The following is a 57671-nucleotide window of genomic DNA, read 5'->3' on the forward strand; positions in this document are numbered from 1 at the left end:
GATATTGGCACGGTTATTTAATTTTTCTACGTCCATTGTTAGTATTTTTTAGTTACGGATCAATTCGGCAATTGTATGGTTTGGTTCTCGCTGTCTTGATCGGCTTGAATTGCCTTCTTCTAGCAAAAAAATTGAACATTTTCTTTGCTTTCTCTTTTTTAGTTACACTTTTTATGGCAAGATTTTATACATTCTTTGTTAGTATGCAGTTTTCAAATGTTTTTATTATACTAATGTTGTGCAACATATTCTTGTTAACTAGAAAAGAAAAATATTTTTCAAACTACGGGAACATTTTAATTACTTGTTTAAGTATCGGAATGATCACCAATTTCTTTGACCTATTGACTGTTCCTTTGATTACTTTGGCAGAACCGCTTATTCTGTATTTGTGTCTCAAAAATAAATATATTGCACATACTGACTTTTTTACGAATGCCTTAGAAATTGTCACAAATTCAATAGTATGGATGGTAGGTTATACGGTTACTTGGTTTTCAAAATGGATATTGGCTAGTTTTATTTTGAAAAGAAACATTATCAAAGAATCGCTACATCGGATTTTATTTAGAACTGAAGGTAGTGCTGACTATCCTATTGACCGTGCATTTATGTTGAAAGGTAATACTTCTAACTTTTTTAGCAATTTTAATATAGTAATTTTACTCTTACTAGTTTTAGCTGCAATCATTTATTTCATAAAAACTAAACACATGCCTTTTTCTAAAAAAATGTGGCCGATACTTCTACTGATTGCTTATCCGTATATATGGTATATGATTGTCGTAAACCATTCACAGATTCATTCTTTTTTTACGTATAGATTACAAATCATCTCCGTATTTAGTTTGTTATCCTTTATTTCGATGCAATTTGTCACAGTAAAAAAAATTAGAAGGTAATAAAATTACTAGTTTTCTTTAACTTTTAAATTTCTCGTTTCCCTCCTCCTGACTTTCATGTATAATGGTATCCGTTATAACATGGAGTAAGGAGGAGTTGCTTTGTCTGAGGAAAATAAAAACTCAGGAGAAAGTTCTTTTAAAGATCAGATTATGCGCTCATTAGATGAGAGCCGTAAAAAAAGAGGACAAGATGACGCAACAGATTCAACAAGAAAAGTTTCCTTATCTTCTGATAAAATAAGAGAAAGCCGATTTCGCGGTAGAATTAGCACAGCTAGCAACAAAGAAAATGAAAAAACTGTTCAGAAAATTGAACATTCACCGAGAATCGAAAAAATAAATCATCAGGTTGAAGAGCAAGAGCAGGCTGAAAAACGTTCTACTGATTTTTACGAGAAGATGTTAGAAAAAGCAGAGCAAGAAAAAAGTGACAGGAAAAAGAACCGCAAAAAAGATTTAGAACCTACTGTATTTAGAAAGATTAATCAGAAGTTCGATTCTTTGCAGGAAGAAAACCTACCTAAGAAGCGGTCAGCAAGTGAGGAGAACAATTTGAAGAAAACGAGACGACGCAAAGAAGATCGCGTAGTTCGTAAAATCGTGTATGTATTAACGATTGCAATGTTAATTATCGCTGGAATTGTTGTGATTTCTGGCTACAATTATGTTAGTGCAGGCTTGAAGCCTCTAGATACGAATGATAGTAAGTTGGTCCAAGTTCAAGTACCAAGTGGTTCATCGAATCGTCAAATTGGAGAAATTTTACAGCGAGATGAAGTTATTCGAAGTGGTCTAATTTTTAACTTCTATACAAAATTTAAAAACTTAACCAATTTTCAATCAGGTTATTATCATTTTTCAGCTGATATGAGCTTAGATAAGATTAGTAAAGAGTTGCAGCAAGGTGGTAGTGCTGAACCGTTAGATGATGCTACTAAGCTGACAATTCCGGAAGGTTACGATGTGGATCAGATTGGTACCTTGATCGCGAAGAAATCTGATTTCAAAAAAGATGATTTCATTAGTTTAATGCAAGATCAAGATTTCTTCTCTGAATTAGAGGCTGCTTATCCAAATCTTTTAACAGATGCTGGAACGGCTACGGATGTTCGTTATCGTTTGGAAGGCTATTTATTCCCAGCGACGTATAATGTTCACAGCGATACAACATTGAAAGACTTAGTCTATCAAATGGTTGATGCGACGAATAATATTTTAAGCCCATATTATAGCCAAATTACTGAAAAAGGCTTAAATGTTCAAGAAGTAATGACTCTAGCATCGTTAGTGGAAAAAGAAGGGGTAACTGAGTCTGATCGTAAGAACATCGCTCAAGTCTTCTTTAACCGAATTGATGCCGGTATGGCCTTACAGTCAGATATTTCAATTCTTTATGCTCTTGGTGAGCACAAAGAAAATGTGACTTACAAAGATACTGAAGTGGATTCACCGTATAACTTGTATGTAAACTTAGGCTATGGTCCAGGACCATTTGATAATCCAAGTGAGCAAGCAATTCAGGCAGTCTTAAATCCGACAGCAAATGATTACTATTATTTTGTTGCAGATACTTCAACCGGTAAAGTTTATTACGCTGAAACGTATGACGAACATTTGGCTTTAGTAGAAAAATATGTAAATAACTAAGAAACAATTTACAACTGAAGAATAACGTGGTAATCTTTTGAGGATTATACTTCAAAAGATTACCTTTTTGTAATTTTTTGTATGAAGGAGATTTTTAAATGGTAGAAAAAACATACCCGATGACTCATGAGGGAAAAGCAAAGTTAGAAGAAGAGTTAGAACAATTAAAGACTGTGAAACGTGGAGAAATTATCGAACGAATTAAAATTGCTAGAAGTTTCGGTGATTTATCGGAAAACTCCGAATATGAATCTGCTAAAGATGAACAAGCATTTGTTGAAGGACGTATCAATACATTAGAGAATATGATTCGTTTTGCTGAAATTATCGATAATGATAACGTTGATAACGATGTCATCTCTATCGGAAAAACAGTGACATTCATTGAATTACCCGATGGCGATGAAGAACAATATACCATCGTTGGGAAAGCAGAAGCTAATCCATTAACAGGTAAAATTTCAAACGACTCACCGATTGCTCAAGCATTAATTGGTAAAAAAGTTGGTGACAGTGTTGCTATTAGTACGCCTGGTGGCGATATGCAAGTGAAGATTGAAAAAGTAGAACAAATTTAAGCTGAGGCATTTGCCTTAGCTTTATTTTTTGGCTGATATCCTTCTTAGGTCCCATAGTAATTTTAAATTTTTAACAGTAATATATAATTAAGAAACTTTCAGAAAGGATGATTGGGTGAAAAATCCTTGGCGCTTCTTTTTATTGATAGAAGCATTATTAGCGATTCTTCTACTTTGGCAATTAGCATCAAATACCGCTGTTTTAGTGATGTTTATTTTTGGTGTTTTAAATATTTATTGGGCTTTAAGAAAAAATCGCAAGCGACGATTCCAACTAATTTTGGGATCGGTTATTTTAGCTTTATGTTTAGTCAATTCACCAGCTACTTGGGCAATGTTGATATTTGGTGTATCTTTTATTTTCTTAAAAGGGGCAGAAATTGCTGGTGTTAATTTTTCTAGTTATTTTTCAAAAAATAAAAAAGCCATCATAATGGTTGAAGCTGTTGAGCCCACCGGTCATCATGGAGAAAAGAAGAAACAAAATTGGATGGGCAGCGAAAGAATCGGCAATGAAATATTTGAATGGGATGATATTAACCTGTCCGTATTTGCTGGTGATACCATTATTGATTTAGGAAATACATTATTACCAAAAGAAGACAATGTAGTTCTGATTCGAAAAGGCTTTGGGCGAACACGTATCATAGTGCCAGATGGAGTCGGAATTATGTTAGAACATGCAAGTATTTACGGAAAAATTGAATTTGATCACGAGGAAACATTACTTAAGAATGAATCGATTAAAATTTATAGTGAAGACTATGATCAAACACCTCGTCGCTTAAAATTAGTCACCAACACATTATTTGGAGATGTTGAGGTGATACGTGCATGACAGGAAAATATGGTAAGCTACAACTTGCCTTTTATTCTGGATTAACGACTTTTTTGATTATTATTACGACTCTTTTTCTATATATGTATGCAATTGGTCGTAAGCAACTAATTGCCCAATTGTTTTCAGCTAGAATTTTCTATTTACCTATTTTCTTTCACCTAATAGTTATTTCGCTGACAGCAGGAATTGTAGTGTACGGGATTATTACTTTTATCCAAAAAAGGCAGATTGGTCGCGTTGCAGAAAAACTGGAACGATTAGCATCAGGAGATTATGACCATCCTTTATTAGATCGACAGTTGGGACAAAGTCATGAATTAGAAAATATTAATCAGGATATAAAAACTTTACAAAAAAAATTAGTATCAGTCAGTCGTGAGCTACAGCAATTAAGTAGTCAGCCACAACTATTTGATGGTTTGACAAAAGAAAAAATTCTGGAAGAAGAACGGCATCGTTTGGCCCGAGAATTACACGATTCCGTATCGCAACAGCTTTTTGCAGCGATGATGATGCTGTCTGCACTAAATGAACAAGCGCAAGTTGCTAAAGAATTAGAAATTTACAAAAAACCGCTAGCGACTGTGGTAGATATTATCAATGCTGCTCAATCTGAAATGCGGGCATTATTGTTACATTTACGACCAGTAAATCTTGAAGGCAAAAGCTTAAAACAAGGTATTGAGCAATTATTGAGAGAATTACAAACGAAGATTTCAATTAAATTAAATTGGAATATTGAAGATTTGAAAGTCACCTCAGGGATAGAAGATCAGATTTTCAGAGTAGTCCAAGAAATTTTGTCTAATACATTACGTCATGCCAAAGCCAGCGAGTTAGAAGTCTATTTGAAAATTGTCGGACCAACTTTAATTTTACGGGTTGTTGATGATGGAGTAGGTTTTGACCCTGAAGACGATCATGCTGGAAGCTATGGATTAAGAAATATTCGTGAACGAATAGCAAGTATTGGTGGTTCTACCAAAATTATAAGTTTTAAAGATCAAGGAACCAGTGTTGAAATAAAAGTACCGATTGTGAAGGAGGCAGAAGATGATACGAGTGTTGTTAGTGGATGATCATGAGATGGTGCGCTTAGGAGTGTCTTCATACTTATCGATTCAAAATGATATTGAAGTTGTTGGTGAAGCTGAAAATGGGGAAGATGGCTATCTTAAAGCCATGGATTTGAAACCTGATGTAATTTTAATGGATTTAGTGATGGAAGTGATGGATGGAATTGAATCCACTAAGAAGATTCTGGCTGATTGGCCAGAAGCCAAGATATTAATTGTGACTAGTTTCATTGATGATGAAAAAGTTTATCCTGCAATTGAAGCTGGCGCATCTGGCTATTTATTAAAAACTTCAACAGCTCATGAAATTGCAGATGCAATCCGAGCAACTTTTCAAGGTGAACGAGTTTTAGAACCAGAAGTGACAACTAAAATGATGGAACAAATGTCCAATCGCAATCGACGCTTTTTACATCAAGAATTAACGAACCGCGAAGAAGAAATTCTAATGCTTATTTCTCAAGGGATGAGCAATCAAGAAATCGCAGATGAATTGTTTATTACTCTCAAGACAGTTAAAACCCACGTTTCAAATATTTTAGCAAAGTTAGAAGTCGAAGATCGAACACAAGCAGCCATTTATGCTTTTAAACATGGGTTGATAAAATAGAGAGTTCTCTATTTTATCGACTCTTTCTTTTTGTTATACTAAGTAAAGCATAAAGGAGACTAACAAACATGAAACGTAGTTTTGCAATTGTAGGTTTGGGCCGTTTTGGTGGCAGTATTTGTCGGACCTTGGTAGAATCAGGGCAAGAAGTCCTAGCTATTGATAACAATGAAGATCGAGTAAATGAATATATGAACATTGCTACACACGCTGTTGTAGCTAATGCACAGGATGAAATGACGTTGCGGTCGTTAGGTATTCGCAATTTTGATTATGTCATTGTGGCGATTGGTGAAGATATTCAAGCAAGTATCTTAGTTACTTTGATGGTTAAAGAAATGGGTGTACCAACAGTTTTAGCAAAAGCACAGAACGAATACCATGCGCGAGTCTTAGAAAAAATTGGTGCGGATCGGGTCGTCCATCCAGAAAGAGATATGGGGAATCGAATTGCCCATAATTTGGTATCTCGAAATATTTTGGATTATTTGGAGTTGTCAGATGAATATTCTTTGGCTGAGATCGTGGTAACCAATCGTAAATTCTATGGGAAAACCATCCAGGAATTGGATTTTCGCCAACGCTTTGATTTAAATATAGTTGCAATTAGACGAGTTGGAAAGAAAGAGCCGATTGTTACACCAACAGCTGATGAAGTTGTTTTACAAGACGATCATCTTGTTGTAATAGGTAAGGACGTTAGCATTGATTATTTAGATGAAAAAATGAATGGATAGGAGTTCTTACAAATGAAATTAACAATTACACCGAAAGCTTTAAATTGGTTCAAATCAGAAATTGAAGTAGCAGATGGTCAAGGTATTAGATTTTTTGGTAAAGTATACGGAAGTACACAAGTTCATGAAGGTTTTTCGGTTGGAATGTCTGTGGACACACCAGAAAATATTTTAGCTGAGACAACAGAAGACGGATTACTATTTTTTGCCGATGAAGCAGATGAATGGTTTTTTAAAGGCTATGACTTAGTAGTTGACTATGATGAAAAATTAGATGAACCGAAATATGAGTTCAACGAAGCATAAAGGGTGAGAACATGATATCAGTAATTATTCCTTGTTTTAATGAAGAGGAAGCGATTCCTCTTTTTTTTGCGGAGATGGAAAAAATAAAATCACAAACAGGTCATTCGATTGAGTATATATTTGTCAATGATGGCTCTAAGGATCATACGCTTTTAGTTATGCGTAATTTGGCCCGCAAATATGAGTATGTTCGCTATCTGTCTTTTTCTAGAAATTTTGGGAAAGAAGCTGCTTTATATGCCGGCTTACAAAATGCGCAGGGTGATTTAGTGACTGTGATGGATGTGGATTTACAAGATCCTCCAGAATTATTGCCTGAAATGGTGAAAATGATTGAATCATCTGATATAGATTGTGTTGGTACTCGGAGAGGTGATCGAAGTGGAGAACCGCCGATTCGCAGTTTTTTTGCTAAGAAGTTTTATCAGCTGATTAATAAAATAAGCGATACTGAAATGGTCGATGGTGCTAGAGACTATCGCTTAATGACACGGCAGATGGTAACTGCTGTTTTAGAATTAACTGAATACAATCGTTTTTCTAAAGGATTATTTAGCTGGGTGGGTTTCAAAACGGAATATCTGTCATTTGAAAATAGAGAACGCTCGGCTGGCGAAACTACTTGGTCTTTTTGGAAATTATTTAACTATTCAATTGATGGCATTGTCAATTTTTCAGATGCTCCTTTAAACATTGCTTCATTTGTGGGTGCATTTTCCTGCTTTGTTTCAATTATCGCGATGATTTTTATTGTAGTAAGAGCAGTTTTATACGGTGATCCGACTGCAGGATGGCCTTCGATGGTGTCAATCTTTTTATTTATTGGTGGCTTACAATTGCTTTGCTTGGGAATTATCGGCAAGTATATCGGGAAAATATTTTTGGAAACAAAAAAACGCCCCGTCTATATCGTAAAGGAAACAGAAAAAGACTTGAATTAATTGGATATTTCGTGAAATAAATAATGAGTAAAGCACTTATACTCGTCAGAGTGTGTATCTATTACTTAGTCGTTGCCGTTTTGTTTGAGCTATCAAGTTTATATTTTATACAAACATTTTTCTATCCAATGTAACAGTAGAAATTATTGAGTTAATATTCAAGTAACTAGTACAACTGGACTAATTAGGTTCGGTTGTTTTTTTGCTTTTTAAACTATTATTAAAGTTTTTCTGACCTGTCATTATTGGCTTAAGATATGTTATAGTATAACCTGATTTAATTGCAAAATTTATAAATTGATTTGGAGTTTTAGACTGAGATGATAGAAAAAAAAGTTCGGAAATATCCTTTTATAACAATATTAATTGCCAGCTTATTTATGGTGTTACAGCGAGTTTTGACTTCGGCTACGGTCATTCCGAGTTTTAGTGGAAATCCTGATCGCTTTTATCTTTATCAAACAATTTATTGTATCTTTTTTATTGGTTTAAATTTAATCCCACTTTATTTTGGCTACTATCAGAAAAAAATCCGTAAAACTTCTTTGGTTCATCGATTAAGTCGTTATTTATTACTTTATATAGTAATGGCTTTATCCTCAAATTTATTTTTCATGGCGTTAAGAGGGTCATTTGACATTAAAAACTATTGGATGATTTTATTTCCCATTAGTCAAAATTATTTTCAATACGCGGTAGCGTGTGTCTTATTATTGCTGGCCTTACCTTACTTAGTTGATTATTTAGATAAAATAAACGAAACGTTATTCAAACGCGGGATGATCGTTGCGACAATTGCCTTGATTGGTCTACCTACTTTATTTAGTAATGATTTATGGAACTTTGGTCTTCGCGGTGAAAATATTTTATGGTTACTTTATCTCGTTATTTTAGGCTATACGTTTCAACGCTTTGATATAATTAAAAAAATAAATCATCCGAAACGTCATTTGTTTTTTAGCTTGGCTGCGATGATTGGTTCTGTTTTTCTGATGGCACAAGTCTCCTTGGCGGTCCATAATGACGGCTCAAGTGCTACGAGATTTGTGGTACCTTATTCCATTTTTGCGATGTATTATACTATAAGTTTATTTGTTAATTTAGAGAAATGGCAAAATAAATCTCAGCATTTTTTTGTTTCTGGGAGATTATTGGCTACGTTCCTGATTGCAATACAAGTTGTTATCAATTGGCGTTTAACTACTTTTAGCGTGGCGACTTATTATCGTGATGCAATGCCTCATTTAAAAATGATGTGGGTTTGGGCTATTTGTTTGTTTACTTTGATGTATTTAACAGCTGTATTAGTTTTTACTATAGCTGGTTATTACTTACAAGGAACACGCCCATTTATATTTTTAGAACAAAAGTTAAGCTTTAGTTCTTTGGCACAGCTAAAAGCCAAAGCTGAAAAATTGATTCATTGGATCGGCGGAAAAAAACGTTTACTATATGTGGTTGGCTTCTTTTATTTGTTTACGATTGGTCAGATGTTTTTACTATCTGGTAACCAGATTGCTGTAAGTGTTTCTAATACAGTCAACGCCTATTTTTATATTCTTTTTCATCGGCAATCAGCAATCCTTTTAAATGTACTTGTTATTGTCCTTTTCTTCTTATTACTTTTTTACGTGACCAATCGTTATTGGTATTCGTTTATTTTTACAATTTTAGCCGATTTGCTAATTACCATCTCTAATTTTCTTAAAATGTCTTTAAGAGAAGAGCCGATTTTACCTTCTGACATGACGATGATTAGTGGCATGAATGAAATTTTAAATTATGTCAATCCGGTTATTATAGTAGCGGCTATCATAATATTAATTGCTTTTGCCTATTCAGCAATCCGCTTAGAACGGCGGGCTAAAAAGATGTACCGCATTAAATTCGGTTGGAAAAATAAACTTATAAAAATAGGTTTGATTTTATTATTCTTTGGCAGTCTTGGTTTTGTAAATCACAAAGATTCGCCGTCGTATCTATTATTTAATTTTTTCAGAATTAATCGTTACTTTTATAATCAAAAATTAGGGGCCCAAATTAACGGTCCGATTCTTCAATTTTTAAATAATGTTGATACGACCGTCATGGATGAACCTGAAGGATATTCAAAAGAAAAAATTGAGGAAATTATGGCGAAATACAATGGCGAGGCAAATCAAATTAACCAAGAAAGACAAAATTGGGCGAATAATCAAACAGTTATTTTTAATTTAAGTGAAAGTTTTAGTGATCCGGCAAGGGTGCCAAATATTGAAGTAGATGGTAATCCAATCAAATATATTTTGAATATGAAGAAGAAAACCACCAGTGGTTTGATGCTGTCAAATGGATACGGTGGGGGAACTGCTAATATGGAATGGGCCTCACTGACAAGTTTAGATATTAGTAATTTATCGCCCACTTTACCGACACCGTATACACAATTAGTTGAAAAACAAAAGAGTGCGCCCAATATTACTAATTTATTTGATGAAAGTGTTGCAATTCATCCTTACGTGGCAACTCTGTATAATCGAATTGGCGTTTATCAAAAATTTGGTTTTGATAAATTTTATTACGAAGGTGCTACTGAAAATAAACTTAAATTCATGGAGACGATCGATAATAGCCCTTACGTTTCCGATGAATCAGCTTATAAAGACACGTTAGAAGTCTTGAATGGTAATCTTTCAACTTCACAATTTATTCAGTTGTCTACCATGCAAAATCATATGCCGTATGAGCAAGATTATTATGAAGCCAATGATTATTCTTTCATTGGGCCAGCTGTGATTGATAGCCGTAAAAATGAGTTAAATACTTATATGCAAGGAATCCATTACACTGATGAAGCAGTCAAAGGATTTATTAAAGCAATTGATCAAATTCAAAAACCAATTACTTTCGTTTTTTATGGCGATCATTTGCCATCGCTTTATAGTGGAAATAATATGGCAACTTACGGTTTAGAACAACACGAAACTGATTTCTTTATTTACAATAACAAATATAGTCGTGAACAAAATAAGAAATTAGCAAATAAAATTGTATCACCGTATAATTTCTCTGCTCTAGCTTTAGAGCAAGCAGGGATAAAAGTGACGCCTTATTATGCTTTGATCACTGAGCTAACTAATCAAGTGTTGCCTTCAACAACAGATCCAGCCGCCAGCGTTTCAAACAACTATAACGGTGAGAAAGTTTTTATTACCAAGAATAATAAAATTTTAGCAGAAAAAGATTTGTCTAAAAAACAACGAGATATTTTAAGGGATTACACCCTGATTGAATATGATTTAACTGCCGGTAATCAATACAGTGCTGCTTGGGCAGAACAAAAAGTTAATCAATAAAAAATGGTTCACTCTGCATGAGAGTGAACCATTTTTTAATATCCTTTTTTCAAACTGACTTGGTTTTTAGCTAAACTACCATCTTTAACAAAGCTGGTTAGGTTTGGCAAGAAAATCTGCATTAACTTTGTTTGAAAATGTTTTGTTAAGCCTGAAATGTGAGGAGTAATTAAAAGATTATCTAATTCCCATAAAGGGCTATCTGCTGGCAACGGTTCTGCTTCAAAAACATCTAAAGCGGCAAAAGCAATGGTCTTATTTTGTAGAGTTTCTGTGAGTTCACGTGTATGAACAGTATCACCACGGCCAACATTTATAAAAATTGCTGAAGGTTTCATTTGACTAAATAAATCGTTATTAAAGATATGGAAAGTATCATCTGTGCCTGGTAAAATTCCAACCACAATATCCATTGTTTGTATAATTTTCGCAAGATTTTTCATGGAATACGTTTCGATAAAGCCATCCACGGTATGTCCTGTTGTATTAATTCCAAAAGGATTGACTCCTAAACTGACTACTGATTTTGCTAACTTTTCTCCAATATGTCCGGTACCGATCACTAGCATGTTCTTTCCAGATAGTTGATCGTAATGAATATCATCAGTATCCCAAGTGTGAGCAAGCTGATTTTTCTGAGCGGTATTTAAGCCACGATAATAGGAAAGAATTACTCCAATCACGTGTTCAGAGATTGAAATACTATGAAGACCGCTGGCATTGGTTAAAAGAATACCTTTCTTCTCAAACTCTTTCAGTGGTAAATAGTCTACACCGGCTGAAATAGCTTGAACCCACTTCAACGGTGAAAGTGCTAATAGTTGTTGTTCATTCTTTTTATCCCAACCAACCGAGATTTCAACAAATTCTAAGTCTTCATCTATTAAAGTTGTTTTGACACGATATTCAGTTGCACTAGCTTTAATTTTTTCAATAAACTCTGCTCGATAGTTTCCTTGGATAAAAATTATTGGTTTTGTCATTTCACTATCACCTCGAAGAATATTGTACCAGAGAAACATCAAAAAAACTCCTCACAAAATTGTAAGGAGTTAGGCACCAGGTAATTTAACGTTAGGAAAGCCTCTGCTAGCAGTAAAGAAGATAAACATACTAATAATTGTAATCAATAAGCTATAGTCAAACTGTGGCTGAAAAAATAAAATAATCATCGACAAGACGGTAGGGATTGCCGCACAAAAGATAATTGTCTTAAAACAATCTAAGAAACCAACACTTTTGAGACGCATCCGCGCAAAGATCCAAGCAGCAAACGAAATAAACACAATGGTCACAGCTAGGCTAATCAAAGTAGGATAAATACCGGCAACCAGCATCAAAATTGGTAACCAGCCAGGTAAATTGACATTTTGAATGGCTGATTTTAATTTTTGGCTAGTTAAACCTTTAAAAGGTTGCTGATTATAAGAAAATTTTAAAACGTTGTCACCTAAAACAGAGGTGCTGATACCACCATAATCTGGTAAAGCCAAAATCGCTTCTTTTTTTAGTAAACCAATACTAAAATAATTTCCGACTAAATCATTTTTGACATCTTTTTCACTACGAGAACCATCAGGATCAAAAGTAAAAATAATTGAGTTTGTTTGGTAAATAAAGCCATCTGCATCATTGTCAGCAGCTTTAATCTCTCCATCACTGATAGTAAAATCAGGAATTCGTTCGACTATCTTTAAGCTGTCGGCTTTGATTTCTTTTAAAACATCGATTGCTTGAAAGACGCTAGGGATTGCCAATAACACACTGAGTACTAGTAAATAAATAATTGCCTTCCAAAAAGGGGTATCTTTAGCACCTTTTAAATCTGAAAAATGAAAAAAACTGCCTTTAATTAATTGACGAAAAGTCATTTTATCGCTCCATTTCTATATTCAATCAATATTGTAGCGAAGTCATAGTTAAATCACAAGCTAAAAAGATAAGATTTATCAAATGGAATTGACCATTTATAATGATTTGAGGTAAGGTACAAAGGAATAAAATAAAAAGGTGAAGAAAATGAAAATTTATCAGAAGTTTAAAACATATTTAGAAGAAAAAAAATTATGGGAAGTATTTATTTATTTGTTTTTCGGTGGCTTGGCTACTTTAGTCAATATTGTAACTTTTCAAGTTGCACAACAAGGTTTTGATTTAAGTTGGACCGTTTCTAATACTATCTCTTGGGTCTGTTCGGTATTATTTGCATTTGTCACTAATAAGTTATGGGTATTTCATTCAAAAACGGAGAGTTTTACTGCACTGACTTGGGAATTTGCTAAATTTATTTTGGCAAGATTGCTTTCTTTTGCCATGGACATGGCTTGTATGTTTCTATTTATCGATATCTTGTCCACTGGGAATCTGATTGCAAAAATCGTGACCCAAGTAGTAGTAGTAGTAGCAAATTACTTTTTTAGCAAGCTATTTATATTCAAAAAAGTGGAGATTATTGAAGACGAGAAACCGAATTCATCACCGCGTTAAGCATATCTTTTGAAGATATTTGCTAAGTTAGGTACAATAATTATTGTAATGATATTAAAGGAGGAAACTTAACATGGCTTATACTTTACCAGAATTACCTTACGGATACGATGCATTGGAACCTTATATTGATGTAGAAACAATGCATTTACATCATGACAAACACCACAATACTTATGTGACAAACTTAAACGCAGCAATTGAGAAATATCCAGAATTAGGCGAACAATCAATTGAAGATTTGGTTGCAAACTTAAATGAAGTACCTGAAGATATTCGAACTGCTGTACGTAATAATGGTGGTGGACACGTAAACCACAGTTTCTTCTGGAAAATTTTAGCACCAAATGCTGGTGGGCAACCAACTGGTGAAATCAAAGATGCAATTGAAGCTTATGGTGGATTTGAAAAATTAAAAGAAGATTTTAAAGTAGCAGCAACTGGCCGCTTCGGTTCTGGCTGGGCATGGGTTGTAGTAAAAGATGGCAAATTAGCAATCACTTCTACAGCAAACCAAGATTCGCCATTAACAGATGGTTTAATACCAGTTATTGGTTTAGATGTTTGGGAACATGCTTATTACTTGAAATATAAAAATGTACGTCCAGACTATATCGCAGCTTTCTGGGAATTAGTAAACTGGGATCAAGCAAACAAAAACTTAGCAGCAGCTAAATAATATATTCATCTTAAAGAGACTGATTTTTAATCGGTCTCTTTTTTTGGTTGAAGTTTGTGATATAATGAATTTTGTCTGGTTTTTCTATGAGGAAATTTCTTTAAGTTTTATTTATATCAAACAGACGCATTTGATAATTGATTGAATCGTTAGAAAGATTGTGAGAAAATAAACCGACAAATCGTTGGATGAGGTGTATTATGAAGCTTTGGAAAAAAATTGTGGTAACACTGATTTTATTAATAAATGTAGCTGCTGGTGCAGGAACTTATTACTTCGCTAAAGTTACTAGTGATGCTAGTAGCGCAGTCAACAGCATTCGAAAGACAATTGACCGTGATAGTGATAATTCAACTGCGGATATAAATAATAATGAACCATTCTCAATTTTATTGATGGGAACAGATACTGGTGACTTAGGTCGGACAGAACAAGGGCGATCAGACAGTATGATGGTGGTCACATTAAATCCAGAACAGAAAAAATCAACGATAGTTAGTCTAGAACGTGATATTTTAACTGAAATCGTCGGTTACGGCGGGGAAGATAAATTAAACGCAGCTTATGCATACGGCGGAACAAAAATGGCGATGGACACAATTGAAAATTTATTGGACATCCCTTTAGATCATTATGTTGTCATCAATATGAAAGGTCTGAAAGATTTAGTTGATGCTGTTGGCGGAATCACAGTTAATAATAAGTACGATTTTGAATTAGATGGTATCTCATTAACTGCAGGAAAACATACTTTGAATGGTGAGCAAGCTTTAGCCTTTGCTCGTTACCGCTATGAAGATCCTGATGGCGATATTGGTCGACAAAAACGTCAACGCCAAGTTGTAACCAAAATTCTAAGAAAAGTAATGTCGATGGATGGAGTCAGCAATTACCGCAAAATTTTAAAAGCTGTTCAAAAAAATGCTGAAACTGATTTAACTTGGGATGAAATGTTAGATATTGGCACCAACTACTTACCAGCTTTTGAAAATATTGAACAAAAACAATTACAAGGAACCAACCAAATTATTAATGAAATTTATTACCAAATTTTAGGCACCTCTGAATTATTAGATGTTCAAAATACTCTGAAAGAACAACTAGGTATTCAAACATCAGATACATTACCGAATTTAGAAGATTCTGATCAGGCCCAACTATTTAATAATGATGGTGGCACGGCTACAAGTGATACTTATTCAGATTCATATGGTACGGATAATGGTTATGATTCTAGCTATGTTGATCCAAACTACGTTGATCCGAATACACAGTATGATCCGAATTACGGAACCGGCTATTAAAATATTTTAAAAAATATAGTGACCTTCGAAAGTTAGATTTTTAGCTAACTTCCGAAGGTCACTCTTTTTATTTTTTAGTTAATTTCACAACTACTTCACAACGAGCAGTCTGGGGGAACATATCGACAGATTGTAAATAATTCACCTGATATGTTTTAGCCAGTATCACCAAATCTCTTGCTAAGGTTGAAACATTGCAAGATACGTAAACCAATTGTGGACTTGGTTGTTTTACTAAGGCTTGCAATAATTTTTGATCCAATCCAGTTCGTGGCGGATCGACAACAATTGCATCAGGCGAAAAACCTTCTGCTAACCATTTTGGTAATAAATCTTCCGCTGTACCTACTTCATAACGAGTATTTTTTAGACCTAAAGCTTCAGCATTTTTTTTCGCATCATCAATAGCTTGAGCAATAGTGTCCATCCCACGAACTTCCTTCACTCGGTCTGCTAACGATAATCCAATTGTGCCCACACCACAATAAGCATCGACGACTTTTTGTTGCGGGGTTAGTTCTAGTGCTTTCAAAGCCTCTTGATATAAAACTTTTGTTTGAAAAGGATTTAATTGGAAGAAGGCTCGTGGAGAAAGTTCAAAAGCGACTTGATTAATTTTTTCATCAATTACACTTTTTCCCCATAAATGAATGGTTTCATCTCCCATAATCACAGAAGTTTTTTTGTCTTGAATATTTTGCATGATGGAAACTACTTCTGGTAAACGTTGATTGATTTCACGAATCAATGGATTAATTTTCGGTAGTTTTTTAGTTTTTGAAATAAAAACAATTTGAACCTCACCAGTTTCAATTCCAATGCGAACCATAATAGTTCGTAAAATTCCCGCGTTTTTCTTTTCATCGTAAATGGGGAAATCATATTTAGTTAATAACTGAGTGACGACATTCATAACTTTTTGAGTTGTTGGCTCTTGGACTAAGCAATCTGTGATTGGCACCAGTTCATGAGACTCTGCTTGATACAATCCAGCTTCAACTTTTTTTAATTGTTGATTATAGCGTAACTGAAATTGTGCCTTGTTACGATAGTGCCAAGGTTCTTCCATACCAATGGTGTCTTTTAGTAGATACTTTTGATAATTTGCTGGTTTATATTTTTCTAAAGCTTGGGCCAACAAATCTTTTTTATAGACTAATTGCTGTTGATAGGCTAAATGCTGAATTTGGCAGCCACCACAAGTTTCGTAGACAGGACAAGGTGGTGTAATTCGATGCTTACTAGCTTCATTTACTGTGACTAATTCTGCTTCTGCAAAGCGAGGTGTAGCTTTAGTAACTTTGGCAATTATTTTTTCACCAGGTAAGGCGCCAGTCACAAAAACAATCATTTTCTTGTAATAAGCGATGCCTTCACCGTTAATTCCCAGTCGTTTTATCTTTAAATTTAAAGTTTGATTTTTCGTTAATTGAACAGCCATAATCTGCCCCTTTCTGGCTATTATTTTAGCATATTTTTCAGAATAAAAATTTTTTATGTTAAAATGAATCTTTGAATGGGGGATTTACATGTTAACCATTGTGAAAGTTAGTAAAGGACGAGGAAACTATTATAATATTGAAGTTTCCAACGGAGAAAAAGTTCGCGTATCAGAAGATACATTAATCGATTTTCGTTTGTTAAAGGATCAGGAAATTGATCAGGAGACGCTAACAGAAATAAAAAATGCTAGTCGTCAGGATATCGGTTTTCAATTGGCGCTAAATTACTTAAGTTATCAATTGCGGACCGAAATGGAGATCCGTAAATACTTGAAAGATAATGAGATCCCAAAAGAAGACCGCCATTTAATTGTGCAGCGATTAGTTGAAATGAATTTATTAGATGATGAGAATTTCGCTGAAAGTTATGTTCGAACTCAGATGCGTCTAGGTGATAAAGGACCCAAAATTTTAGCCCAAAAACTGAAACAAAAGGGTATTTCCAATCAATTAGTAGAAACAACACTGGCTAAGATTAGTTTATCTGATCAGCAAGATTTAGCTTTACAAGTTGCTAATAAAGCCTTAAAAAAATATCGAGGGAAAAGCAGTCGAGAAACCACGACTAAAATATTTCAATATTTACTGCAAAAGGGTTTTAGTGGGGACGTGATTGATTTTGCGATTGCTGAACTTGATTTTAGTGATGTCATAGAACAAGAGTCAGAAGCATTAATCAATCAAGGTGAAAAACTTTGGCGTAGTAATCAGCGGTTTGAATTAAGTAAAAGAAAACAAAAAGTGAAACAAAGCCTATATCAAAAAGGATTTCAATTAGATCAAATTGATACCTTTATTCGAGAAAAAGAGGACGCCGAAACTAGTGAATAAAAATATAGAAAATTGGGATGCCAAAAAAATTGCTAACTTTCAAAAAGATTTTTTGGCTTGGTATGATGACAATAAAAGAAATTTACCTTGGCGTTTTAATACTGATCCTTATAGAATTTGGATTTCAGAAATCATGTTGCAGCAAACCCGGGTTGATACGGTAATTGATTATTTTTATCGATTTATGGAAACATTTCCGACGATTGAGGATTTGGCTAATGCACCAGAAGATAAATTATTAAAAATCTGGGAAGGTTTAGGTTATTATTCTCGAGCTAGAAATATTCAAACAGCTGCCAAACAAATTATGACTGAATTTCACGGTGAATTTCCTAAAACGGTAGAGGAAATTGGAGGTTTAAAAGGAATAGGACCTTATACTACCGGTGCAATTGGGAGTATCGCCTTTGATTTACCTGAGCCAGCAGTTGATGGTAATGTGATGCGGGTGGTTAGTCGATTATTTCTAATTGAAGATGATATTGCTAAAGCCAGTAGCCGAAAAATTTTTGATGTAGCGATGCGTAAAATTATTAGTCATGAGCATCCAGGAGATTTTAACCAAGCAATGATGGATTTAGGTTCTAGTATTTGTACACCGACAAATCCCGATTGTGATAATTGTCCAATTCAACAATACTGTCTCGCCTATCAAGAAAATCGGCAAACAGAATTTCCAATTAAATCTAAAAAGGCCAAACCAAAGGATTCATATTTTGTCGCTGGTGCAATCGAAAATGGGCGAGGAGAATTTTTACTTGAAAAAAGAGCTGAGACTGGCTTGTTAGCAAACATGTGGACTTTTCCAATGGAAGAAATTTCGCAAGAAAAATTCGCTCAGTTAAAGATTAATTTCTCTGAAGAACAGTTAGATTTATTTGAGGTAGCGGAAGACACAGCCAATTTTCTAGTTGATTATCCAGTTGTCTGGCAAAAAAAAGTAGTAGGGGAAGTGAAGCATATTTTCACTCATCTACGGTGGCACATTTTAGTTTTTTACGGAAGAAATACGACAGATGTTTCAGGAACTTGGGTAAAATCAAACGATTTTGATGATTTTGTCTTTCCTAAACCCCAGCAAAAAATGGTTGATTTACTAGAAAACGTTTTACTTAGAAAAGATTAGTAGGCAAGCTCTTGATTTATTGCTATAATAATTTCGATGTCGGTGTGATAACACCCAAACAAATGCAAAGGTTTCTTTGCTGAGGGAAGGGTAGCTATGAAGATTCCAAAAGAAGGAGAGTTTATAACCATCAAAAGTTATAAACACGACGGCAGTTTGCATCGAACGTGGCGCGATACCATGGTATTAAAGACAAGTGAGTGTTCAATTATCGGCCTAAATGACCACACGTTAGTGACAGAGTCAGATGGGCGTAGATGGGTCACTCGAGAACCAGCGATTGTTTATTTTCACCAAAAATACTGGTTCAATATTATAGCAATGATCAGAGAGAAGGGCGTATCCTATTATTGTAATCTAGCTTCACCTTATTTATTAGATGAAGAAGCTTTGAAGTACATTGACTATGACTTAGATGTCAAAGTGTTTCCTGATGGGGAAAAACGTCTATTAGACGTTGATGAGTACGAAGCTCATAGTAGACAAATGCATTACTCGAAAGAAATTGATTTTATTTTGAAAGAGAATGTTAAGATTCTTGTCGATTGGATTAATAATGAAAAAGGTCCATTTTCTGACGGCTATATTGATATTTGGTATGACCGCTACCAGCAATTGTCGCGGAAATAAAATTAAAACGTTGAGGCAGATGCCCCAACGTTTTTTTTATATATCTTTTCTCATGTGTATATGGTCAAGGTTTGCATCTAAAAAGATATCTCCATAGCTTTGATAACCACGTTTTTCATAAAAGCCTTCTGCAGTTAACTGGGCACTTAACTCAATCGTGGTGAATTCCTGCTCTTTAGCAAATCTTTCGACTTCATCAATTAACTTTTCTCCTAAATGCTGTCCTCGATAATTTGGTAAAACAGCCATTCTTTGTAATTTTGCAATGGTTTCTTCTAAGGGAAGTAAACGAACAGTCGCAATTGGCTGCCCATCTGCTAAATATAAAACAAAATGGATACTGTAAGCTTCATCTTTATCGACTTCAAAATCCAAAGGAACATTCTGCTCATCTACAAAAACTTCATGACGGATGCGTAAAGCGTCCAAATAAATATCGCTCATCGTATCTCTGGTAATTAAAATTTTCATATTTTTCTTCCTTTCACACTCTGACGCTAAAATAATTTGCGCAACTGTTGTATACTATAAACTAAATTCTAAGAAAGGAGTAGATAAATGTTTGAAAAAGTAAAAAGTTCAAAATTAATGTTTTGGTCCTTAGAAATTTTAATCATTGCTTGTTTGATTTTTATTTCTAGTAAAATTGATTTCATTTTCCAACCGATTGGCACTTTTTTTACTACTTTATTTGCGCCATTATTAATTGCCGGATTTTTATATTATTTATTAAATCCTCTGGTGCATTTGTTAAACCGTATAGGTTTGAACCGGACCTTATCTGTTGTTTTGATTTTGTTATTGTTGGTAGGTTTGATCGTTTTAATTATTTTAAGCATTATCCCTAGCTTGGTTACGCAGATTATTTCATTAACGTCGAGCATACCTTCATTTATGAATGATATGCAAAATTGGTTGCGAGAAACTGCCGATCAAGCATCAAAATATCCGCTATATAAAGAACTAAAGATTGATCAATACATTAATAATTTAGATGTATCATACGGTACCATTATACAGCAGTTCTTAGAAGGTCTGACTAGCGGTTTGGGATCGGTGATTGGAAAAATTACTTCAATTGTAATTTTGGCGATTACAGTGCCGTTTGTTTTATTTTATATGTTAAAAGATGGTCACCGGTTAGTCCCCAGTATTTCTCGCGTTTTCCCAGAAAATCAACGAGAAAATATCAGTAATCTTTTAGGAGAGTTAAATAAAACTTTGTCTAGCTATATTAGTGGACAAGCCATCGAGTGTTTATTCGTGGCTACTTTTACCTTTTTAGGCTATTTGTTAATTGGTGTGGATTATGCTTTCTTATTTGGTGTAGTTGCTGGCTTAACCAATTTAATTCCCTATCTAGGACCTTATTTAGGCTTAGCACCAGCGCTAGTTTATACGTTCTTCTCAGGTAGCCCGACTACCGCTTTACTATGTATTTTAGTAGTATTAGTGGTTCAGCAGGTTGATGGGAATGTGATTTACCCTAATGTTATTGGTAAAACTTTAAATATTCATCCGTTAACAATTATTATTATCTTGTTAGTTGCTGGAAATTTATCTGGTGTTTTGGGTGTATTTTTAGGAGTACCAGTTTACGCGATTTTAAGAACCATCGCTGTCTTTTTTATTCGAATTTTCAAAGAGAGTCGTCAAGAGCAAAGAGAACAAGAGTTTTTAAATTAATCGAGATTTAATTGCATAAAAATAAGCGATATGATACGATTTATCTGTGGCCTTGTGCCACTTTTTTTACACTTTATTTTAAGGAGCGAATGCAATTATGAACGCTGACCCCGATAGTCAGTCGATAATCTTGGAGATTGCTTTATTGGTAGTCTTAACCTTGATTAATGGATTTTTAGCTGCGGCTGAAATCGCTGTTGTTTCTGTTAATAAAAACCGTGTAGAGCAAAAAGCCGAAGAAGGCAATAAGAAATCACAAAAATTATTACAGATTATCCGAGACCCTAATAACTTTTTATCTACGATTCAAGTTGGTATTACCTTAGTAAATATCTTATCTGGGGCATCTCTAGCTGAAAGCTTGACGAGATCTTTGACACCTGTTTTAGGTGGCACAACAGTTGCCCGAACAGTTTCCTATGTGATTGTCATGGTTTTTCTAACTTATGTCTCAATCGTATTTGGAGAACTTTATCCAAAACGAATTGCTATGACTAAGACAGAGGAAGTAGCTCAATTTACTTCAGTTGTAGTAAGAAAATTAGGGATTATCACGAAGCCGTTTGTTTGGTTATTAACTGCTTCAACCAATTTATTGGCGAAAATCACGCCGATGACTTTTGATGATGAAGATACGAAAATGACTCGTGATGAGATGCGCTACATGTTAGAAACAGAGGGCGTCTTAGATTCCGATGAAATTGAAATGCTTCAAGGGGTATTTGACTTAGATACAAAGGTTGCCCGTGAAGTTATGGTTCCACGAACAGATGCATTTATGATTGATATCAATGATCCCGTTGGTGAAAATATTGATGAGATTTTAAATGAAAGCTACTCACGTATCCCTGTTTACGATGATGATCGGGATAAGATAATCGGTGTAATTCATACGAAAACAATTTTAAAGGCAGCCCGTCAAGTTGGTTTTGATAATGTCAACTTACAAAAAATTCTGCAAGAACCATTATTTGTTCCAGAAACAATCTTTATCGATGATTTATTATATGAGTTGAAAAAGACTCAAAATCAAATGTCTATCCTACTTGATGAATATGGTGGCATGGTGGGATTAGTGACTTTAGAAGACCTATTGGAAGAAATCGTTGGTGAAATCGATGATGAGTCTGATGAGGTTGAAAAACTTTACGAAAAAATTGATGAGAATGAATACTTCATTAACGGAAAAATGTTAATCGATGATTTTAACGAAGTTTTCGATACTACTTTACACATGAGCGATGTCGATACGATGGCAGGTTATTTAATTACTGCCTTAGGAACAATTCCTGATGAAGGAGAAAAGTTGTCATTTGATGTTGATAACGTTACTTTGATTTCTGAAGAGATGGAAGGATCACGAATCATGACATTAAAAGCTATTTTTCATCCTGAATTAGCCGAAGTCGAGCCTGAAGAAGATCGTCGTCATTTCAGTAAAGAGTTTGAAGAAGATGAACCAAGAAGATAAAGTAAAAGAAACAAAGTCTCAGACTTTGTTTCTTTTTTTGGGCTTTTACTAAAAAGCTATCATTCAACTTTCCTTAGTTATGTTAATCATGCTATACTAATTGGGTTGAAATTTTAGTCAAATGAATGGAGTAAAAATATATGAACAATCCTAATTTAGTCGAAGAAGTCGATCGTCGTCGTACCTTTGCGATTATTTCCCATCCGGATGCCGGGAAAACGACAATCACGGAACAATTATTATTATTTGGTGGAGCGATTCGCCAAGCTGGAACAGTTAAAGGTAAAAAAACGGGCAATTTTGCCAAATCTGACTGGATGGATATTGAAAAACAACGGGGAATTTCTGTAACCAGTTCGGTAATGCAATTAGATTACGATGGAAAACGAGTAAATATATTAGATACTCCTGGACATGAAGATTTCTCTGAAGATACTTATCGGACATTGATGGCTGTCGATAGTGCCGTGATGGTAATCGATAGCGCTAAAGGGATAGAAGCCCAAACTAAAAAATTATTCCAAGTTGTTAAGCGGCGTGGTATTCCAATTTTTACCTTTATTAATAAATTAGACCGAGATGGTCGGGAACCTTTAGAATTATTGGAAGAATTAGAAGAATTATTACAAATTGAGTCTTATCCTATGAATTGGCCAATTGGTATGGGAAAAGGTTTAGAAGGCTTGTATGATATCTACAATGAACGAATTGAATTCTACCGTCCTGAACGTTATGAAGGAGAAAAATATATTACTTTAACTGATGGAGAAATTGCTGGCGATCATCCACTAAAAGAGCAATCAATCTATGAAGATGTTTTAGGTGAAGTAGAATTAGTCAAAGAAGCTGGTGATCAGTTCGATCCAGAAAAAATTGCAAAAGGTGATCAAACGCCCGTTTTCTTTGGCTCAGCTTTAACCAATTTCGGTGTTCAGACATTTTTAGAAACTTTTGTTAATTTAGCTCCTAAACCATATGCCCATAAAACAGAAGACGGAGAAGCTGTTTCTCCTTATGAAGAAGAACTTTCAGGTTTTGTTTTTAAAATTCAAGCCAATATGAATCCGAATCATCGTGACCGGATTGCTTTTGTCCGAATTTGCTCAGGGACTTTCGAACGAGGCATGGATGTCACGTTAAATCGGACTGGGAAAAAAATGAAATTAAGTAATGTGACACAATTTATGGCAGATGCTCGGGAAAATGTTGAGGAAGCTGTAGCAGGTGATATTATTGGTGTCTATGATACAGGTAATTATCAAATAGGTGATACCATTTATGAAGGTAAGTTGAAAGTTCAGTATGAAGAATTACCTTCTTTTACGCCAGAATTATTTATGAAAGTTACCGCCAAAAATGTCATGAAACAAAAATCATTTCATAAAGGTATTTATCAGCTGGTGCAAGAAGGTGCCATTCAGTTGTATAAAACATATTTAACGGATGAATATATTATTGGTGCTGTTGGACAATTACAGTTTGAAGTTTTTCAGCATCGGATGTTAAATGAGTACAATGCTGAAGTTGTTATGACGCCGATGGGACATAAAATTGCCCGTTGGATTGATCCAGAGCAGCTAGACGAACGAATGAGTTCTAGTCGAAACATCTTAGCTAAAGATCGTTTTGATCAGCCACTGTTTTTATTCGAGAATCAATTTGCGATGCGTTGGTTTTCAGATAAGTACCCTGAGGTTGAATTGAAGAGTCTAATGTAATAAAATAAAAAATTATCAGTAAGTTTAAAGCTTTACTGGTAATTTTTTTATTCTTGGTAAAACAAGGAGGAAGCAATGAAGAAAAAAATAACGATCATGTTTATTTTCTTATTTTTTAGCATGATTTATGTGGCACCTTTATTTATTAGGTCTGGTCTGGTTCATTATAATAATCAAGATGCATATTTTCATTTAGCACGAATTGATGGTTTGGCTACCGTTTGGAAAAGTCCCATCAATTTTATTAGTTTTCACCAAATTGGCTCAGATGTAAATCAGTTTTACCCGTGGCTACTGATTTACCCCGCTTATATTTTTAAAGTTATCACTGGGAGTACTATTTTAGGATATAAGTTATATATTTTATTGGTGACTTTCTTTACTATGCTGATTGCTTATTATTCCATGAAATCAATCAAAAATAATGGGAAGACAGCTTTAATTTTTAGCCTAATTTATACTTTTTCTAGTTACCACAGTACTGATTTATTTTATCGAGGCTCATTAGGTGAATTTCTAGCAATGACTTTTTTGCCGTTAGTATTAGCAGGAGCCTATCAAGTCTATTATGGCGATGAAAAACGGTGGAAATTGTTAATGATTGGCATGAGCTTATTGGTCTACAGTCATGTATTGTCAGTTTTTATGGTAGGGATATTGTTGTTTTTATTTGCCATTTTTAGCTTTTATTTTTGGGATAAAAAAATTTTGCGACTATTAGCCATTGCAAAAGCTGCTTTAGGAACCGGCTTACTTTCTCTAGGTTTTGTAATCCCGATGCTGCAGCAAAATGCCTGGCAAGAAATTTATTCTCCAACTACTAATTTAATTAATGGCATTAACTTGTCGGAATTATTGAAAAATACTATGTTGAATAACATAAATGGTTATAGTATTGGTGCGGTACTTTTTTTTGGAATTTTAATTACCTTTTATAATTATAAAAAATTAACTAAAGTAGACTTAGCAATTTACATAAGTGGGATTATTTTATTTTTATTTGTGTCTAATTTATTTCCTTGGCATTTTATCTCAACGACACTGTTAGTCAGAATTCAATTTGCCTGGCGCTTAAGTACTTTTGCAACATTGTTTCTTGCCTATGGCTTAAGTGTTGGCTTAACACCAAATAAGAAAATTGAGTTGCCATTCTTTATTTCATTAATAGTATTAGTGGTTGGCTTGAATACTTTTTCTGTATACAATATATACAAATCACCGAGTGTGTATAATTTAGCGGCCGAAGCAAGCGATGAGCGAGTTATTTTAACTGATGAAATTTCGGGAATTTGGAAAAATCAAATGTTTTTTGATTATGTCAGTGTGGCTGCTCAAGAAAATAGCAGTTTGGTTATACCTTATGCTTTTGTTTTAAATAAAGAGCAGATTCATCCAGAGGTAAAAAACCATGGAGATTATGTGACGATTAGTTATGATAATCAAGAAGGAGCTGGACAATTAGAAACGCCTTTTTTAAAATACTTAGGTCAGCAAGCAACTCTAAATGGAAAAAAAGTCGCTACAGAAATTTCTTCTTTTGGGACAACCGGTCTAGCTATTGTAAAAGGACAAAATGAAATTACGATCCAGTATCATTATACGAATGTTGCCATCTTTTCAGCTTTTATTAGTTTTATGACTCTTATAGGTTTTATCTCGTGGGAAATATTTTTAATATATCAACGAAAAAAAGATGATGGTCGCTAGGCCATCATCTTTTTTGGTTATTCTTCTTTTGTCGCAGTATCTTCTTTAGCCAAACGTTCTGGTTTAGAAGTAATCACGATCCGATCATCCTTATCAAGTTTTGCTTTTAATTCATGAATTGTTGGATGGTCTAAATAAAACTCGGCAATCCCGTCTTCGATATTTTCTTGTATTGTCCGACGCAATGGACGTGCACCCATTGCAGGATCGTATCCTAATTCAACCAATTTTTCTTTGACATTTTTCGGTACATCAATCGTAATTTTTTGTGGTGCCAACATTGCGTTGACATCATCTAGCATTAAGGAAACAATTTCCATTAGGCCTTCTTTAGATAGAGTACCAAATTCTACAATCGCATCAAAACGGTTTAAGAATTCTGGTGCAAAGAAATTATTTAATTGTCCTAAAACTGAGCGAGTGACGCCATCTTTAGCAGCACCAAAACCAACATTAGCTTCGATTTTACCAGTTCCGGCATTACTTGTCATAATAATGATTGTATCTTTGAAGCTGACAGTTCGACCTTGAGAGTCAGTCAAACGACCATCATCTAAGATTTGTAAAAACATGTGAAGTACATCTGGATGTGCTTTTTCAATTTCATCTAATAAAATTAAGCTATATGGATGACGACGTACTTGTTCAGTTAATTGACCGGCTTCTTCATAACCAACATAGCCTGGAGGAGAACCGATTAATTTAGAGACACTGTGTTTTTCCATATATTCACTCATGTCAAAGCGAATCATTGATTCATCAGAACCAAACAATTCTTTCGCTAATTGACGAGCTAATTCAGTTTTACCAACACCGGTTGGTCCAACAAATAGGAATGAACCGATTGGACGATTTTTCTTATTTAAACCGACCCGGTTACGACGAATCGCTTTCGCCACTTTATCAATTGCTTCATCTTGCCCAATGACATGTTTTTTCAAATCATTAGATAAATTTTTCAACTGTAATTGTTCTTTTTCTTTTAGTTCGCCAACTGGAATGCCAGTGCTTTTTTCGATAATTTCCTCCATGTCTTTTTCAGTAATGACAGGAGTTTCTTCGTCGGTTAATTGTTTTTCTTTCATTTTTTGTAATTTATCGATTTGGTCACGATAATAAGCAGCCTTTTCAAAATCTTCTTGTTGAGAAGCATATCTCTTTTGTTCTTCAGCTTCAGCTAGTTTTTTATCGATCGTTTTTGGATCAACCAATTGAATAGTTAAATTTTTCTTTGAACCAGTTTCGTCTAACAAATCAATAGCTTTATCTGGTAAAAATCGATCTTGCACGTAGCGATTTGAAAGTTCAGCTGCAGCTACAATTGAATCATCTGTATATTTCACATGGTGATAATCTTCATAGCGAGGTTGTAAACCTTTCAAGATTTCAATTGTTTCTTCAACAGAAGGTTCTTCCACTCGAACAGGTTGCATCCGACGTTCTAATGCCGCATCTTTTTCAATAATACGGTATTCGTTTAAGGTAGTCGCGCCAACCATTTGTAATTCGCCACGAGCTAAAGCTGGTTTCAAGATATTTCCTGCATCCATATTGCCATCTCCGGCAGCACCAGCGCCAACAATTTCATGAACTTCATCAATAAATAAGATGATGTTTTCAGCAGAGCGAATTTCTTCGATTAATTTTTGCATCCGTTCTTCGAATTGTCCGCGAATACCAGTACCTTGAACTAATGAAGCCACATCTAAACGAATGACATCTTTGTCCATTAGTTTTTGAGGAACGTCACCGTCAACAATTTTTTGTGCTAAACCTTCTACTACAGCTGTTTTACCAACCCCAGGTTCACCAATTAAAACTGGATTATTTTTTGTCCGTCGATTTAAAATTTCAATCACACGTTGAATTTCATCATCACGGCCTACAACCGGATCGATGTCACCATCACGTGCTTGTTTTGTAATGTTAATACCATATTCATCTAGTAGTCCACCGCCACCATTACGAGGGGGTTGATTGTTCAATCCATTTCCGCCACCAAATTGTGTTGGTGGTGTTTGATCAGGTTGACCTTGTCTACCTTGGTTCATTTGGTTAGACATATTACGGAATAAATCATCTAAACTACCAAATCCAAAAGGATCATTTTGGGCCATTTGCGGAGCACCTCCACTTGCTTGATTTTTTAATTTTTGATAACAACTTTGGCAATAATCTAGTTGCTTATTTTGTCCATTGACATTTGCATATAAATGAATTGTTGCCTCGTTTATATGACAGTTTTGGCAAAGCATCGCATTCACCCTTTCAGTATTTTCTTTTATTTTACAACTAGCAAGGGCGTACGTAAAAAGATACGCTGTAAAAGTTGCGGCCATAAGTTTGACTTTCACTGACCTTGAGTTTATTATACTGACTTTAAATTTAAAATCAAGGGTTTTGCTCAAAAAATTAGCACTTGAATCAAAAGAGTGCTAAATAGCATATTTATAAATTTTTATGAATGATTAAAAAGAAACAATAATTATTTTTTTGCCGCAAGCCGAAAAGAAAGGGGATACATTAATTTGAATTTATTTAATTAAAATTGTTGTATCAAAATTCAAAAAATGGTAATCTAATGAAATGAAGGGCTAAGGCTAAAGGTGTTTTAAAAGCCCTAACATAAATTTTACTTTCTTATTATAAAGGAGAATGGTCAAGATGGAAAAACAAGATTTTCACGTAGTAGCTGAAACAGGTATTCACGCGCGCCCTGCAACATTATTGGTGCAAGCAGCAAGTAAATTCAACTCAGATATTAATTTAGAGTATAAAGGTAAATCTGTTAACCTTAAATCAATCATGGGCGTAATGTCTCTTGGTGTTGGTCAGGGCTCTGATGTTACTATCTCTGCTGAAGGTGCTGACGAAAAAGAAGCAATCGAAGCGATCGTAGAAACTATGAAGAAAGAAGGACTATCTGAATAATGGTTGAAATGCTAAAAGGTATTGCCGCTAGTGACGGAGTTGCCGTTGCGAAAGCTTACTTGCTAGTACAACCGGATTTGTCTTTTAAAAAGAATAATATTGAAGATGTGGCTGCCGAAGAAAAGCGTTTAGATGACGCTTTGGCAGCTTCTTCTGCAGAATTACAAAAAATTCGGGATAAAGCAGCAAAAAGCTTAGGTGAAGAAGAAGCACAAGTATTTGATGCACATTTAATGGTATTATCTGATCCAGAAATGATCGGACAAATTAAACAACACATTACCGATAACAAAGTCAATGCAGAAAGTAGCTTGAAAGAAGTTACTGATATGTATATTGGTATGTTTGAGGCAATGGATGATAACGCTTATATGCAAGAACGGGCAGCCGATATTCGTGACGTTGCTAAACGTGTCTTAGCACATCTAATGGGCGTAACATTACCAGATCCGTCAATGATTGATGAAGAGGTTGTCGTTGTGGCTCATGACTTGACTCCAAGTGATACAGCCCAATTAGACAAAAACTTTGTAAAAGCTTTCGTTACTGATATTGGCGGTCGTACTTCACATTCTGCAATTATGGCTCGTTCTTTAGAAATTCCTGCTATCGTGGGAACTAAAGAAATTACTGCCAAAGTTAAAGAAGGCGATCAGTTAGCGGTTAATGGTATCGCTGGTGAAGTTATTGTTAATCCAACCGAAGACCAAGCCAATGATTTTATCAAAGTTGGCGAAGCCTATGCTGCTCAAAAAGCAGAATGGGAAAAATTAAAAGATGCTGAAACAGTTACGGCTGATGGTAAGCATTTTGAATTAGCTGCAAATATCGGTACGCCAAAAGATTTGGCAGGTGTTCACGCTAATGGCGCTGAAGCTATTGGTTTATACCGTACAGAATTCTTATACATGGATGCACCAGATTTTCCAACTGAAGAAGATCAATTTGAAGCTTACAAAGCAGTTATTGAAGGTATGGATGGAAAACCTGTCGTTGTTCGGACTATGGACATCGGTGGAGATAAAGAACTTCCTTATTTGAAATTACCGCATGAAATGAATCCTTTCTTAGGTTACCGGGCATTACGAATTAGTTTATCTGAATTAGGTGATGGTATGTTCCGTACACAATTACGGGCATTATTACGCGCTTCTGTTTTTGGAAACTTACGGATTATGTTCCCAATGGTAGCTACTTTGAAAGAATTTAGAGCAGCTAAGAAAATTTATGAAGAAGAAAAAGCTAAATTGATTTCAGAAGACGTAAAAGTTTCTGATACAATTCAAGTAGGGATTATGATTGAAATTCCTGCGGCAGCTGTTTTAGCAGATAAATTTGCTAAAGAAGTTGATTTCTTCAGCGTTGGTACCAACGATTTAATTCAATATACAATGGCTGCAGACCGTATGAACGAACAAGTTTCATACTTATATCAACCATACAACCCATCAATTCTACGTTTGCTTAAAAATGTTATTGATGCAGCACATGCTGAAGGTAAATGGGCTGGTATGTGTGGTGAGATGGCTGGCGATCAAACAGCTGTGCCGATTTTAATGGGTATGGGTCTGGATGAGTTCTCAATGAGTGCCACTTCTATCTTAAAAACACGTAGCTTAATGAAACGTTTAACAACAACAGACATGCAAGAACTTGCTGAAAAAGCATTAAATGATTGCGATACAATGGAAGAAGTTGTTGACTTAGTAAATCAATACGTAAAATAATCATCTAAAGAGTATTGTCTGAAAAAGACAATGCTCTTTTTTTTTGAATTCAGTCTCTGGTTGGAGCGTATAAAAATCTGGCTATGGTATAATGGGTTTTGATTACAGGAGGTTACCATGAAAATATTATTATATTTTGAAGGCCAAAATGTCATTGGGAAATCTGGGATCGGTCGAGCTGAGGCCCATCAAAAAAGAGCATTACAATCAGTCGGAATTGATTTTACTACGAATCCTAAAGCGGAAGATTATGATATCTTACACGTGAACACCTATGGACCGAAGAGTTATCAATTAGTGAAAAAGGCAAAGAAAAATGGCAAGAAAATTATTTATCATGCCCATTCAACAGAAGAAGATTTTCGTAATTCTTTTGTAGGATCTAATCAAATGGCACCGCTATTTAAAAAATGGCTGGTATCTTTATATCAAGAAAGTGATTTTATTATTACGCCAACATCATACTCGCGAAAGTTATTGAAAAATTATGGGTTAAAACAACCAATTGCAGCAATTTCAAATGGGATTGACCTACGAAAGTATTACCCTGATGAACGAAAAAGAACGCTCTTTCGTGATCACTTCAAATTAACGGCTAGTGACAAAGTAATTATTTGTGTTGGCTTGTTTTTTGAACGAAAAGGAATTATTGATTTTGTAGAAATTGCAAAGAACATGCCAGATTACACATTTATTTGGTTTGGTCATGTTCCAATGGCATCAATTCCCCATAAAATTCGTAAAATCGTGAAGAAAGATCATCCTGAAAATGTCATTTTCCCTGGGTATATCAACGGTGATATTATAGAAGGGGCCTATTCAGCGGCTGATTTATTTTTCTTTCCTTCTTATGAAGAAACAGAAGGTATTGTTGTCTTAGAAGCTTTAGCTAGTCAGCAACAAATTTTAGTCAGAGACATACCAGTCTATGAAGGGTGGCTGAAAAATGGTTATAATTGTTACATGGGTCATAATAACCAAGAGTTTCAAGAGTTAATCAGGAAAATTACTGAAAAAAAATTACCGAATGTAAGTTTAGCAGGATTTAGGACTGCCCAAACAAAAAGTATTAATGAGATTGGTAAAGAATTGCAAACCGTCTATCAATCAGTACTGGATCTACCTTATAACCATGAAATTTATCGACGGATTATGTGATAGCTTGGAGGAAGAAGTGTGAGAATTGGATTTTTTACAGATACTTATTTTCCGCAAGTCAGCGGAGTATCAACATCTATTCGAACGTTGAAAATCGAATTAGAAAAATTAGGTCATGAGGTTTACATATTCACGACGACTGATCCCGATGCTTTGGAATTGGAAAAAGATATCGTGCGTATGCCAAGTGTCCCTTTTGTCTCATTTAAGGATCGCAGAATAGTTGTTCGAGGAATGTGGTTTGCTTATCAAGTGGCCAAAGATTTACAATTGGATTTAATTCATACCCATACAGAATTTGGGGCTGGCTTTTTAGGAAAAATGGTGGCTAATCGTTTAGAGATTCCAGTGATTCATACTTATCACACTATGTATGAGGATTATTTACATTATATTGCCAATGGAAAAGTTGTTCGACCAGGTGCAGTTAAATATTTTATTGGCCGCTTTGTTAACCATTCAACCGGAGTCGTGTGTCCCAGTGAACGGGTGGTAAATACCTTGAAACGTTACGATGTGAATATCCCGATGAAGGTGATTCCGACTGGGATTGATATAAAACAATATTTGCGGCCAGATATTACTAAGGAAATGACCGATCAGTTACGGTTAGATTTAGGAATTTCATCTGATGAAATAATGGCGTTGTCATTGAGCCGTATTTCATATGAGAAAAACATCCAAGTGATTGTCAAACAGTTTCCTGAAGTACTTGAAGCTTTACCAAATGTTCGATTGGTAATTGTGGGAAAGGGTCCTTATCGTAAAGATTTGGAAGAAATGGCTGAAGATTTAAACATTTCGAAATCAGTTGTTTTTACAGGGGAAGTTCCTCATGAAAATGTTTCGCTCTATTATCATGCAGCGGATTATTTTGTAAGTGCATCAACGTCTGAAACACAAGGACTAACATATGCAGAAGCGATTGCATCCGGTTTGCAATGTTGTGTGGAAGGCAATGAGTATCTCAATCAATTATTTGATAAACCTTCCTTAGGTGTTACTTATAAAAATGATCAAGATTTTGCTAAAACATTTATTGAATATGTTCAGAGGAATATTTCTTTGAATACGTCAGATCGGGCACAGAAGTTAAAAGAGATTTCAGCTGAAAAATTCGGTGAAGATATGCAAGATTTTTACCAAGAAATGCTTGTTCATTATCAACTTGAAACAGAAAATAAAACAGCACCTGTAGAAAAGGTAAGAATGAAATTAACTTCATTGAAAAATTCTAATAGCAAGTAAAAAAAATAGAAACATGGAGGAAGTTAAGATGAAAATTGGATTTATCGGCACTGGTGTCATGGGACAATCAATTGTTAAACATTTTTTAGCAGCAGGACATGAGGTAGCGGTATATAACCGGACAAAGAGCAAAACAGATGAATTAGTCGCTAAGGGAGCTGTTTGGCAAGATACACCAGCAAAAGCTACTGAAAGTAGTGAGGTAGTTTTTTCAATGGTTGGCTATCCAAGTGACGTTGAAGAGATTTATTACGGCGATAATGGTGTCTTTAGTGTAACTGTGAGAGATAAAGTTTTAGTTGATTTAACCACTTCTTCGCCCAGTTTAGCTGAGAAAATTTATCAAACTGCTAAAGAAGCTGGCGCTGAAAGTTTAGATGCACCAGTTTCTGGTGGCGACTTAGGGGCACAAAATGCCACCTTAACAATCATGGTTGGCGGCGACCAAGCAACCTTCGATAAAGTAGTACCATTATTTGATATCATGGGTAAAAGTTATTCTCTTCACGGTAGTGCTGGCTTGGGTCAACATACTAAAATGGCCAATCAAATTATGATTGCTGGAACAATGACTGGTATGACGGAGATGTTAGTCTATGCTGATAAAGTGGGATTAGATTTAAATAGTGTGATTGAGACTTTAGGCGGTGGCGCAGCATCAAATTGGTCATTGGCAAATTATGGTCCCAGAATTTTAAAACAAGATTATTCACCGGGCTTTTTTGTTAAACATTTTATTAAAGACTTGAAAATTGCTTTGGATGAAGCCAAAAAAATGAATTTAGATCTACCGGCCACTGAACTAGCTACTGAACTTTACGAAAAATTAGCAGCTGATGGTTTTGAAAATTTAGGTACACAAAGCTTAATCAAACTATGGTGGAAAGACTGAACAAATAAATTGAAATAAATTGTCGAAAATCAATGCATAAATTAGATGGATTTGATACAATATACAAGAATTAATTGGAAAGGGGGCATCTAGATGAAACATTCACAATTAGTTGCCATTATTAAGCGTTTGGAAGCAATGACAGAGTCAACTGACAGCGAAGTACAAGTAAGACGTTTTGAAAAAGAAGGCGTTGAAAAATGTACTGTAACATATGATAGTTCAACCGAAACTTTCGAATTAACAGAATCTGACAGTAAGCAATCTTACCAATTTGATAATATCGATATCGTTGCGATGGAGATTTACGATTTGATTCAATAGTTTAGGAACAAGCCTGAAAATATGGCTTGTTTTTTTTGTAAAAATTTCCCGGAAATTCGCTGCAAAATATTTGTAAAATTTTTCATTTCCAGTCATTATATATATAGTAATGGAGGGAAAAAAATGTTAGAAAAAGAAGTATATAATCAATTATTTAAACCATCATTTTCAGAAAAAACCGAAGTTACCTTTTGGGACGGTTCAGTAAAAGAATATGGTAACAATGACGGTGAAACAGTTTTTAAAATTAAATTTAATGAAAAAATTCCAGTTAAAGATTTAACTAACAATGCTTCGCTTGCGCTAGGTGAAGCCTATATGAGTAAGAAAATCGAAGTTGAAGGTAACATACAAGCTTTAATTTACGATGTCTATAAGCAAGCCAATGGTTTTTTTGCAAATAAAAATTTTAAAAAATGGTTACCAAAAGAAAAGCATACAAAGAAACAAAGTAAAGAAGATATTCACAGTCATTATGATTTAGGCAATCAGTTTTATGAGCTGTGGTTAGATCCAACAATGACTTATTCATGTGCTTATTTTGAAACACCGCAAGATACCTTAGAGCAAGCACAAATAAATAAAGTTCATCACATCCTAAATAAATTACATGCCAATCCTGGTGAAACACTATTGGATATTGGCTGTGGCTGGGGTACGCTTATTTTAATTGCTGCTAAAGAGTACGGTTTAAAATCAACGGGAATCACTTTAAGTGAAGAACAGTATGACCATATTCAAAAAATTATAAAAGACGAAAAATTAGAAAATCAAGTCTCTGTTTATTTGATGGATTACCGCGATATGACAGATAAATTTGATCATATTACTAGTGTAGGTATGTTTGAACATGTCGGTAGTGAAAACTTAGGTGAATATTTTACTAAAGTAAATGATTGCTTGAAGCCTGAAGGAACAGCACTTATTCATGGAATTAGCCGTCAACAAGGCGGCGCAAAAAATGCATGGATTAACAAATATATTTTTCCAGGCGGATACATTCCAGGTGTGACTGAGATCGTTGGGCACATTACAGAAAATGATTTGCAATTAATTGACTTAGAAAGTTTACGCCGAGATTATCAATTAACTTTAGAACACTGGACTGAAAATTTCCATCAAGTTAAAGATAAAATCGTTGCTAAAAGTGATGAAAGTTTTTACCGCATGTGGGATTTATACTTGCAGGCTTGTGCAGCATCATTCCAATCAAGTAACATTGATGTGGATCAGTATTTATTAGTTCATGCTAATAATAATTCGATTCCAATGCATCGTAACGTATAAAATTTATAAAAAGTGACGTAAGTTAAAAGACTTGCGTCACTCTTTTTTTTGGTTAAAATTAACTTGGATATCAAAGTAATTAATACAGCTGATACGTGTGTGAAGTTGCTTCCATTAAGATTTTAAATAAATTTTAAAGAAATAACCTTGCATTCACAAATGATTTAAGATATAGTTTGAGAGTCAAATGATTTGATAATCAAACTAATTAGGTGAGGGTCATGGAACATAACTGGGAAGAATTAAATACCTACTTGGTTTCAATCTTTAATGACGTTTTGTCGATTGAAGAAAATGAACTAAAAAAATCACAGTTTAGTGATTTGACGATTACTGAAATGCATACGCTTGATGCGATTGGCATGTATAAGAAGAAAACAACTACTGAAGTTGCAAAAGAGTTATTAGTGACGGTAGGAACTTTGACCACGTCGATCAATCGTTTAGTAAAAAAAGGTTATGTTGATCGGATCCGTAGTGAAGATGATCGTCGGGTAGTAAAATTAGCATTAACAAAAAAAGGGAAGCTAGTCTTTCGAGTTCATCAGCATTTTCATCGTGAAATGGTGAAACGGGCGATTAAAGATTTAAATGATGACGAACAAGAAGTATTCTTACGAGCTTTAATAAATTTATACAGTTACTTAGAGGAAATCAAATGAGTATGAACCAATATGGGAAAATTACCGCAACCGCACGTTATTTACCAGATAAAGTTGTAACCAATGATGACTTAACTAGTTTTATGGAAACTTCTGATGAATGGATCGCCAGTCGAACTGGTATCAGACAACGCCATATTGCGGTTGAAGAAAATACGTCAGATTTATGTTTAAAAGTTGCTGAAAAATTAATTGCTCAGGCTGCTATATCGGCTGAAGAAATTGATTTTATTATCGTTGCTACGATGTCGCCAGATTATACATGTCCTTCGGTAGCTTGTATGGTTCAAGGACAACTAGGTGCTCATAATGCAATGGCATTTGATATTAGCGCAGCTTGTTCTGGTTTTGTCTATGCTTTGACAACTGCCGAGAAATTTATTCAAGGCGGGATGCAAAAAGGCTTAATTATTGGCGGCGAAAAAATTTCAAAATTGCTTGATTGGAATGATCGTGGCACATCGGTATTATTCGGTGATGGTGCAGCAGGAGTTTTATTAGAAGCAAGTTCTGAACCAGGCATTTTAAAAATGTCGCTGGAAGCTGACGGACAAAGAGCACAAAGCTTGACCTCTGGTTATCACAATAGTCAGAATGTTTTTGAAATGGAAGAAAAAGATAGTTATTTACAAATGGATGGTCGCGGTATTTGGAATTTTGCAATGAATGATGTGACGAAAAGTTTGAAAAAATTTATTGCTGATGAACCAACGGTGGATTATTATTTATTCCATCAAGCAAACAAACGAATCATCGAAAAAATGGCGCGAAAATTAAAAGAACCAATTGAAAAATTTCCTATGAATCTAATGAATTATGGCAATACATCAGCTGCTAGCATTCCAATTTTATTAGATGAATTAGTTGAACAACAAGTCCTTCAATTAGGAGGCAACCAAACTGTGTGTCTAACTGGTTATGGCGGCGGCTTAACGTGGGGTAACCTACTTGTCCAGCTGTAATGAGTTAAAAATATTAAAATTAAAAATTAAGTGGAGGAACTTATAATGACATTTGAAAAAATCCAAGGAATTATTGTTGAAGAACTAGGGGTAGAAGCAGACGAAGTGAAATTAGAAACAAATATCCAAGAAGACTTAGAAGCAGATAGCTTAGATTTATTCCAAATCATCAATGAAATCGAAGACGAATTTGACGTGAAAATCGAAACAGAAGACGGAATTGCTACTGTAAAAGATTTAGTTGAATACGTTGAAAAGCAACAAACTGCATAATCAATAAAATTTTAGGCTAGGCTTAGGCCTGGTCTTTTTTTCTAGGAGATTAATATGAAAACTGCTTTTTTATTTAGTGGCCAAGGGGCACAATATGTCGGCATGGGTCAAGAATTATACAATCAAGAGCAAATTGTAAAAGATACCTTCACTGAAGCGAGTGATTTACTAGGTTTTTCAGTCGCTGATTTATGCTTTACGGAAAATGAGCAATTAAATGAAACAAAATATACACAACCCGCAATTTTAACTGTTAGCACTGCTTTTTTACGTTTATTGAAGTCAAAAGGCTTTACAGCAGATGCTACTGCAGGTTTAAGTTTAGGAGAATATACGGCCTTAGTTGCTAGTGGAGCGTTAGATTTTTCTGATGCGGTAAAACTTGTTCATAAGCGTGGTCAATATATGGCAGAAGCAGCGCCAACCGGAAGTGGAAAAATGGTCGCTGTGATGAATACGCCAGCTGAAACAATTGAAAAATGTTGTAAAGAAGCTAGTGAATTTGGGATTGTCACACCAGCAAACTATAATACACCACAACAGATCGTTATTGGTGGCGAAGTTGCAGCAGTTGAAAAGGCCGAAGAATTATTAACTGCAGCAGGGGCTAAGAGAATGATTCCATTAAATGTGAGTGGTCCTTTTCACACCGCTTTGTTAGCATCGGCGAGTGATCGATTGGCGGAAGAATTAAAAACTATTACATTTAAAGAAATGGACATTCCAGTCATTTCTAATACGACTGCTGAAATCATGCAGCAGGATCAGATTAAAGCACTATTAACTAAGCAAGTAATGTCACCTGTCCGTTTTAGCGACAGTATTGTGACTTTAAAAAATATGGGTATTGAACAAATGGTGGAGATTGGTCCAGGTAAAACCTTAACTGGCTTTATCAAAAAGATTGATCGTGCCATTGCCACAAGCCGAGTAGAGGATTCTAAAACTTTAGAACAAACCATCACATTTTTAGGAGGGTCAAATGGAGCTAACCAATAAAGTTGTTTTAGTAACTGGTAGTAGTCGAGGCATCGGTTGGAGTGTTGCTGAAGCATTTGCTAAGAAAGGTGCCAACATTGCTTTAAATAGCCGTAGCCAAATGGCACCAGAAAAGATTCAGGCAATTGAAGCACTTGGGGTAAAATGTATTTCAGTGACTGGCGACATTGCTTCTTACGAAGATGCAACTGCTATGATAAAGGAAACTGAAGAACAATTAGGCTCAGTCGATGTACTAGTTAATAATGCTGGGATAACCAACGATAAATTATTATTGCGCATGAAGCCAGAAGAATTTGCAGCTTGTATTGATGTGAATTTAAAAGGTACGTACAATATGACGCAACAAGTTTTAAAGAAAATGATGAAAAAGCGTGAAGGGGTCATTATTAATATGGCCAGTGTAGTTGGTTTAATCGGGAATGTTGGTCAGAGCAACTATGCAGCAAGTAAAGCTGGCGTAATTGGTTTCACTAAATCTGTTGCTCGCGAAGTTGCCCCTCGAGGTATCACTTGTAACGCGATTGCACCGGGATTTATTGTGACTGATATGAGTAATGAATTAAGTGATGCAGTTAAAGAACAAACCATCACCCAAATTCCATTACAACGTTTTGGAGATAGTCAAGATGTCGCTGATGCAGCTGTCTTTTTAGCAGAAAGTCCTTATATCACTGGACAAGTGCTAAATATTGACGGCGGAATGGTAATGTAAGAAAGGATTGAACAAAATGAATCGAGTAGTTATTACAGGTTTTGGTGTCACTTCTCCAATTGGAAATGACGAAGAAACATTTTTAAATAGTTTGAAAACAGCAAATAACGGAATTGGTCCAATTACTTCTTTTGATGCTGAAGAAACTGGTGTTACTTTAGCTGGTGAGGTTAAAGATTTTCCATTAGAAAAATATTTCGTCAAAAAAGATACGAAACGGATGGAAAAATATTCACTTTATGCAATTTACGCAACACTAGAAGCGATGGCTATGAGTGGTATCAATACGGAAGAAGAAAACATGGAACGTTTTGGTGTCTTAATTGGTTCAGGAATTGGTGGCTTGGGAACGACACAAGACCAGGTAATCAAAATGGATCACAAAGGCCCAGCTCGAGTGTCACCAATGTTTGTTCCTTTAGCAATTGTCAATATGGCTGCCGGAAATGTGGCTTTAAGAATTGGTGCAAAAGGAATTTGTTATAGCCCAGTTAGTGCTTGTGCTAGTGGGACGCATTCAATCGGTGAAGCTTTCCGCAATATTAAACACGGTTACTCAGATGTGATTGTGGCCGGTGGAGCCGAATCTTGTATTAATGAAATCGGAATTGCGGGCTTTGCAGCTTTAACGGCTTTAAGTACGGCCACTGATCCAGATCAAGCATCAATTCCTTTTGATAAAAAACGGACAGGTTTTGTGATGGGTGAAGGTGCTGGAGTCTTAGTCTTAGAATCTTTAGAACATGCTCAAGCACGTGGAGCCAATATTTTAGGCGAAGTTGTTGGTTACGGTGCTACTTGCGATGCATATCATATGACTTCACCATCACCAGATGGTAATGGGGCAGCTAGAGCAATTACAGAAGCAATTACAGAAGCTGGTATTTCTCCAACGGATGTTGATTATGTAAATGCTCATGGAACAAGTACACAAGCTAATGAAAAAGCAGAGAGTAAAGCAATTGTAGCAGCTTTATCAAAAGATACTTATGTTAGCTCAACAAAATCAATGACTGGTCATTTATTAGGTGGAGCTGGCGGGGTCGAAGCGGTAGCAACATTAATGGCTTTACAGCATCAATTTATTCCACCAACTGCTAACGTTACTGAATTAGACGAAGAAGTGGAAGCAAATATTGTTGTAAACGAAGCTAAAGATGCGAAGGTAAACTACGCAGTCAGTAATTCACTGGGCTTTGGTGGTCACAACGCAGTGATTTGCTTGAAGCGTTGGGAGGATTAGAAGTTAATGGATATCCAAGGTGTAAAAGATTTAATGAATCAATTTGATCAATCTTCACTAACTGAATTTGACTTACGTGAAGGCAATTTTGAATTGTACATGAATAAAAATAAAACGAGCCGTCAAGTGCAAACAACCAACAATGAAGTAGCCACAGAAGGACCAACATCTGTGACCCCATCAGTTGTCGAAACAACCGAAACCATTGTTGAAACGGTTGAAACAACAGTACCAAAAACTGGCGATATTATTTCTTCCCCAATTGTTGGGGTGGTGTATTTAAAACCGGCACCAGATCAATCAGCCTTTAAAGACTTAGGTGATACTGTCAAAAAAGGCGAAACCATCTGCATTATTGAGGCGATGAAATTATTAAATGAAATCACTTCTGAATTTGATGGTACAATTACCGAAATTTTAGTCGAAAACGAAGAAGTTGTTGAATATGGTCAACCACTCTTCAGAATTAGTTAGGAGAAAATTATGCTTACAATCGAAGAAATTAAAGAAATTATTCCTCATCGCTACCCTATGTTATTAATCGATCGGGTGGAAGAATTAGAAGCTGGAAAAAGTATTAAAGCCAAGAAAAATGTTTCTATGAACGAACCATTTTTCCAAGGTCATTTCCCTCATGAACCAGTAATGCCAGGGGTGTTAATTATTGAAGCAATGGCGCAAGCTGGCGCAGTTGCTTTGCTTTCTTTGGAAGATTTCAAAGGCAAAACTGCTTACTTTGGCGGTATTGATAAAGCAAAATTTAGAAGAAAAGTTACACCAGGAGATACATTAATCTTAGAAGTAGAACTAACAAAGGTAAAAGCCAATGCTGGAATGGGCAAAGGAATCGCATATGTTGACGGTAAAAAAGTCGCAGAAGCGGAATTAACCTTTATGATTGGATAGGTGTCTATGTTTTCAAAAATTTTAATTGCTAACCGTGGCGAAATTGCGGTTCGTATTATTCGCGCTTGTCGTGAACTAGGAATTCAAACAGTCGCAGTTTATTCTGAAGCAGATCGAGAAGCGTTGCATACAGAAATGGCTGATGAAGCTATTTGTATTGGTCCAGCGCGATCGACTGACTCCTATTTAAATATGCAAAGTATCTTAAGTGCTGCTATTGTGACAAACGCTGAAGCGATTCATCCAGGCTTTGGTTTTTTATCAGAAAATAGTTTGTTTGCAACTATGTGTCATGAATGTAATATTAAATTTATTGGTCCATCGGAAAAAACAATTGACGCGATGGGAAATAAAATACATGCCCGTCAATTGATGCAAGCAGCAAAAGTGCCAGTTATTCCTGGAAGTGACGGAGCAATCTCAACCTTGGCAGAAGCAGAAAAAATTGCTGATGAAATCGGCTATCCTGTGATGTTAAAAGCTGCTGCTGGTGGCGGCGGTAAAGGTATTCGAAAAGTTCAAACTAAAGATGAGCTAGAAAAGTTGTTTATGGCTGCTAAAGCCGAAGCAAAAGCGGCTTTTGGTGACGACTCGATGTATTTGGAAAAAATTATTTTTCCTGCCCGTCATATTGAAGTTCAGATATTAGGTGATTCTTTTGGTCATGTTATTCATTTAGGAGAACGTGATTGTTCTTTACAGCGAAATAATCAAAAGGTTTTAGAAGAAGCGCCTTCAATTGTATTAGACCAAAAAACCCGTGATGAAATCGGCGGGATTGCTGTTAGAGCTGGGGAAGCTGTAAATTATGAGAGTGCGGGAACCATTGAATTTTTAAGAGATATGGATGGGCAGTTTTATTTCATGGAAATGAATACGCGAATCCAAGTCGAGCATCCAATTACAGAAATGATTACGGGAATTGATATTGTTAAAGAGCAAATTAAAATTTCCAGTGGTGAACCTTTAGAAATTCAACAAGCAGAAGTTACTTTCAGTGGACATGCGATTGAATGCCGGATCAATGCGGAAAATCCTGCTTTTAACTTTGCGCCATCACCAGGAACAATAAAGACTTTATTATTGCCAAGTGGTGGTTTAGGTTTACGAGTAGATTCAGCGATGTATAGTGGGGTGACAATTCCTCCATTTTATGATTCAATGATTGCAAAAGTAATTGTCCATGGGGAAAATCGTTTTGAAGCATTAATGAAAATGCAACGGGCACTGGGAGAATTTGTTTCGGAAGGTGTTATTACCAATGTTGATTTTCAAATGGACTTAATTAGTCACCCCAACGTTCTTGCGGGAGACTATGATACAAGTTTTTTACAAAATAAATTTTTACCGGAGTGGCAAGAAAGCGAGTAGGAGGCAGTTAAGTGGGTTTATTTAATAAGAAGAAAAATTATATTCGAATTAATCCTAATCGCTATACCAATAGCCAAGAGATTGCAAAACCGGCTGTACCAGACAATATGTGGGCAAAATGTCCTAGTTGTAAACGAACATTGTATACAAAGGAAATCGGTGCTGAAAAAGTTTGTCCTCATTGTGGCTATAATTTTCGCATTAGTGCCTGGGAACGTTTGGCGTTAACCATTGATGAAAAAAGTTTAGAAGAATGGGATACTGGAATTATTGAAAAGAATCCGATTGATTTCCCAGATTATCCCGAAAAAATTGCTGAGACTAAGAAAAAAACAGGTTTAGATGAAGCTGTTTTGACTGGGAAAGCAACAATCGAAGGCACAGCTTTTGCTATTGGTGTAATGGATACTAATTTTATTATGGGTAGCATGGGGACTGTTGTTGGAGAAAAAATTACCCGTCTATTTGAGCGGGCCACCAAAGAAAAATTAGCTGTCGTTTTATTTACAGCTTCAGGCGGCGCGCGGATGCAAGAAGGTATTTTTTCTTTAATGCAGATGGCTAAAATCAGTGCAGCAGTTAAACGCCATAGTAATACTGGTTTGTTATATATCACAGTCTTGACTGATCCGACTACCGGTGGTGTAACAGCAAGTTTTGCAATGGATGGCGACATTATTTTAGCAGAGCCTCAAAGTCAAATTGGTTTTGCTGGACGGCGGGTAATCGAACAAACGATTCGACAGAAATTACCAGATGATTTTCAAAAAGCTGAATTTTTATTGGCCCATGGTTTTATTGATCAAATTGTCCCACGAACTGAATTGAAGTCTCGCTTAAAAAGCTTATTAGAACTTCATCAACAGGAAAGTTGGTGCCAAAATGAGTAAATCTGCAGGCGAAATTGTTAAATTAGCTCGTCATCAGGATCGCATTACCAGTCTAGAATTATTTGACCAAATTTTTACTGATTTTGAAGAATTTCATGGAGATCGTCGCTTTGGAGATGATCCGGCAATAGTCGGTGGTGTCGCTTACTTAGCTGGGAAACCAGTCACAGTAATTGGCGTTCAAAAAGGAAAAAATCTAAATGAAAATATGGCCCGAAATTTTGGTCAACCTAGTCCTGAAGGGTATCGAAAAGCATTACGCTTGATGCAACAGGCTGAAAAGTTTAAACGACCTGTTCTCTGTTTTGTGAATACACCTGGCGCATTTTGCGGTGTTGAAGCGGAAGAAAGAGGAGAAGGGGAAGCGATTGCGGCCAACTTATTATCAATGGCTGATTTAAAAGTGCCAATTATTTCATTGGTATTTGGTGAAGGCGGTAGCGGTGGCGCATTAGCTTTGGCATTGGCCGATGAAGTTTGGATGATGGAACACAGCATTTATGCCGTCCTTTCCCCAGAAGGGTTTGCATCTATTCTTTGGAAGGATGGCAAACGAGCGGATGAGGCTGCTGAGTTAATGAAAATCACAGCTCCAGAGCTTTTAGAGTTAGGTGTCATCGATAAAGTTATTCCTGAAACCTTTAAAGGTGAAAGATTAGCTGAAGAGAAAATTTCTCGAATGATTCAAAAAGCTTTGATTGAAAAACTAACAGAATTAACGCAACTTTCTATCAGTACTTTACTAGAAAGACGTTATGAAAAATTTCGTAAATTCTAACAGTCTCTTTATCGAGACTGTTTTTTTATACGCATATTAGAGATTAAAATAAATAATTATTCAATTTTATCTACATTTTGTGAAATTTTATGCTATAATCTTTTTATCTTAAAAAATGAAGGATAATAATGGAGGAAGTAAGATGAAAAAAAGTTTAGCGATTTTATTTATGGGATTAAGTATTTTTGGTTTAGCAGCATGTGGCTCAAGTGGTGAAAGTGGTGGCGACGGCGATCAATTATCACAAATTAAAGAAGATGGTGTCATCAAAGTAGCTACGTCACCTGACTATGCACCATTTGGCTTCCACACTGAGATTGACGGGAAAGATGAAATTGTGGGTGCAGACATTGACTTGATGGAAGCAATAGCTAAAAAAATGGATGTTAAAGTTAAATGGCTGGATATGAGTTTTAATAATGTACTAGCAGCTACTAAAGAAGGAAAAGCAGATGTGGCAATTTCAGCAATTTCAGTCACTGACGAGCGGGAAAAGAGTTTCGACTTCACAGATACTTATTATACTTCTCCACAAGCAGTAGTCATTAGAAAAGCTGATGCAGATAAATATACTGGCACAGATAGTTTTGAAGGAAAACAAGTTGGTGCACAAAAAGGGACAATTCAAGAAAACGTTGTGAAAGAACAGTTAACTGGATCCACATTAGTGGCAATTGAAAAATTACCAAATATTTTTGTGGAATTAAAGAATGGTTCATTGGACGGTCTAGTTACAGAAAAGACAGTTGCACAATCATATGTGGATCAAAATCCTGATTTGATGATTGCCGATATTGCTTTAGAAAGCATGAAAGAAGATTCCTTTTCGATTGCTGTACCTAAAGGAAATGAAGATTTAGTAAAGGAATTAAATAAATCCATTAAAGAATTACAAGATGATGGGCAAGTGGATGAAATGGTAGCAAAAGCGCAAGAATTAGCAAAAAAGGCAACGAACGAATAAAATAAATATACATTTAAAGCTGAATATAATAGATATTATTCAGTAATTAGTGAGAATAATTCAATAATTATACAACTTAATGCTTTTCTTTTGAAATTTTCATGCTATAATAAGTGCATTGAAAAAAAGAAGCTTTAAATTTTTAGGAGGAATTAGGATGAAAAAAATTACCGGCATCGCCATTGGTTTATTGGCATTAGTAACACTAGCTGCTTGTGGCAGCAGCAACGATAGTGGCACAGATAGTTCAGGAAGCAACAACACATCAAGTGAAGTAACATTAGATTCTATTAAAAAAGCGGGTGTTTTAAAAGTAGCAACTTCAGCAGACTTCGCACCTTTTGAGTTCCATACAATGGTTGACGGCAAGGACCAAATCGTTGGAGCAGATATTGATATGGTTAATGCAATTGCTGATGAACTTGGTGTAAAAACCCAAGTTTCAGATATGAGCTTTAATACAGTTTTAGCTTCTGTCAAAGAAGGAAAAGCAGATATCGCTGTTTCAGGGATTTCGGCAACTGCTGAAAGACAAAAACAGTTTGACTTTACAGATAACTACTACAATCCACCACAAGTAATTATTATCAACAAGAAAAATCAAGATACTTTAAACAGTATTGCAGCTTTTGACGGAAAACAAGTTGGCGCACAAAAAGGCTCAACCCAAGAAGATATTGTGAAAGATCAATTATCTGGCGCCAAATTAGTTTCTATCGATAAAGTACCAAGCATGATCGTTGAATTAAATCAAGGATCTTTAGATGGTATGGTAGTTGAACAAACCATTGCTGAATCTTATGTTGAACAAAATTCTGATTTAATGATTGCCAACGTAGAATTAAAAACAGATGATGACAATGCCTTTTCAATCGCTTTACCAAAAGGTAGCACTGAATTAAAAGATGAGTTAAATAAAATTATTGCGAAATTAATCAGCGAAGGAAAAATTGATGAATACGTAAAAGCGAACAATCAAGTCGCTGAATCAACAGAAGAATAGAGGTTAGGTCATTGGATTTTTCGTTTTTACATCAGTATTTAGGTTACTTTCTTTCAGGAGCCAGTATTACAATTGTCTTATCAATGTGTACTGTGGTTTTAGGGACATTGATTGGTCTTGTGATGGCTTTAATGAAATTAGCAAAAACAAAACCTTTAAATTGGCTAGCTAATATTTATATTGAGATTTTTCGTGGGACACCAATGTTGCTGCAAATCATGATTGGTTTCTTAGTCTTACAAGGGTTATTTCCTTCAAGAGATCTATCAGTAGGTGTGTTAACCGTTGATTTAGGTCGCTTGATTCCAGGTATGTTGGTTTTATCTTTAAACTCAGGTGCCTATGTGGCTGAAATTATTCGTGGCGGTATTATTGCCGTGAATTATGGTCAATCAGAAGCAGCCTATTCACTAGGTTTAAGACCAGCGCAAACGATGCGTTATGTGATTTTGCCACAGGCATTAAGAAATATCCTACCACCATTAGGAAATGAATTTGTGACTTTAATAAAAGATTCTTCTTTGCTGACAACGATTGGGATTAACGAATTAATGGGTGCAGCTCAAATTGTTATTTCAAATTCTTATATTCCGTTAGAACCTTACGTAGTTGCAGCAGGTATTTATTTTGTAATGACCTTTGTGACTTCCCGTTTGCTAGCTTTATGGGAAAAACGTTTAGGTCGCGGATATCAAAGATAGGAGAACAATTATGAGTGAAGCATTGGTTCAAGTAGAACATTTAAATAAAAAATTTGGTGATAATGAAGTACTAAAAGATATTTCGACTGAAGTCACACCAGGAGAAGTATTGGTTATCATTGGACCTTCTGGTTCTGGTAAAAGTACTTTTCTAAGATGTATCAATCTATTAGAAATACCAACATCTGGCACAATTAGATTTGAAGGTACCGACATTACTGATAAGAAAAATGATATTTTTAAAACACGGGAAAAGATGGGAATGGTGTTTCAACAATTCAATTTATTCCCTAATATGACTGTTTTAGATAATATTACCTTGTCACCGATTCGGGTAAAAAAAATGTCTAAAGATGCTGCTGAAAAAATTGCTAAAGAACTTTTGGTAAAAGTTGGTTTGTCTGACAAGGCAGATGCATACCCTCAGTCATTATCTGGAGGACAACAACAGCGGATTGCGATTGCTAGAGCTTTGGCAATGCAACCAGATGTGATGCTGTTTGATGAGCCAACATCTGCATTAGATCCTGAGATGGTTGGTGATGTTTTAGCCGTGATGCAGCAATTGGCTAAAGAAGGTATGACGATGGTTATCGTAACTCATGAAATGGGTTTTGCCAAAGAAGTTGGAGACCGGATTATTTTCATGGATGAAGGTGTTATTGTAGAAGAAGGAACACCGCAAGAAGTTTTTGATCAAACCAAAAATTCCAGAACCATTGATTTCTTGTCTAAAGTTTTATAGAATTTTTATTAAGAAGGACTCTTTTAACAGAGTTCTTCTTATTTTATTGCCACGATTGTGGAGTTTTCAAAGGATTTAAGTTATAATCAAGATTTGTAGATATGAAAAATGAAGAAATATAGGAGTTGCTATGTTCGAAAAATATAAACCAACCTGGATGGTTGAAGCAATATACCAAATTACTCCCCAACAATTGAAAGCAAGAGGCATAAAAGCCGTTTTAACAGATTTAGACAATACTTTGATTGCCTGGAATAATCCGAATGGGACGAAAGAATTATTAGACTGGTTGCAAGTGATGGCTGAGGCTGATATTCCAGTTGTCGTGGTGTCGAATAATAATGCTAGTCGGGTAAAAAAAGCCTTAGCAAGTTTTGAATTAGACTTTGTTTCTCGAGCGATGAAGCCTTTTGCCAATGGAATCAATGAAGCCCGCAAAAAATTAGGTTTAGAAAAATCTGAGATTGTCATGATTGGTGATCAAATTATGACTGATGTTCGCGGATCAAATGCTGCAGGTATTCGTAGTATTTTAGTGCGTCCAATTGTGGATAGTGATGCTTGGAATACGCAAGTGAATCGTTTTTTTGAACGTTTTATTATGAAACATTTGTTAAAAAAGAATCCAGATATGAAATGGAAGCGTGAAATATAAATGGAAGAAGAAATTTATTGTATTGGTTGTGGTGCAAAGATTCAGACAGAACATCCCAATCAACTAGGTTATACACCTCAATCAGCTTTAGAAAAGGGGTTGGCTAGTGGTGATGTTTATTGCCAGCGTTGTTTTAGATTACGTCATTATAATGAAATTCAAGATGTTCATTTAACGGATGATGATTTTTTACGTTTGTTAAATGAATTAGGTAAAACAGATGCTTTGATTGTTAATGTCGTGGATATTTTTGATTTTAATGGCTCCTTGATTCCAGGATTGCATCGATTTGTTGGCGACAATCCAGTTTTATTGGTAGGGAATAAAGTTGATATTTTACCTAAATCATTGAAAAAAAATCATTTGATTCAATGGATGAAAGAGCGTGCCCATGAAGAAGGTTTGCGCCCTGAAGAAGTTTTATTGACAAGTGCTAGAAAACCTCACGAAATGGAAAATTTACTAGCAAAAATCGAAGAATATCGCAAAGGCAGAGATGTCTATGTTGTGGGAGTTACCAATGTGGGTAAATCAACTTTGATTAATCAAATTATTAAGCAAAGTGCTGGTGTACAAGATTTAATTACCACATCACAATTCCCTGGAACTACATTAGACAAGATTGAAATACCTTTAGACGATGGTCATTTCTTAATTGATACGCCAGGAATTATTCATCGACATCAAATGGCGCATTATTTAGGCAAAAAAGATTTGAAAATTATTGCCCCGCATAAAGAAATTAAACCGAAAGTGTATCAATTAAATGCTGGTCAAACATTATTCTTAGGTGGTTTAGCACGGTTCGATTTTGTTAGTGGAGAGAAAGCCTCTTTCATTGCTTATGTATCAAATGATATTACGCCGCATCGTACTAAATTAGAAAAAGCGACTGAATTTTATGCAAAACATGTGGGAGTATTATTACAACCGCCTCGACCAGATGAAGTCGCTGAATTTCCTGAATTGGTTCGTTTTGAATTTTCGATTAAGGAAAAAACCGATATTGTATTTGCTGGATTAGGTTGGGTAACTGTTTTAAAACCAGCAGTAGTTGCTGGTTGGGCACCTAGAGGAGTCGACGTATTGACTCGCAAAGCATTAATTTAAAAGGAGTTTATTCATGGAATTAAGAGGAAAACAAAAACGGTTTTTAAGAAGCCAAGCGCACCATTTGAATCCGATCTTTCAAATCGGAAAAAATGGTCTAAATGAAGAAGTATTGGTACAAATAGCAGAAGCATTGGAAAAACGTGAATTAATAAAAATCAGTTTGCTACAAAATACTGATGAAGTGGCTGAAGATGTAGCGACAGTTCTTGAAGCTAAAATTCATTGTGAAGTTGTTCAAATTATTGGTCGGGTATTGGTTTTATTTAAACCTTCCAACAAAGAAAAATATCAAAAAATTTCTCGTGAAGTAAAAACTATTTAATCACAGGAGGCATTATTGTGTTTCAAACGAATGTAGTTACTTTTCCTGAAGTTGTTCCAATGACGAAAGTGAATGGCAAAAAAAGACAAATCGGTTTAATGGGTGGGACTTTTAATCCGATTCATACCGCGCATTTAATGGTGGCCGATCAAGTAGGTCAAAAGCTGGGATTTGATGAGGTTCATTTAATTCCGTCGTATCTTCCTCCTCATGTAGATGAGAAAAAAGCAATTGCCAGCCAACATCGATTAAAAATGGTAGAATTAGCAACGGAAGACAATCCTAATTTAGTGATTGATCAAAGAGAATTGCGACGTCAAGGAAAAAGTTATACATATGACACGATGAAAGAATTAATTGCTGAAGATCCAGAAGCAGATTATTATTTTATCATTGGTGGCGATGAAGTAGCTTATTTGCCTAAATGGTATAAAATTGATGAACTGGTTCAAATGGTTCATTTTGTAGGTGTTAGCCGCCCAGGTTATCCGCAAGAAAGTAATTATCCAATCATTTGGGTAGATGTTCCTCAGATTCAGCTGTCTTCCAGTTATATTAGACAACAAGTCAAGCAAGGTTGTTCTATTCGATATTTAGTGCCAGAAAAAGTCAGAGAATATATTGCGGAAGAAGGATTGTATTTAGATGAATTATAGCAAAAATTATTCAGCAATGGATCGCGAAGCTTTGATGCAGCAAGTACAAATGCGAATGAGTGAAAAACGCTTCAAGCATGTTTTGGGTGTGGAAGAAATGGCTATTTTATTGGCGGAAAAATACGGTGTTTCAACTGAAAAAGCTAGTATCGCAGCACTGACTCATGACTATGCTAAAGAACGTAGCGATGAAGAATTTTTATTAGAAATTGAACGCCAAAACTACCCTGATCAAGCTATGTTAAAAAAATTTGGAAATGCCATTTGGCACGGATTGGTTGGTGCAGATTTTGTTGAGCGGGAATTAAAAGTTCATGATGTCGACATTTTAGAAGCCATTCGACTTCACACTACAGGTGCTGCCAACATGACTGATTTAGCTAAAATTATTTATTTGGCTGATTATATTGAACCTGGAAGAGATTTTCCTGGAGTAGAAGAAGCACGGCGTATTGCATTGATGGATTTAGATCAAGCAGTCGCCTTTGAGACAAAACACACATTAAGTCATTTAATCGAAAATGAAAACCCGGTCTATCCTAAAACGTTAGAAACTTATAACCGTTTTGTTGCCGGTCAAAAATAGGAGGGAATCACCATAGATAGTAAACAAATGTTAGAAACAGCAGTAAAAGCAGCCGATTCAAAAAGAGCTGTTGATATCGTTGCTTTGGATGTAAGAGAAGTTTCTTTATTAGCGGATTATTTTATGATTTGCCAAGCGAATTCAGATCGTCAAATTAACGCAATAGTGGAAGAAATTGTCGATAAAGAGGAAGAAAACGGCGCTACAGTTAAACGAATTGAAGGTAAAGATGGCGGGAAATGGGTCTTAATCGACTTAGGCGATTTAATCGTTCATGTTTTCAGCCCAACCGAAAGAGAATTCTATAATTTAGAAAAACTTTGGTCAGATGCACCATTAGTGAATATTTCTAACTGGTTAGATTAATGGCGTATGAAACTTTTGCTTTTGTCTATGATGAAATTATGGATGAAACTTTATATGATCAATGGTTGGCCTTTACTAAACGTCATTTAACCAAGGGACAAGAGAACATCTTAGAACTGGCTTGCGGTACCGGAGATTTAGCGGTGAAATTTGCTGAAGAAGGTTATCAAGTGACCGGTTTAGATTTGTCTGAAGAGATGTTGACAATTGCCAGCCAACGAGGCATCGAAGCAGATCTAGCGATTCAATGGATTCAAGGTGATATGTTGGATTTAAAAGATATTGGTACTTATCAAGCAGTGACTTGTTATTCTGATTCTTTATGCTATATGAAAAATGCTGAGGATGTAGTAAAAGTATTCCAAGGGGTATTTGATTTATTAGAAAAAGATGGCACTTTTATTTTTGATGTACATTCCACTTATCAAATTGATCAAGTCTTCCCAGAATATAGTTTTCATGATCAAACCGAGGAGTTTGCCTTTTTATGGGATAGCTATCCCGGAGAGGAACCTCATAGTATCGAACATTTTTTAACTTTTTTTGTAAAAAAAGGTGAACTGTTTGAACGCTTTGATGAGTTACATCAAGAAAGAACTTATTCTTTGAATACCTATCAAGTAATGTTAGCAGAAGTGGGCTTTAGTTTTGAAGTTTTTGCAGACTTTGAAGATGAGAATCCTAAAGAAAATAGTCAACGATGGTTTTTTGTTTGTCATAAGAGCTAGACTTTTAGTCGGCTCTTTTTTGTGAGGTGAGAATTTGAAAAGTTGTGGCATTATTGTAGAATATAATCCATTTCATTATGGGCATGCGTATCATGCAAAAATGGCGCGAAAATTATCTGGTGCTGAGATAATCATCGCAGTCATGAGTGGGAATTTTTTACAACGAGGAGAACCTGCTATCTTAGATAAGTGGGATAGAGCAGAAGTGGCGCTAAGAAATGGCGTCGATTTGGTTGTGGAATTACCTTTTTCATGGGCAGTTCAATCAGCTGACTATTTTGCAAGAGGCAGTGTTAAAATGCTGCAATCCCTGCAGTGTGAAGCACTTTGTTTTGGAACGGATGAGGAAAATGACTTTGATTACCAAAGTTATGGCGATTTTTTTAATCAACATCAAGTTGAAATTGACAATTATTTTAAGAGCTTACCAATTGATTTAAGTTACCCTGAAAAAATGGCTCAAACAGTTCGACATTTTTTACCAAAACTGGCTGAATTTCCACCGAATCATATATTGGCGTTAAGCTATGCGAAGGAAAATGCAAAGTATGCAAAACCAATGACATTATTCCCTTTAAAGCGACAAGGACAGGGCTATCATGATAATCAATTGATGGTGCAGAGTTTTGCTTCGGCAACTGGAATCCGGCAAGCAGTTAACTTAGGAAACGATTTTTCAAATTTTGTACCGGAACTAACTGAAAAAAAATTATTTGATTATCATCTTAGCTGGTCTGATTTTTGGCCATACCTTTATTATCAGTTAAAAGTCAGCACACCAAAGGAGCTAAAAATGCTTTATCAGATGAATGAAGGCGTTGAATTTCGTTTGTTGAATCAATTGCGACCAGATTTTTCTGATTATTTAGCTGGAATTCAAACCAAGAGATATACGAAAGCACGACTTCAGCGTTTATTAGTCTATACTTTATTGCAAGTAAAACCAGCTGAGATTGCCTATGAACAAGAAAATTCACTGCTACATATTTTAGGCTTTACAGACGCAGGAAAAAAATATCTCAATCAGCATAAAAAAGATTTTACTTTGCCGATGGCAGCTAAAATAGGTAAGCAGGAGCAAGCCAATCATTTGTTAACTTATCGAAGTGATCAAATTTATCAGATGCTTCATCCAGTAGAACAAAATCTAGGGCGTTTTCCGTTGCAAGTATAAAAAAGACTATGCAAAAAAAGCGTCAGTCGTTATAATAGATGAGTATGAAATTAACGAAAGTGAAGTGAAAATATGGGACGCAAATGGGCCAATATCGTAGCAAAAAAAACGGCTAAGGATGCCAATAATAGCCGAGTATATGCAAAATTTGGAATTGAAATATATGCAGCAGCAAAATCAGGTGATCCTGATCCCCATGCTAATCAAAAATTACGTTTTGTTATCGAAAGAGCAAAAACATATAATGTGCCAAAACATATTATTGATCGTGCAATTGAAAAAGCTAAAGGCTCTGGTGATGAAACATATCAAGAACTACGTTATGAAGGATTCGGTCCCAATGGTTCAATGGTAGTAGTCGATGCATTGACAAATAATGTCAATCGAACAGCTGCAGATGTGCGGGCGGCTTTTGGTAAAAATGGCGGGAACATGGGTGTTTCTGGCGCTGTTTCTTATATGTTTGACAACACAGCATTGTTCGGTTTTGCTGGCGAAGATGCTGATGAAATTCTTGAATATTTAATGGATCAAGAGATTGATGTCAGAGATGTTGTCGCTGAAGATGGTCAAATTATTGTTTACGGAGAGCCTGAAGATTTTAACAGTATCCAAACGGCTTTAAAAGAAAAAGGAATTGAAGAATTTTCAATTGCTGAAATGCAAATGATTCCTCAATCCGAAGTTATTTTAACTGGTGATGATTTAGAAAAATTCGAAAAAATGATTGATGTCTTAGATGAATTAGAAGATGTTCAACAAATTTACCACAACGTAGAACTAGACTAAGCAAAAAGGAATGAGTTTTTAAGCTCATTCCTTTTTTTATACACTTTTTACTTCAAATAAACCTTCTGGAATTTCCTCTAATAATGGACTTTTTTGTCCTACAACTAATAAATTTAATTCATGCATCGCTCGGGTACAGACAGTATATAAAATCAAATTATCTTGCTCTGTTTGATAATTATCTGGTGAAACATTCCAAGCAAAGACTCGATCAAATTCTAACCCTTTCGCTAAATAAGTTGGAATAATAATCAGAGATTTCTTCATAAAATCTTCTTCGTCAGTTAGCAGCTGAACATTTTCTTTTTGCGCATCACTTAAAGAATCATATAAGTCCTGACATTCTTCAGCAGTTTTGGCGATGATAGCAGTACGCCAATATTTGGCTACTTCGACCGTATCAGTTAATTCTTGGGCAATCCGGGCAATCATCTCATTTTTTTTAAGTGAAAAGTACATTTTAGGTAGATCACCTGCTCGTGCTGTCAGCTTTACACGATTTTCTTGAGTCAAAAATTGATTGGCAAAATTGGTAATTTCTTCAGTCGAACGGTAACTAGTAGTCAATTCAAAATGCCGAATCGTTTGATCACTAAATATTTCTGCTAAAGATTGGACCATGCTTTCATTACCAAATACTTTTTGATTTAAATCACCGCATAAAGTGTAGGTTGCATTAGGATATAAATATTTTAAAACGGCTACTTGCGCAGGTGAAAAATCTTGCATTTCATCAATAAAGATGAAGCGGGCTTTTTGATTTACTTCCAAAGGATAGATAGCTTTCATTAGAAGGAAAAGCAAATTACCATCTTCTAAACTAATGTCTTTATTTTTAAAATCTTGAATCAATTCCTTTAGCATCATTTGCCAATCGGATCGACTTAATTGGTAATGGGACAAAAGGTTATTTGGTATATTCTGTAAGAAATGTAAATACTGTTTCGCGTAATTTACAAAGGTGTAGCGGTTAATTTTTCGACGAATGCCTTTGAAACGACGGTTCACAACTTTTTGTAGCATTTGACGTCGTAATCGTCTCTCAGCCTTTTCAGAGTCTTCCATATTGGGATTGTTAACAAAAGCTTCTTGAATTAGGTCTTCAGCAGCTTCTTTGGCCCAATCTTTTTTCATTTCGTCTTTAACAAAACCACCGATTTTTTTAAGTAGTTTTGTTTGTAACAATTGCATTCGTTGATACATTGGTAAAGCAGGATTGGTTTCTTGGTACCATGAGCGAATTTGTTTTTTTGAGATTAACGTTTGCTCGCCAATTTTTAAGTCTCTAAAGAGTGGCCCTAGATCAGTAATCTGTTGCGTATATTTTTCTAAAGCAGTAACAATCATTAAACTACTTTTTGCTCGTAAAATACGATCATCTTGTCCCGATAAAAAGACTTCTTCATGACTCTCTTCTGTATGGATGGCATAATTTGGTAATAGTTTAGTTAAAAATGTTTTAAAGGTCTCAGTTGGAATGCCACTTTCTCCTAAAGAAGGCAGGACAGTCGACACATACTCTGAAAAGATATGGTTCGGTGAAAACAATAAGACTTGATCATTTTCTAACCACTTACGGTTACTATAAAGTAAATAGGCCACTCGTTGTAATAAGGCAGAAGTTTTTCCGCTACCAGCAATTCCTTCCACAACCAAAACTTTGCTGCGGTTGTCACGGATAATTTCATTTTGGGCTTTTTGAATAGTAGCAACAATGTTTTTCATGTGATTGGAAGAAGCTTCATCTAAAATTTCAAGTAAGAAATCATCGTTGATGGCTTCCGAAGTATCCACCATTGATAGAATTTCACCGTCGCGAATTTTAAATTGTCGTTTTAAGATTAATTCGACTGGGATGACTGCATCATAACTTTCATAACTAGTGTCACCTAATTCTCCTTCATAATAAAGGTTAGCGATTGGTGCACGCCAGTCAATGACGATAGTCTCCTCTTGGCGATCTCTTAAAGAGGCGATACCTAAATAAAGGGTCTCTTTTCCAGCATCTTCTTGAAAATCTATGCGGGCGAAATAAGGATTCCCACTCATTAATTGTAAAACTTTTTGGCGTTTTTCTAAGGCAGCCAGTGTTTGATAGCGAACCAATAGTTCTTGTTCGTGTTGGCGGTTGTCAGCCATGGAATCAGCTAACGCTTCAAAGGAACCAGACTGAACTCTTTGACCAGCGTTTTCCATCATGGAAGCATCAAATGTCTGTTTACTTTTAGCAGTTCTTTTTTTTAAAATTTGATCTTCTTGATCAATAATCTCTAAGGTATTTAATAGATGTTGTTTCTCTAATTCTCTTGCTTGCATCTCATGTCCCCCTTGTGCTAACGGCTATCAAGTATAGCACATCTCAAGCAAAATAAAAAAGAGAAAACCTAAATGGTTTTCTCTTGATAGAATTATCTTTTAGCAAAGTAGCTATCTAAAACTAAATAACCATCTTGAAAAGCTTGTTCATCAAAAACTATTTCCGAAATTTGGGTTTTATTTTGTAAGAAAGTAGCTGATGTAACGGATGTTTTTTTAATAAACCAAGTTTTGAATAATTGGTTAACTAAAGTTATTCGCGCACCTTCATTCTCACTGTAAATGAAAGTACTAGCTTTTGTTAGGTCCTTGTATAAGTCAACATCCAATACCAGTTCTTGGCAGCAATATTTTTGATTTAAAAGAGATTTTAGTGGCACCTCTTGATAAACAATTTGTAATAAAGTTTCTCCAAGTTCATTTAAGGTTTCGGCCTTTTCAAATAGTTGGTCAAAGGTCGTTTGATAAATCTCGTTGCCATATAAAAAACGTTTCACTATTTTATTTGTAAAGGTTTGTTGATCGACAGCTGATTGTCCTTCTTTTTCTAAGTGTGTATTCAGTGCTTTTAAGTATGCAGACATGACCATTTGTAAACTCTTTTCAAAATAAATACCAGTATTGATTTGTTTCATTTAAAACATCCTCTCGAAATAAGTTAATTTTAGCTTATCATCTCCAGCAGAAAAATGATTGAAGAAAAGACTGAAACCTTATTTCCTTAAAAGATAACGAGTGTTAAAATGAAATTATTAATTTAAAAGGGGAGATTTGTATGCCATTTGTACACATTGAATTAGTCGAAGGTCGCACGCAAGAACAATTAACCAAGATGATGGAAGATGTAACTGAAGCAATTTCAAAAAATGTTGGCGCACCAAAAGAAGCAGTGCATGTTATTATTACTGAATTGGCTAAAGATCGATTAGCACAAGCAGGAGAATGGAAAAAATAAGTATCAATTAATACTTGCATTTTTTTTGAAGACATGTTTATAATGTTACATAAATTGATTGATATGAAAGACAACAGATCTTGTTATTTGTTTTAAAGAGAGGAAAAGCTAGGCT

Annotated in this window: 59 protein-coding genes (1 of these 59 only partly in view); 52 read left to right on the top strand and 7 right to left on the bottom strand. The window is 35.3% G+C overall.

Translation table 11 applies throughout. The features are described from left to right. From KUA55_RS04190 to KUA55_RS04235, 10 genes are all read left to right on the top strand, one after another. Positions 1-902, top strand: partial view of a hypothetical protein gene (locus KUA55_RS04190; protein WP_218324932.1) — the 3' portion only. The gene continues 283 nt to the left of window position 1, outside the view; only the last 902 of its 1185 coding nucleotides appear in the window; its start codon lies beyond the left edge, outside the window; the stop codon is at positions 900-902. 402 nt (positions 903-1304) lie between these two features. Further along, entirely contained in the window at positions 1305-2552 is a 1248-nt protein-coding gene (mltG, locus tag KUA55_RS04195) for an endolytic transglycosylase MltG (protein WP_425514600.1), read from the top strand. A gap of 98 nt (positions 2553-2650) precedes the next feature. Beyond that, the gene (gene greA / locus KUA55_RS04200; RefSeq protein WP_218324933.1) at positions 2651-3130 is read left to right on the top strand and encodes a transcription elongation factor GreA; all 480 of its coding nucleotides are present in this window, start codon (positions 2651-2653) and stop codon (positions 3128-3130) included. A 115-nt stretch (positions 3131-3245) separates the two neighbouring features. Next, entirely contained in the window at positions 3246-3968 is a 723-nt protein-coding gene (gene liaF / locus KUA55_RS04205; protein WP_218324934.1) for a cell wall-active antibiotics response protein LiaF, read from the top strand. Beyond that, positions 3965-5050 carry a sensor histidine kinase gene (locus KUA55_RS04210; RefSeq protein ID WP_218324935.1) on the top strand — a complete coding sequence of 362 codons (1086 nt, stop codon included), beginning with the start codon at positions 3965-3967 and terminating at the stop codon, positions 5048-5050. The genes liaF and KUA55_RS04210 overlap by 4 nt, the downstream gene beginning before the upstream one ends. Next, positions 5025-5657, top strand: coding sequence for a response regulator transcription factor (locus KUA55_RS04215; protein ID WP_218324936.1), 633 nt, complete (start codon positions 5025-5027; stop codon positions 5655-5657). The genes KUA55_RS04210 and KUA55_RS04215 overlap by 26 nt, the downstream gene beginning before the upstream one ends. A gap of 68 nt (positions 5658-5725) precedes the next feature. Next, positions 5726-6394: a potassium channel family protein gene (locus KUA55_RS04220; RefSeq protein WP_218324937.1), complete on the top strand. Its 669-nt coding sequence runs from the start codon at positions 5726-5728 to the stop codon at positions 6392-6394. A gap of 12 nt (positions 6395-6406) precedes the next feature. After that, on the top strand, positions 6407-6700 hold the full coding sequence (locus tag KUA55_RS04225) for a HesB/YadR/YfhF family protein (protein ID WP_218324938.1): 294 nt from the start codon (positions 6407-6409) through the stop codon (positions 6698-6700). Positions 6701-6711: 11 nt separating this feature from the next. Then, positions 6712-7641, top strand: a complete 930-nt coding sequence (locus KUA55_RS04230) for a glycosyltransferase family 2 protein (RefSeq protein ID WP_218324939.1) — start codon at positions 6712-6714, stop codon at positions 7639-7641. A 320-nt stretch (positions 7642-7961) separates the two neighbouring features. Continuing rightward, positions 7962-10976: an LTA synthase family protein gene (locus KUA55_RS04235; RefSeq protein WP_218324940.1), complete on the top strand. Its 3015-nt coding sequence runs from the start codon at positions 7962-7964 to the stop codon at positions 10974-10976. Positions 10977-11011: 35 nt separating this feature from the next. Here KUA55_RS04235 and KUA55_RS04240 read toward each other — a convergent pair whose 3' ends face one another. Then, entirely contained in the window at positions 11012-11959 is a 948-nt protein-coding gene (locus KUA55_RS04240) for a phosphoglycerate dehydrogenase (RefSeq protein ID WP_218324941.1), read from the bottom strand. A 69-nt stretch (positions 11960-12028) separates the two neighbouring features. Next, positions 12029-12847, bottom strand: a complete 819-nt coding sequence (locus KUA55_RS04245; RefSeq protein WP_218324942.1) for a DUF1189 domain-containing protein — start codon at positions 12845-12847, stop codon at positions 12029-12031. A gap of 148 nt (positions 12848-12995) precedes the next feature. Between KUA55_RS04245 and KUA55_RS04250 the strand changes: the two genes are divergently transcribed. The 3 genes from KUA55_RS04250 (at position 12996) to KUA55_RS04260 (ending at position 15446) form a co-directional block, all read left to right on the top strand. Beyond that, positions 12996-13463 carry a GtrA family protein gene (locus KUA55_RS04250; protein WP_218324943.1) on the top strand — a complete coding sequence of 156 codons (468 nt, stop codon included), beginning with the start codon at positions 12996-12998 and terminating at the stop codon, positions 13461-13463. A 73-nt stretch (positions 13464-13536) separates the two neighbouring features. Next, positions 13537-14142 carry a superoxide dismutase gene (locus tag KUA55_RS04255; protein ID WP_218324944.1) on the top strand — a complete coding sequence of 202 codons (606 nt, stop codon included), beginning with the start codon at positions 13537-13539 and terminating at the stop codon, positions 14140-14142. A 200-nt stretch (positions 14143-14342) separates the two neighbouring features. After that, positions 14343-15446 (top strand): LCP family glycopolymer transferase, encoded by a 1104-nt coding sequence (locus KUA55_RS04260; protein ID WP_218324945.1) that lies wholly within the window; start codon positions 14343-14345, stop codon positions 15444-15446. Between the two features lie 67 nt (positions 15447-15513). On the opposite strand, the gene rlmD is transcribed toward KUA55_RS04260, so the two are convergent. Further along, positions 15514-16887, bottom strand: coding sequence for a 23S rRNA (uracil(1939)-C(5))-methyltransferase RlmD (gene rlmD, locus KUA55_RS04265; protein ID WP_218324946.1), 1374 nt, complete (start codon positions 16885-16887; stop codon positions 15514-15516). Between the two features lie 88 nt (positions 16888-16975). On the opposite strand from rlmD, the gene recX reads away from it, so the two are divergent. The 3 genes from recX to ntdP all read left to right on the top strand — a co-directional run bounded on the left by recX (position 16976) and on the right by ntdP (position 19535). After that, positions 16976-17779: a recombination regulator RecX gene (gene recX / locus KUA55_RS04270; RefSeq protein ID WP_218324947.1), complete on the top strand. Its 804-nt coding sequence runs from the start codon at positions 16976-16978 to the stop codon at positions 17777-17779. Beyond that, a complete protein-coding gene (gene mutY / locus KUA55_RS04275) occupies positions 17772-18905 on the top strand; it encodes an A/G-specific adenine glycosylase (RefSeq protein ID WP_218324948.1) in 1134 nt (377 codons plus the stop codon). The genes recX and mutY overlap by 8 nt, the downstream gene beginning before the upstream one ends. 96 nt (positions 18906-19001) lie before the next feature. Next, positions 19002-19535: a nucleoside tri-diphosphate phosphatase gene (ntdP, locus tag KUA55_RS04280; RefSeq protein ID WP_218324949.1), complete on the top strand. Its 534-nt coding sequence runs from the start codon at positions 19002-19004 to the stop codon at positions 19533-19535. Positions 19536-19571: 36 nt separating this feature from the next. Here ntdP and KUA55_RS04285 read toward each other — a convergent pair whose 3' ends face one another. After that, positions 19572-20006 (bottom strand): GNAT family N-acetyltransferase, encoded by a 435-nt coding sequence (locus KUA55_RS04285; protein ID WP_218324950.1) that lies wholly within the window; start codon positions 20004-20006, stop codon positions 19572-19574. A gap of 87 nt (positions 20007-20093) precedes the next feature. Between KUA55_RS04285 and KUA55_RS04290 the strand changes: the two genes are divergently transcribed. The 4 genes from KUA55_RS04290 to KUA55_RS04305 all read left to right on the top strand — a co-directional run bounded on the left by KUA55_RS04290 (position 20094) and on the right by KUA55_RS04305 (position 26117). After that, entirely contained in the window at positions 20094-21221 is a 1128-nt protein-coding gene (locus KUA55_RS04290; protein WP_218324951.1) for an AI-2E family transporter, read from the top strand. Between the two features lie 97 nt (positions 21222-21318). Beyond that, positions 21319-22692, top strand: a complete 1374-nt coding sequence (locus tag KUA55_RS04295; RefSeq protein WP_218324952.1) for a hemolysin family protein — start codon at positions 21319-21321, stop codon at positions 22690-22692. A 140-nt stretch (positions 22693-22832) separates the two neighbouring features. Then, the gene (locus KUA55_RS04300; protein ID WP_218324953.1) at positions 22833-24410 is read left to right on the top strand and encodes a peptide chain release factor 3; all 1578 of its coding nucleotides are present in this window, start codon (positions 22833-22835) and stop codon (positions 24408-24410) included. A gap of 75 nt (positions 24411-24485) precedes the next feature. Beyond that, positions 24486-26117: a glycosyltransferase family protein gene (locus KUA55_RS04305; RefSeq protein ID WP_218324954.1), complete on the top strand. Its 1632-nt coding sequence runs from the start codon at positions 24486-24488 to the stop codon at positions 26115-26117. A gap of 17 nt (positions 26118-26134) precedes the next feature. Here the strand turns inward: KUA55_RS04305 and KUA55_RS04310 are convergent, their stop codons facing one another. Continuing rightward, on the bottom strand, positions 26135-28372 hold the full coding sequence (locus KUA55_RS04310) for an ATP-dependent Clp protease ATP-binding subunit (protein ID WP_218325438.1): 2238 nt from the start codon (positions 28370-28372) through the stop codon (positions 26135-26137). Positions 28373-28781: 409 nt separating this feature from the next. Between KUA55_RS04310 and KUA55_RS04315 the strand changes: the two genes are divergently transcribed. The 31 genes from KUA55_RS04315 (at position 28782) to KUA55_RS04465 (ending at position 54285) form a co-directional block, all read left to right on the top strand. Continuing rightward, on the top strand, positions 28782-29048 hold the full coding sequence (locus KUA55_RS04315) for a phosphocarrier protein HPr (RefSeq protein ID WP_218324955.1): 267 nt from the start codon (positions 28782-28784) through the stop codon (positions 29046-29048). Continuing rightward, positions 29048-30775 (top strand): phosphoenolpyruvate--protein phosphotransferase, encoded by a 1728-nt coding sequence (ptsP, locus tag KUA55_RS04320; protein ID WP_218324956.1) that lies wholly within the window; start codon positions 29048-29050, stop codon positions 30773-30775. Before KUA55_RS04315 ends, ptsP begins: the two co-directional genes overlap by 1 nt. A gap of 117 nt (positions 30776-30892) precedes the next feature. Beyond that, the gene (locus tag KUA55_RS04325; RefSeq protein ID WP_218324957.1) at positions 30893-31933 is read left to right on the top strand and encodes an LTA glycolipid anchor biosynthesis glycosyltransferase, IagA/BgsA family; all 1041 of its coding nucleotides are present in this window, start codon (positions 30893-30895) and stop codon (positions 31931-31933) included. An 18-nt stretch (positions 31934-31951) separates the two neighbouring features. Continuing rightward, positions 31952-33181, top strand: a complete 1230-nt coding sequence (locus tag KUA55_RS04330; protein WP_218324958.1) for a glycosyltransferase family 4 protein — start codon at positions 31952-31954, stop codon at positions 33179-33181. A gap of 28 nt (positions 33182-33209) precedes the next feature. Continuing rightward, on the top strand, positions 33210-34073 hold the full coding sequence (locus KUA55_RS04335; RefSeq protein ID WP_218324959.1) for an NAD(P)-dependent oxidoreductase: 864 nt from the start codon (positions 33210-33212) through the stop codon (positions 34071-34073). A gap of 93 nt (positions 34074-34166) precedes the next feature. Beyond that, positions 34167-34397, top strand: coding sequence for a YkuJ family protein (locus KUA55_RS04340; protein ID WP_218324960.1), 231 nt, complete (start codon positions 34167-34169; stop codon positions 34395-34397). Between the two features lie 123 nt (positions 34398-34520). Beyond that, positions 34521-35684 (top strand): SAM-dependent methyltransferase, encoded by a 1164-nt coding sequence (locus tag KUA55_RS04345; protein ID WP_218324961.1) that lies wholly within the window; start codon positions 34521-34523, stop codon positions 35682-35684. A gap of 221 nt (positions 35685-35905) precedes the next feature. Further along, on the top strand, positions 35906-36346 hold the full coding sequence (gene fabT / locus KUA55_RS04350) for a fatty acid biosynthesis transcriptional regulator FabT (protein WP_218324962.1): 441 nt from the start codon (positions 35906-35908) through the stop codon (positions 36344-36346). A gap of 2 nt (positions 36347-36348) precedes the next feature. Further along, positions 36349-37308, top strand: coding sequence for a beta-ketoacyl-ACP synthase III (locus KUA55_RS04355; protein WP_218325439.1), 960 nt, complete (start codon positions 36349-36351; stop codon positions 37306-37308). A 45-nt stretch (positions 37309-37353) separates the two neighbouring features. Continuing rightward, positions 37354-37581, top strand: a complete 228-nt coding sequence (locus KUA55_RS04360; protein WP_218324963.1) for an acyl carrier protein — start codon at positions 37354-37356, stop codon at positions 37579-37581. A 54-nt stretch (positions 37582-37635) separates the two neighbouring features. Continuing rightward, positions 37636-38580 (top strand): ACP S-malonyltransferase, encoded by a 945-nt coding sequence (gene fabD / locus KUA55_RS04365; protein ID WP_218324964.1) that lies wholly within the window; start codon positions 37636-37638, stop codon positions 38578-38580. Further along, the gene (gene fabG, locus KUA55_RS04370) at positions 38564-39295 is read left to right on the top strand and encodes a 3-oxoacyl-[acyl-carrier-protein] reductase (protein ID WP_218324965.1); all 732 of its coding nucleotides are present in this window, start codon (positions 38564-38566) and stop codon (positions 39293-39295) included. Before fabD ends, fabG begins: the two co-directional genes overlap by 17 nt. Positions 39296-39311: 16 nt before the next feature. Continuing rightward, entirely contained in the window at positions 39312-40538 is a 1227-nt protein-coding gene (gene fabF, locus KUA55_RS04375) for a beta-ketoacyl-ACP synthase II (protein WP_218324966.1), read from the top strand. Positions 40539-40544: 6 nt separating this feature from the next. Further along, on the top strand, positions 40545-41012 hold the full coding sequence (gene accB, locus KUA55_RS04380; RefSeq protein WP_218324967.1) for an acetyl-CoA carboxylase biotin carboxyl carrier protein: 468 nt from the start codon (positions 40545-40547) through the stop codon (positions 41010-41012). Between the two features lie 9 nt (positions 41013-41021). Then, positions 41022-41444 carry a 3-hydroxyacyl-ACP dehydratase FabZ gene (fabZ, locus tag KUA55_RS04385; RefSeq protein WP_218324968.1) on the top strand — a complete coding sequence of 141 codons (423 nt, stop codon included), beginning with the start codon at positions 41022-41024 and terminating at the stop codon, positions 41442-41444. Between the two features lie 6 nt (positions 41445-41450). Continuing rightward, a complete protein-coding gene (locus tag KUA55_RS04390) occupies positions 41451-42815 on the top strand; it encodes an acetyl-CoA carboxylase biotin carboxylase subunit (protein WP_218324969.1) in 1365 nt (454 codons plus the stop codon). Positions 42816-42826: 11 nt separating this feature from the next. Next, on the top strand, positions 42827-43705 hold the full coding sequence (gene accD / locus KUA55_RS04395; protein ID WP_218324970.1) for an acetyl-CoA carboxylase, carboxyltransferase subunit beta: 879 nt from the start codon (positions 42827-42829) through the stop codon (positions 43703-43705). Continuing rightward, the gene (locus KUA55_RS04400; protein ID WP_218324971.1) at positions 43698-44483 is read left to right on the top strand and encodes an acetyl-CoA carboxylase carboxyl transferase subunit alpha; all 786 of its coding nucleotides are present in this window, start codon (positions 43698-43700) and stop codon (positions 44481-44483) included. The genes accD and KUA55_RS04400 overlap by 8 nt, the downstream gene beginning before the upstream one ends. A gap of 142 nt (positions 44484-44625) precedes the next feature. Further along, a complete protein-coding gene (locus KUA55_RS04405) occupies positions 44626-45447 on the top strand; it encodes a transporter substrate-binding domain-containing protein (RefSeq protein ID WP_218324972.1) in 822 nt (273 codons plus the stop codon). A 157-nt stretch (positions 45448-45604) separates the two neighbouring features. Beyond that, positions 45605-46450 carry a transporter substrate-binding domain-containing protein gene (locus KUA55_RS04410; protein ID WP_218324973.1) on the top strand — a complete coding sequence of 282 codons (846 nt, stop codon included), beginning with the start codon at positions 45605-45607 and terminating at the stop codon, positions 46448-46450. An 11-nt stretch (positions 46451-46461) separates the two neighbouring features. After that, positions 46462-47151 (top strand): amino acid ABC transporter permease, encoded by a 690-nt coding sequence (locus tag KUA55_RS04415; RefSeq protein WP_218324974.1) that lies wholly within the window; start codon positions 46462-46464, stop codon positions 47149-47151. Between the two features lie 10 nt (positions 47152-47161). Continuing rightward, complete coding sequence (locus KUA55_RS04420; RefSeq protein ID WP_281419004.1) at positions 47162-47896, top strand: amino acid ABC transporter ATP-binding protein; 735 nt, start codon at positions 47162-47164, stop codon at positions 47894-47896. 130 nt (positions 47897-48026) lie between these two features. Further along, entirely contained in the window at positions 48027-48551 is a 525-nt protein-coding gene (locus tag KUA55_RS04425) for a YqeG family HAD IIIA-type phosphatase (RefSeq protein WP_218324975.1), read from the top strand. Further along, positions 48552-49661, top strand: coding sequence for a ribosome biogenesis GTPase YqeH (gene yqeH, locus KUA55_RS04430; RefSeq protein WP_218324976.1), 1110 nt, complete (start codon positions 48552-48554; stop codon positions 49659-49661). A gap of 13 nt (positions 49662-49674) precedes the next feature. Then, entirely contained in the window at positions 49675-49986 is a 312-nt protein-coding gene (yhbY, locus tag KUA55_RS04435) for a ribosome assembly RNA-binding protein YhbY (protein ID WP_218324977.1), read from the top strand. Positions 49987-50045: 59 nt separating this feature from the next. Beyond that, a complete protein-coding gene (locus KUA55_RS04440) occupies positions 50046-50642 on the top strand; it encodes a nicotinate-nucleotide adenylyltransferase (protein ID WP_218325441.1) in 597 nt (198 codons plus the stop codon). After that, on the top strand, positions 50632-51228 hold the full coding sequence (gene yqeK / locus KUA55_RS04445) for a bis(5'-nucleosyl)-tetraphosphatase (symmetrical) YqeK (RefSeq protein ID WP_218324978.1): 597 nt from the start codon (positions 50632-50634) through the stop codon (positions 51226-51228). Before KUA55_RS04440 ends, yqeK begins: the two co-directional genes overlap by 11 nt. A gap of 27 nt (positions 51229-51255) precedes the next feature. Further along, positions 51256-51594, top strand: coding sequence for a ribosome silencing factor (gene rsfS, locus KUA55_RS04450; protein WP_218324979.1), 339 nt, complete (start codon positions 51256-51258; stop codon positions 51592-51594). Next, entirely contained in the window at positions 51594-52322 is a 729-nt protein-coding gene (locus KUA55_RS04455) for a class I SAM-dependent DNA methyltransferase (protein ID WP_218324980.1), read from the top strand. Before rsfS ends, KUA55_RS04455 begins: the two co-directional genes overlap by 1 nt. 34 nt (positions 52323-52356) lie before the next feature. Next, positions 52357-53496 (top strand): nucleotidyltransferase, encoded by a 1140-nt coding sequence (locus tag KUA55_RS04460; protein ID WP_218324981.1) that lies wholly within the window; start codon positions 52357-52359, stop codon positions 53494-53496. Between the two features lie 72 nt (positions 53497-53568). Continuing rightward, a complete protein-coding gene (locus KUA55_RS04465; protein ID WP_218324982.1) occupies positions 53569-54285 on the top strand; it encodes a YebC/PmpR family DNA-binding transcriptional regulator in 717 nt (238 codons plus the stop codon). Between the two features lie 36 nt (positions 54286-54321). Here KUA55_RS04465 and helD read toward each other — a convergent pair whose 3' ends face one another. Both helD and KUA55_RS04475 read right to left on the bottom strand, forming a co-directional pair. Then, the gene (gene helD / locus KUA55_RS04470) at positions 54322-56601 is read right to left on the bottom strand and encodes an RNA polymerase recycling motor HelD (RefSeq protein WP_218324983.1); all 2280 of its coding nucleotides are present in this window, start codon (positions 56599-56601) and stop codon (positions 54322-54324) included. 92 nt (positions 56602-56693) lie between these two features. Continuing rightward, positions 56694-57236 (bottom strand): hypothetical protein, encoded by a 543-nt coding sequence (locus tag KUA55_RS04475; protein ID WP_218324984.1) that lies wholly within the window; start codon positions 57234-57236, stop codon positions 56694-56696. 140 nt (positions 57237-57376) lie between these two features. Between KUA55_RS04475 and KUA55_RS04480 the strand changes: the two genes are divergently transcribed. Next, a complete protein-coding gene (locus KUA55_RS04480) occupies positions 57377-57556 on the top strand; it encodes a 2-hydroxymuconate tautomerase (RefSeq protein WP_218324985.1) in 180 nt (59 codons plus the stop codon). The last annotated feature ends 115 nt before the right edge of the window (positions 57557-57671 follow it).

Source organism: Enterococcus alishanensis (assembly GCF_019218635.1).
Taxonomy (GTDB): domain Bacteria; phylum Bacillota; class Bacilli; order Lactobacillales; family Enterococcaceae; genus Enterococcus_A; species Enterococcus_A alishanensis.

What these genes read in the sequence shown, in the direction of transcription:
- yqeK (WP_218324978.1), top strand. Translation starts at nt 50,632, where the DNA reads ATGAATTATAGCAAAAATTATTCAGCAATGGATCGCGAAGCTTTGATG.
- helD (WP_218324983.1), bottom strand. Translation starts at nt 56,601, where the DNA reads ATGCAAGCAAGAGAATTAGAGAAACAACATCTATTAAATACCTTAGAG.
- greA (WP_218324933.1), top strand. Translation starts at nt 2,651, where the DNA reads ATGGTAGAAAAAACATACCCGATGACTCATGAGGGAAAAGCAAAGTTA.
- KUA55_RS04340 (WP_218324960.1), top strand. Translation starts at nt 34,167, where the DNA reads ATGAAACATTCACAATTAGTTGCCATTATTAAGCGTTTGGAAGCAATG.
- KUA55_RS04400 (WP_218324971.1), top strand. Translation starts at nt 43,698, where the DNA reads ATGAGTAAATCTGCAGGCGAAATTGTTAAATTAGCTCGTCATCAGGAT.
- KUA55_RS04310 (WP_218325438.1), bottom strand. Translation starts at nt 28,372, where the DNA reads ATGCTTTGCCAAAACTGTCATATAAACGAGGCAACAATTCATTTATAT.
- KUA55_RS04440 (WP_218325441.1), top strand. Translation starts at nt 50,046, where the DNA reads ATGACGAAAGTGAATGGCAAAAAAAGACAAATCGGTTTAATGGGTGGG.
- mltG (WP_425514600.1), top strand. Translation starts at nt 1,305, where the DNA reads ATGTTAGAAAAAGCAGAGCAAGAAAAAAGTGACAGGAAAAAGAACCGC.
- KUA55_RS04405 (WP_218324972.1), top strand. Translation starts at nt 44,626, where the DNA reads ATGAAAAAAAGTTTAGCGATTTTATTTATGGGATTAAGTATTTTTGGT.
- rlmD (WP_218324946.1), bottom strand. Translation starts at nt 16,887, where the DNA reads ATGGCTGTTCAATTAACGAAAAATCAAACTTTAAATTTAAAGATAAAA.
- KUA55_RS04245 (WP_218324942.1), bottom strand. Translation starts at nt 12,847, where the DNA reads ATGACTTTTCGTCAATTAATTAAAGGCAGTTTTTTTCATTTTTCAGAT.
- KUA55_RS04425 (WP_218324975.1), top strand. Translation starts at nt 48,027, where the DNA reads ATGTTCGAAAAATATAAACCAACCTGGATGGTTGAAGCAATATACCAA.
- KUA55_RS04420 (WP_281419004.1), top strand. Translation starts at nt 47,162, where the DNA reads ATGAGTGAAGCATTGGTTCAAGTAGAACATTTAAATAAAAAATTTGGT.
- ptsP (WP_218324956.1), top strand. Translation starts at nt 29,048, where the DNA reads ATGGTTGAAATGCTAAAAGGTATTGCCGCTAGTGACGGAGTTGCCGTT.
- KUA55_RS04480 (WP_218324985.1), top strand. Translation starts at nt 57,377, where the DNA reads ATGCCATTTGTACACATTGAATTAGTCGAAGGTCGCACGCAAGAACAA.
- fabF (WP_218324966.1), top strand. Translation starts at nt 39,312, where the DNA reads ATGAATCGAGTAGTTATTACAGGTTTTGGTGTCACTTCTCCAATTGGA.
- ntdP (WP_218324949.1), top strand. Translation starts at nt 19,002, where the DNA reads ATGAAGATTCCAAAAGAAGGAGAGTTTATAACCATCAAAAGTTATAAA.
- KUA55_RS04300 (WP_218324953.1), top strand. Translation starts at nt 22,833, where the DNA reads ATGAACAATCCTAATTTAGTCGAAGAAGTCGATCGTCGTCGTACCTTT.
- KUA55_RS04315 (WP_218324955.1), top strand. Translation starts at nt 28,782, where the DNA reads ATGGAAAAACAAGATTTTCACGTAGTAGCTGAAACAGGTATTCACGCG.
- KUA55_RS04295 (WP_218324952.1), top strand. Translation starts at nt 21,319, where the DNA reads ATGAACGCTGACCCCGATAGTCAGTCGATAATCTTGGAGATTGCTTTA.
- KUA55_RS04465 (WP_218324982.1), top strand. Translation starts at nt 53,569, where the DNA reads ATGGGACGCAAATGGGCCAATATCGTAGCAAAAAAAACGGCTAAGGAT.
- KUA55_RS04345 (WP_218324961.1), top strand. Translation starts at nt 34,521, where the DNA reads ATGTTAGAAAAAGAAGTATATAATCAATTATTTAAACCATCATTTTCA.
- fabZ (WP_218324968.1), top strand. Translation starts at nt 41,022, where the DNA reads ATGCTTACAATCGAAGAAATTAAAGAAATTATTCCTCATCGCTACCCT.
- KUA55_RS04235 (WP_218324940.1), top strand. Translation starts at nt 7,962, where the DNA reads ATGATAGAAAAAAAAGTTCGGAAATATCCTTTTATAACAATATTAATT.
- KUA55_RS04390 (WP_218324969.1), top strand. Translation starts at nt 41,451, where the DNA reads ATGTTTTCAAAAATTTTAATTGCTAACCGTGGCGAAATTGCGGTTCGT.
- KUA55_RS04250 (WP_218324943.1), top strand. Translation starts at nt 12,996, where the DNA reads ATGAAAATTTATCAGAAGTTTAAAACATATTTAGAAGAAAAAAAATTA.
- KUA55_RS04475 (WP_218324984.1), bottom strand. Translation starts at nt 57,236, where the DNA reads ATGAAACAAATCAATACTGGTATTTATTTTGAAAAGAGTTTACAAATG.
- KUA55_RS04360 (WP_218324963.1), top strand. Translation starts at nt 37,354, where the DNA reads ATGACATTTGAAAAAATCCAAGGAATTATTGTTGAAGAACTAGGGGTA.
- KUA55_RS04210 (WP_218324935.1), top strand. Translation starts at nt 3,965, where the DNA reads ATGACAGGAAAATATGGTAAGCTACAACTTGCCTTTTATTCTGGATTA.
- KUA55_RS04225 (WP_218324938.1), top strand. Translation starts at nt 6,407, where the DNA reads ATGAAATTAACAATTACACCGAAAGCTTTAAATTGGTTCAAATCAGAA.
- KUA55_RS04240 (WP_218324941.1), bottom strand. Translation starts at nt 11,959, where the DNA reads ATGACAAAACCAATAATTTTTATCCAAGGAAACTATCGAGCAGAGTTT.
- KUA55_RS04255 (WP_218324944.1), top strand. Translation starts at nt 13,537, where the DNA reads ATGGCTTATACTTTACCAGAATTACCTTACGGATACGATGCATTGGAA.
- accB (WP_218324967.1), top strand. Translation starts at nt 40,545, where the DNA reads ATGGATATCCAAGGTGTAAAAGATTTAATGAATCAATTTGATCAATCT.
- recX (WP_218324947.1), top strand. Translation starts at nt 16,976, where the DNA reads ATGTTAACCATTGTGAAAGTTAGTAAAGGACGAGGAAACTATTATAAT.
- KUA55_RS04230 (WP_218324939.1), top strand. Translation starts at nt 6,712, where the DNA reads ATGATATCAGTAATTATTCCTTGTTTTAATGAAGAGGAAGCGATTCCT.
- fabT (WP_218324962.1), top strand. Translation starts at nt 35,906, where the DNA reads ATGGAACATAACTGGGAAGAATTAAATACCTACTTGGTTTCAATCTTT.
- KUA55_RS04290 (WP_218324951.1), top strand. Translation starts at nt 20,094, where the DNA reads ATGTTTGAAAAAGTAAAAAGTTCAAAATTAATGTTTTGGTCCTTAGAA.
- yhbY (WP_218324977.1), top strand. Translation starts at nt 49,675, where the DNA reads ATGGAATTAAGAGGAAAACAAAAACGGTTTTTAAGAAGCCAAGCGCAC.
- KUA55_RS04325 (WP_218324957.1), top strand. Translation starts at nt 30,893, where the DNA reads ATGAAAATATTATTATATTTTGAAGGCCAAAATGTCATTGGGAAATCT.
- KUA55_RS04260 (WP_218324945.1), top strand. Translation starts at nt 14,343, where the DNA reads ATGAAGCTTTGGAAAAAAATTGTGGTAACACTGATTTTATTAATAAAT.
- KUA55_RS04355 (WP_218325439.1), top strand. Translation starts at nt 36,349, where the DNA reads ATGAACCAATATGGGAAAATTACCGCAACCGCACGTTATTTACCAGAT.
- KUA55_RS04335 (WP_218324959.1), top strand. Translation starts at nt 33,210, where the DNA reads ATGAAAATTGGATTTATCGGCACTGGTGTCATGGGACAATCAATTGTT.
- KUA55_RS04455 (WP_218324980.1), top strand. Translation starts at nt 51,594, where the DNA reads ATGGCGTATGAAACTTTTGCTTTTGTCTATGATGAAATTATGGATGAA.
- KUA55_RS04215 (WP_218324936.1), top strand. Translation starts at nt 5,025, where the DNA reads ATGATACGAGTGTTGTTAGTGGATGATCATGAGATGGTGCGCTTAGGA.
- KUA55_RS04220 (WP_218324937.1), top strand. Translation starts at nt 5,726, where the DNA reads ATGAAACGTAGTTTTGCAATTGTAGGTTTGGGCCGTTTTGGTGGCAGT.
- fabD (WP_218324964.1), top strand. Translation starts at nt 37,636, where the DNA reads ATGAAAACTGCTTTTTTATTTAGTGGCCAAGGGGCACAATATGTCGGC.
- KUA55_RS04410 (WP_218324973.1), top strand. Translation starts at nt 45,605, where the DNA reads ATGAAAAAAATTACCGGCATCGCCATTGGTTTATTGGCATTAGTAACA.
- yqeH (WP_218324976.1), top strand. Translation starts at nt 48,552, where the DNA reads ATGGAAGAAGAAATTTATTGTATTGGTTGTGGTGCAAAGATTCAGACA.
- rsfS (WP_218324979.1), top strand. Translation starts at nt 51,256, where the DNA reads ATGTTAGAAACAGCAGTAAAAGCAGCCGATTCAAAAAGAGCTGTTGAT.
- KUA55_RS04285 (WP_218324950.1), bottom strand. Translation starts at nt 20,006, where the DNA reads ATGAAAATTTTAATTACCAGAGATACGATGAGCGATATTTATTTGGAC.
- KUA55_RS04305 (WP_218324954.1), top strand. Translation starts at nt 24,486, where the DNA reads ATGAAGAAAAAAATAACGATCATGTTTATTTTCTTATTTTTTAGCATG.
- fabG (WP_218324965.1), top strand. Translation starts at nt 38,564, where the DNA reads ATGGAGCTAACCAATAAAGTTGTTTTAGTAACTGGTAGTAGTCGAGGC.